The sequence below is a fragment of the Planotetraspora kaengkrachanensis genome (assembly GCF_016862895.1).
GTDB classification, from domain to species: Bacteria; Actinomycetota; Actinomycetes; order Streptosporangiales; family Streptosporangiaceae; genus Planotetraspora; species Planotetraspora kaengkrachanensis.
Genome location: NZ_BONV01000030.1, coordinates 1 through 57,671, shown reverse-complemented (window position 1 = coordinate 57,671; position 57,671 = coordinate 1). Strand labels below are relative to the sequence as shown.

Here is a 57,671-nt window from a genome sequence, read left to right as displayed (position 1 = left end):
CACCGAGGTCAAGTACGGCGGCGAGGAGTACCTGGTGCTCTCGGCCCGCGACGTGCTCGCCATCATCGAGAAGTAGGCTGCGCCAAGCATGAGGAGCCCCGGGACGTTCGCGCCCGGGGCTCCCGTGCGCTTATAAGGAGACTTGAATGCCCAAGATCCTGGAGTTCGAGGAGGACGCGCGGCGCGCTCTTGAGCGTGGCGTGAACGCCCTCGCGGACGCCGTGAAGGTTACCCTCGGCCCCCGTGGCCGCAACGTGGTCATCGACAAGAAGTTCGGCGCCCCGACCATCACGAACGACGGTGTGACCATCGCCCGTGAGGTCGAGCTCGACAAGCCGTACGAGAACCTCGGCGCCCAGCTCGCCAAGGAAGTCGCGACCAAGACCAACGACGTGGCCGGTGACGGCACCACCACGGCGACCGTCCTGGCGCAGGCGATGGTCCGTGAGGGCCTGCGCAACGTGGCCGCCGGCGCCCAGCCGCTGGCCCTGAAGCGCGGCATCGACCTGGCGGCCAAGGCCGTCAGCGACCGGCTGCTCGACAGCGCCCGCCACGTCGAGGACAAGCAGGAGATCGCGAACGTCGCGACCATCTCCGCGCAGGACGCCAAGATCGGCGAGCTGATCGCCGAGGCGTTCGACAAGGTGGGCAAGGACGGTGTCATCACCGTCGAAGAGTCCAACGCCATGGGCCTTGAGCTGGAGTTCACCGAGGGCCTCCAGTTCGACAAGGGTTACCTGTCGCACTACATGGTGACCGACCAGGACCGCATGGAGTCCGTTCTCGAGGACCCCTACATCCTGATCACCCAGGGCAAGATCGCCTCCATCGCGGACTTCCTGCCGCTGCTGGAGAAGATCGCGCAGACCAAGAAGCAGCTGCTGGTCATCGCCGAGGACGTCGAGGGCGAGGCTCTCGCCGTTCTGGTGACCAACAAGATCCGTGGCACGTTCACCTCCGTCGCCGTCAAGGCGCCCGGCTTCGGTGACCGCCGCAAGGCCATGCTGCAGGACATCGCCATCCTCACCGGCGGCCAGGTCGTCAGCGAGGAGATCGGCCTCAAGCTGGAGCACGTCGGCCTCGAGGTGCTCGGCACCGCGCGCCGCGTCGTCGTCGGAAAGGACGCCACGACGGTCGTCGACGGCGCCGGCGAGGCCTCCGCGATCGAGGACCGGATCCGCGAGATCAAGCTGGCCATCGAGCAGTCGGACTCCGACTGGGACCGTGAGAAGCTCCAGGAGCGGCTCGCGAAGCTCTCCGGCGGCGTCTCCGTGCTCAAGGTCGGCGCGGCCACCGAGGTGGAGCTCAAGGAGAAGAAGCACCGTCTCGAGGACGCGATCTCCGCGACCCGCGCCGCGATCGAGGAGGGCATCGTCTCCGGCGGTGGCTCCGCGCTCGTGCACGTCTCCAAGGAGCTCGACGACCTCGGCCTGACCGGCGACGAGGCCACGGGCGTCTCGATCGTGCGCAAGGCGCTGATCGAGCCGGCTCGGTGGATCGCCGAGAACGCCGGGCTCGAGGGCTACGTCGTCACCTACAAGATCGCCGAGCTGAAGGCCGGTGAGGGCCTCAACGCCGCGACCGGCGAGTACGGCGACCTGGTGGCCCAGGGCGTCATCGACCCGGTCAAGGTGACCCGTTCGGCCGTTCAGAACGCCGCGTCCATCGCGGGCATGCTGCTGACGACCGAGGCCCTCGTGGTCGACAAGCCCGAGGAGGAAGAGGCTCCGGCCGCGGGCGGCCACGGGCACGGTCACGGGCACGGTCACTGACCCACCCGAGTCTCCCCGCCTGAGGGGGACACCTGAGAATGCGGTACGGCTCCCGCCTCGACGAGGCGGGAGCCGTACTTCTTTATAGAAGTCGGGTCGGCTGACAATTCCTGACGATTTGGCCATTTGGTTGGAATGTTCCAACGGTATTGTGTTCAGTCGATTACACCTGGTTATCGCCGCGTCAATGTGACCAATCCGTAGCCGTCAACCATGACGACATGCACGATCGTGGCGGGCATCATGCCTAACGTGACCGAGGGACGCGTCGCCGACGCCGCAACTGGGGTAAGGCTTGCGACGAGATCGGATGAGTCCGACCTCAGGGAACTGACCAGCCTTGCCGTACAAGGAGATCGCCGCGCGATCGAATCGCTTCTGGGGCATCTGCGCCCCATGGTGGTGCGATATTGCCGAGCCCGGCTGGGCAGGGTATCCGGTCATTACCACATCGCCGACGATGTCGCACAGGAAGTGTGCATCGCCGTTCTTTCCGCGTTACCGCGTTATCGCGATATGGGCCGGCCGTTCGCCTCGTTCGTGTTCGGAATCGCCTCGCACAAGGTGGCCGACGCGCTGCGCAGTTCGGTCCGCTCCGCCGTGCCGACGCAGGACCTGCCGGACGGGCCGGACGAGGGGCCGGGCCCGGAGGAGACCGTGGTCCGCTACATCGAGGCGCAGCACGCCCGGGACCTGCTGGCACGCCTTCCGGACAACCAGCGTGAGCTCCTCATCCTCCGGGTGGTGTCGGGCCTTTCTGCCGAAGAGACCGGTAATGTACTCGGCATGTCACCAGGTGCCGTCCGGGTCGCCCAGCATCGCGCCCTCACCAGGTTGAGGCAAATGGCCGAGCTGGAGTCGATTGCGTGACCACGAAACGTCGTCGTCGTCCGGCACGCTTCCTCGGGTCGTACGGCGACGCCGACGTGGAGGCCGACGTACTGCGGACCGACGCGCTCCTCGACGGGCTGGCCCGCCGTGAGCCGGTGGCCTCCGGCGCCGACGCCGCGATCCGGCTGCTTGGCGCGCTCGTGGCCGACGTGGAGAGTCAGCGGCTCTCCTCGGTGTCGATCACCCCGTCCACGTAGCCCCGGGCGTACTCCCAGCTGACGTAGTCGGAGGGGTCGGGCTGGAAGGCCGGCTCGTGGACCTGGGGCCGGCCGTTGTCGATCATCTGACGAAGGTTGCCGCGGAGCAGGTCCCAGTCGAAGTAATGCTGCTCGCCGCACTCCGGGCAGTCGAGGACGAGCCCCAGCACCCCCTGGGGCTCGAGCAGGGAACGGAAGACCTCCACGTCGGCGAGGTCGGTCAGCGCCTCATCCCGCTCGGCGACGCTGAGCGGCTCCGGGTCGTCGGGCTCGCCCAGCTCGGCGGCGGGGTCGTTGGGGTCATCCGCGAACGGGTCGCGGGGGACGTCTTCCAGCACGCATCCCACCTTATGACCCGGACCCACCATGGTGAGTGAAAGTGGACCCCATCTACTGATTGGGCTGTCATAACGGACCCGGCGTGTCGGACGTCCCGCTCAGCAGTGGTCACAACCAGCCGCGACGCGCGGCCTCGACTCCCGCGTGGAAGCGGGACTGCGCCCCCAGCTCGGCCATCGCCTCCGCGAATCTGGTCCGGACGGTCCGGACGGACAGGCCCAGGTGGCGGGCGATCCCCTCGTCGCTGAGCCCCTGCGCGGCCAGCCTCAGCACCTGCGATATGCCGCTGTCGTACGACGAGATCGGGACGGCCCTGGCCCACAGTTCCTCGAAGAGCGAGCGGAGCGCCGCCACCACGATCGGCGCGCGGACCAGGTAGCAGTTGTAGCCGTGTTCAGGCAGCGAGTCGCCCCAGTCGGCGGGCAGGCCGGCGGTGTCGTCGCCCAGGGCGAAGAACCAGCTCGGCACCTTGTCGAGGGTCCGGATGCGCGCGCCCGCCTCGGTCAGCCGTTCGCACACCTTCCGGATGCCGGGCGCCTCCATCACCGAGATGGGAATGACAACCCGCGAGGACAGCAGCCCGTCCCTCATCGCCTGGGTCCAGGGGCCGGTGTACTTCTCGACCAGGTCGCTCATCGTCCGCCGGTCCGGGATCACGGAGACCAGGTCGGCCGGCGGCGCCTGCAGCGCGAGGCCGACGACGCTCTCGTAGAGCTCGTCCGCCCCGCCCACGAGATCGACGGCGAACTGGCCGTTCTGGTAGTCGCGGCCGGCGTCGTAGTGGTGGGTGAGGGGGGCGACCGAGGCCAGGGCGGCGTCGATCTGGCGGCTCTCCCTGGCGAGCCGGTCGAGCCTCTCCGCCACCAGTCTCCCGATGGCGGCGGCCGGATGGCGGGCGAGGTACTCCCCCTGCTGCTCGTCGACCGTGCCCAGCCGTACGAGCCGGGTGAGCCGGTCGAGCACGTCGTCGACGGGTTCGTCGACGGCCCGGGCGATCTCGGCGAGGGTGGCCCGGTGGAGCTTCAGGACGACGGTGTAGAGGTCCCTGTGCTCCTGGGTGAGGCCGAGGGATTCGAGGGGATCCGCGTTCCGCGTCGTGATCATCAGCCGCTCCGTTGGTCGTCCGCCTCGCGCCGGATCCGCGGGCCGCGCCGACGGCGGAACTCGCGGAAACTCCCGTCCCTCGCGTCGCGAGAATAGCCGCGCCCTCCCGCGCCTGCCGGGCGTTCGCATATTCGGAAGTGCCCCGGTTGAAGTTTTGTGCATATGCACGTTCCAAAGCTTTCTTCGCCCGCAGTTTCGAAAGCGCGACAAAATGCAACTTCGTGCAGTTGCATCTAACGCCATTGCGCTTGGACGCTTCGTGACGCATCCTTGACTCAGCGTTAGCGAACGGCACGTTTTTCGAGCGCGGAGGGGGGCTCGATGGCGTGGCCCGAGTGACGCACATGTGGGGGGACCGCACGCCGGTCCCCCCACCTTGTCTTCTCCGCCTTCTCCGGAGCCGCCTCGGGGGCCGACTCCGGAGTCGGCCCCTCCATGGGCGGGCTCCCGCCCAGGTCGAGGCCCGTACGCGCCACCGGGCCCGGAGGGAACCCCGGAACCGCGTCCGGAGGAGCCCACTAGACTGACCTCGGGGTCTGGCGAGGGGTGCGCCAGGCAGGAGGGTTGGAAGATGGCCAAGTTCACCGAACAGGGACTCACGTTCGACGACGTGCTCCTGGTTCCCGCGTACTCGGATCTGCAGCCGGGAGAGGCCGACACGACCACGCGCCTGTCGCGGGACGTCGTGCTGCGCATCCCGCTGGTGTCCGCCGCCATGGACACCGTCACCGAGGCGCGGATGGCCGTTGCGATGGCCCGTCAGGGCGGCATCGGCATCCTCCACAGGAACCTCTCGATCGAGGAGCAGGCCGGTCAGGTCGACCTCGTCAAGCGTTCCGAGGCGGGCATGGTGACCAATCCCGTGACCTGCGCTCCCGACGACACCCTCGCCGACGTCGAGCGGCTGTGCGCCACCTACCGGATCTCCGGCGTGCCCGTCACCGACGCCGACGGCGTCCTGGTCGGCATCGTGACCAACCGCGACATGCGATTCGAGACCGACCAGGCCAGGCCGGTCCGCGAGGTCATGACCCGCATGCCGCTCGTGACCGCCCCGGCGGGCGTCTCCCGCGACGAGGCCTTCCGGCTGCTCCGCCAGAACAAGGTGGAGAAGCTGCCGATCGTGGACGAGGCCGGCCGCCTGCAGGGCCTGATCACGGTCAAGGACTTCACCAAGAGCGAGCAGTATCCGCTGGCCACCAAGGACGCGAGCGGGCGCCTGATGGTCGGCGCCGCGATCGGCGTCGGCAACGACGCCGAGCTCCGCGCCAAGGCGCTGGTCGAGGCCGGGGTCGACGTGGTGGTCGTGGACGTGGCCCACGGCCATTCCAAGGGCCTGGCCGAGATGATCGCCACGATCAAGACCAACAGCAAGGTGCAGGTCATCGGCGGCAACATCGCCACCAGGGCCGGCGCGCAGATGCTGGTCGACGCGGGCGCCGACGCGGTCAAGGTGGGTGTCGGGCCGGGCTCGATCTGCACCACCAGGGTCGTGGCGGGTGTGGGCGCACCGCAGCTCACCGCGATCTACGAGGCCGCCCTGGCCTGCGCGCCCGCGAACATCCCGGTCATCGGGGACGGCGGCCTGCAGTACTCGGGGGACATCGCCAAGGCGCTCGCCGCCGGCGCGGACACGGTCATGCTCGGCTCGCTGCTCGCGGGATGCGAGGAGTCGCCCGGCGAGCTGATCTTCATCAACGGCAAGCAGTTCAAGTCCTACCGGGGCATGGGCTCGCTCGGCGCGGTGCGCAACCGCGAGCGGGGCGGCGCCTCCTTCAGCAAGGACCGCTACGCGCAGGCCGACGTCTCCAGCGAGGACAAGTACATCCCCGAGGGCATCGAGGGCCAGGTGCCCTACCGCGGGCCCGTCGCCGCCGTGGCCCACCAACTGGTCGGCGGCCTGCGCCAGGGCATGTGGTACACCGGCTCCCGCACGGTCGCCGAGATGCACGAGAAGGCCCAGCTCATGCCCATCACGGCGGCGGGCCTCAAGGAGAGCCACCCGCACGACATCCAGATGACGGTCGAGTCGCCGAACTACCACCGCCACTAGGGAGACCGCCTCCCCAGGGGAGGCGACCGGCACGGTACGGCTCGCGCGCCCGGCGGGAGCCGTACGCACATGAATGGGAAAGAGCAGGCGAGATGACTCAGGTGGAGATCGGGCGCGGCAAGAGCGGCCGTCGCGCGTACGCGCTGGACGAGATCGGCATCGTGCCCTCCCGGCGCACCCGTGACCCCGAGGAGGTCTCGATCTCCTGGCAGATCGACGCCTACCGGTTCGAACTGCCGCTCGTGGTGAGCCCGATGGACAGCGTCGTCTCGCCCGCGACCGCGATCGAGATCGGCCGGCTGGGCGGCCTCGCCGTCCTCGACCTCGAAGGACTGTGGACGCGGTACGACGACCCCACGTCGCTGCTGGAGGAGGTCGCCACCCTCGACCAGGAGGCCGCCACGCGGCGGCTCCAGGAGATCTACACGGCGCCGATCCAGGACGAGCTGATCGCGCGGCGCATCGCGGAGATCCGCGCGGCCGGTGTGACCACGGCGGTCCGGCTGTCGCCGCAGCGCACGGTGCAGCACCACAAGGCCGTGATCGACGCCGGCGTCGACATCTTCGTCATCCGCGGCACCACGGTCTCGGCCGAGCACGTGTCGGGGCGGGCCGAGCCGCTGAACCTCAAGCAGTTCATCTACGAGCTGGACGTGCCCGTCATCGTCGGCGGCTGCGCCACCTACACCGCCGCGCTGCACCTGATGCGGACCGGCGCGGCCGGCGTGCTGGTCGGGTTCGGCGGCGGCGCCTCGCACACCACCCGCAACGTGCTCGGCGTAGTCGTGCCGATGGCCACCGCGATCTCGGACGTGGCCGCCGCGCGCCGCGACTACATGGACGAGTCGGGCGGCCGCTACGTGCACGTCATCGCCGACGGAGGCATGGGCGGCTCAGGGGACATCGCCAAGGCGATCGCCTGCGGCGCCGACGCCGTCATGGTCGGCTCGCCTCTGGCGCGGGCCGCCGAGGCCCCCGGCCGCGGCTTCCACTGGGGGTCGGAGGCGCACCACCCGGACCTGCCGCGGGGCAGGCGGGTCGAGTTCGGCACGATCGGGACGCTGGAGCAGATCCTGCACGGACCGTCCACCGTGGCCGACGGCTCGATGAACCTCATGGGCGCGCTGCGCCGCACGATGGCGACCGCGGGCTACTCCGACCTCAAGGAGTTCCAGCGCGTCGAGGTCGTCGTCGCCCCTCCGCAGCCCTGATCACCGGGAGCGGATCCCGCGTGATCGGGTGATCACGCGGGTTCCCGCACCCAGACGCCGCGCCGCATGACGCCGTCGAGGCGCAGATCCTCGTCGAGGACGACGAGGTCGGCGTACTTGCCGAGGGAGATCGAGCCGATCTCGTCCTGGAGGCCGAGCACCCGGGCCGGGGTCAGCGAGGCCATCGCGGACGCGTCCACGAGAGAGGCCCCCATCTCGCGCACCGTGCGGCGGAACGCCACGTCCATGGTCAGCGTGCTTCCGGCGATCGTGCCGTTCTCGGACAGGCGGGCCACGCCGTCCTCGACGTCGACGGTCATCGGGCCGAGCGGGTAGCGGCCGTCGCCCATGCCGGCCGCCGCCATCGCGTCGGTGATCAGCGCCGTCCGGGCGGGTCCCGACTCGTGCGCGGCGAGACGCAACATCGCGGGGTGGACGTGGACTCCGTCGTTGATGAGCTCCACGGTGACCCGATCGTCCTGGAGGAGCGCCGCGATCGGGCCGGGGTCGCGGTGGCTCAGCGGCGGCATCGCGTTGTACAGGTGGGTGGCGACGCTGCCGCCCGCCTCGATTCCCGCGATCGTCTGCTCGTAGGTGGCGTCGCTGTGGCCGAGCGCGGCGATCACCCCCTCGGCGGCGGCGTCCCTGATGACGTCGAGCGCGTTGGGCAGTTCCGCCGCGATGGTCAGCATGCGGACGTGGCCGCGCCCGGCCCGCATCAGTTCGCGGAACTCCGCCCGGTCGGGCTCGCGCAGCAGCGCGGGGTCGTGCGCGCCGCAGCGGGCCTTCGAGATGTACGGGCCCTCGAAGTGGATGCCGGCGATGAGCCCCTGCTCGCAGAGGTCGGCCAGGGCGGACGCCGTCCGGGCCAGCGTGGCTGGCGCCGCGGTGACCAGGCTGGCGAGCGTGGTCGTGGTGCCGTGCCCGAGGTGGAAGGCGGCCACCTGGGCCGCCTTGTCCACATCGCCGTCCGGGTAGGAGCTCCCGGCGCCGCCGTGGGTGTGGATGTCCACGAAGCCGGGGACGACCGTCCGGCCGCCCAGCGACCGGCCGTTGCCCGGCGCCTGACCACGGCCGACGTGCGTGATCTTGCCGTCCTCGATGGTCAGCCAGCCGTCGTGGACCCCTTCCGGCGTCACGAGGCGAACATCAGAGACAGTGAGGCTCATGCGCCCATCTTTCCGCCCGGGGGCCGGGATCGCCGAATGGGGGAGGTCGAACGGCTCGTTTATAGCAAAAAAGCGGCATCTTTCCCGGGGTTCACGCCTGTTCTCCCCCCGTCAACCGCACTGATGAAGATCATTTGCCGGGCGGGGATGGAAGTAGGATTTGCTGGTCAGGACCTACGGGTAGGAAAACGTCCGCACAGGCGAAAGCCGTACAGAGGGAGCCTTATGACCGCGCGGATGGGCACCGCGGCGCTCGGCCCCGCAGAGCGTTCCGCCGCCCTTGACCGGATGGCATCGCAGGAACTCGACGTGGTCGTGATCGGCGGCGGCGTCGTCGGCGCCGGCGTCGCCCTCGACGCCGTGACGAGAGGCCTGTCCGTCGGCCTCGTCGAGGCGCGGGACTTCGCCTCCGGGACGTCCTCGCGCTCGTCCAAGCTGATCCATGGGGGGCTGCGCTACCTGGAGCAGTTCAACTTCGACCTGGTGCGGGAGGCGCTGCGGGAGCGGTCGCTGCTGCTCCAGCGGATCGCTCCGCACCTGGTCAGGCCGGTGCCCTTCCTCTTCCCCCTGACCCATCCCGGCTGGGAGCGGCCGTACGTGGGGGCCGGGCTCGTGCTCTACGACACGCTTGGCCTGTCCTTCGGCTACAGCCGGGGCATGCCGGGCCACCGGCACCTGTCGCGGCGGCGGGCGCTGCGCATCGCGCCCGCCCTCAAACGGTCGGCCTTCACCGGCGCCGTGCAGTACTGGGACGCCGGAGTCGACGACGCCCGATACGTGATGACCATGCTCAGGACGGCCGCGACGTACGGGGCCGATGTGGCGTCGCGTGCCCAGGCCGTCGGCTTCCTGCGCGAGGGCGAGCGGGTCACCGGTGTCCGCGTGCGCGACCTGGAGAGCGGGACCGAGTTCGACGTCCGGGCCCGCCAGGTCGTCAACGCCACGGGGGTCTGGACCGACGACATCCAGGAACTCGTGGGCGGGCGCGGCCAGATCCACGTCAAGGCGTCCAAGGGCATCCACCTCGTGGTGCCGCGCGACCGCATCCACTCCCTGACGGGGATCATCATGCGCACCGAGAAGTCGGTGCTGTTCGTGATCCCCTGGGGCAGGCACTGGATCATCGGCACCACCGACACGGAGTGGACGCTCGACAAGGTCCATCCCGCCGCCTCACGCATGGACATCGACTATCTGCTCGACCACGTCAACTCCGTCCTCGCGGTGCCGTTGACCAGGGACGACGTCGAGGGCGTCTACGCCGGGCTGCGGCCGCTGCTCGCGGGGGAGTCGGAGGAGACCTCCAAACTCTCCCGGGAGCACGTGGTGGCCCACCCCGTCCCCGGCCTCGTCATGGTGGCCGGCGGCAAGTTCACGACGTACCGGGTGATGGCCGCCGACGCGGTCGACGCCGTCGCACACGGCCTCGACCGGCGCGTGCCCCCGTCCTGCACCGACCAGGTCCCGCTGGCGGGGGCGGAGGGCTACCGGGCGTTGTGGAACTCCCGTCACCGGCTCGCCCGCTCGTCCGGACTGCACGTCGCGCGGATCGAGCACCTGCTCCAGCGGTACGGCTCCATGATCGACGAGGTGCTCGAGCTGATCGAAAGGGACCCCTCGCTGGGGCGCCCGCTCTCGGGCGCCGACGACTACCTGCGCGCGGAGATCGTCCACGCGGCCACCCACGAGGGCGCCCGCCATCTCAACGACGCGCTGACCCGGCGGACCCGTATCTCGATCGAGACCTTCCACCGCGGCTCCGCCGTCGCGCAGGAGGCGGCGGAGCTCATGGCCCGGCCGCTCGGCTGGGACACCGAGCAGGTCAAGCGCGAGGTGGAGTACTTCACCAAGAGGGTCGAGGCCGAGCGGGCCTCACAGGAGCAGGACACCGACCGGGAGGCCGACGCGATCCGTCTCGGTGCACCCGAGATCGTTCCGGTCGCCCTCCCGGAGGGTCACGGCGTCTGACGCCGGATCACACGAAGGGGATCCAGGCCCGGTCGGCGAGGCTCGTCGCGTCGCTGACCTTGAGGCCGCCGTCGGAGACCGTCCAGATGGCGTCCCCGATGACGACGCAGCGGCGGATGCCGTTGTCGACCGGGGCGAACGAGCCGTCGCCCTTGTTCTTGCTCGGATGGCTGATCATGCCGACCTTGTCGATCCCGCCGTCGCCGACCTTGAGAACGAGGGCGGAGCTGCCCTGGACGAAGTCGCCCGTCCAGCTCTGGAGGGGCAACATCGCCAGGCCCGACTGCGGCCAGTAGACGAAGGCGTGGGGGTCCCACTCGGCCTCGGAGCCCGACTTCTCCTGGAGGAACCGGGAGACGATCTTCGGGCTGGCCGGGTCGCTCACGTCGAACAGGGAGATCTGCGTGCCGAGCGTCTGGCCCGACTCGGTGGCCTCCTGGCCGACGCCGAGCAGGCGCCCCTCCCCGCCGGGGTGCAGGTAGGAGGAGTAGCCGGAGATCTTCAGCTCGCCGGTGACCTTGGGGTCGGCCGGGTTGCGCAGGTCCAGGGCGTAGAGCGGGTCGGTCTGCTTGAACGTGACCACGTAGCCGACGTCGCCGATGAAGCGGACGGAGTAGATGCGCTCGCCCTTGCCGAGCCCCGTCACCGAGCCCACCGGGGACAGGCTCGTCGCGTCGAGGACGTAGACGCCGCTCTCGCTCGACTCGCGGTTCCCGCCGAACGTCTCCGAGTTGGACGTCGTGGCCACCCGGAGGTTGCCCTTGCTCTCCGACAAGGAGTACTGGTTGAGCAGCCGTCCGGGCACCGAGCCCGAGTCGACGTAGCGGGGGGAGCCCGCTGCGGTGATGTCGAACCGGTGCACCTCGGTCCGCTCGGGAGGCGTCGTCGGCGTGGGAGACGGCTTGCGCGGCCTGTCCGTCGCCCGGGGAGTCGGCATCGGCATGTCATCGATGATCATCGGCCGCGTCCACCAGCGGGGGTTGCTGGTGACGTAGAGGCTGGTCGCCGTGCCGTACACGGTGTCGCCGTCGGCGGCCACGCTGATCGGCGAGTCGGGGGAGAAGGTCTGGTCGGCGGCCAGGTCGATCGTGTGGACGGTCAGCATCGAGGTCCCGGTGTACTCGGCCGGGTGGCTGATCTGCTCGCACTTCACCGCGTCGGTACGGGTGACCCCGTCGGACTCGATCTGGAAGGACGGCAGCCAGGCGTTGACCGGTGCGGCCAGCACGGCCTCGCGGTTGCGCTCGAGCATCCTGGACTCGGACATGTCGGGCTTGGGGGGCGGGAGCGTGATGTTCGGCTGGGACCGGACGACGAGCCGCACGGTCGATCCGACCTGCCGGGCGTCGACGTGCGCGCCGTCGGCGGTCATCGTGGCCACCACCTTCGGCGGGCCGGACAGGTCGACGAGCATGTACGTGGTCCCCGACGGCCCCGGCCGCACCTTGGCCACCGCGCCCAGCGGGATCATCCCGCCCATGCCCTCGAACAGGACCAGCGCGCGATTTCCGGAGATCAGCAGGTCGGCCTGCGCCCAGGACTGCTCCTTGGGGACGAGGCGCAGGGTGCCGGTCACCCGGCGGCTGTCGATGTCGACGACGCGGAGCACGCCCTGGCTGACCGTGAAGATCCGCTGCCCGTCGGTCTTGACCAGGTCGGGCTCGTCGACTCCCGCCTCGTGGACGTTGGTCGTCGAGTACGACTGGTCCGGGGCGGCCCCCTTGGCGGCCGCCGTCGCCGGGAGGGCGGCGTCCTCCGCCAGCCCGTAGAACCCGGGGCCGCCGACGCCCCAGGGGGTCACGTTCTCAGCGGTCTTGCGCCGGATGTCGCTCAGCATGTCGTCGCAGCTCGTGTACGAGACGAGGGAGACCTTGTCGGTCAGGTCGACCCGCGGCGGAGCCTGAGCCGCGCGCCCCTCCGTGCACGCCGTGGCGAGAAGCCCGGCCAGGGCGATGGCGCCCGCCGTGCGAATCGATGTCCTCATGCCCCTAGGACGTATCGCGGCGGGCTTCGGTTCGAGCGCTCCTTCGGGGGCGCCTGAAGGTCGCTTTACCAATCAGTAGCTTTAGGGAGGTCTCCGGAATATTCTTCCGCCATGGCCGCCACGATTCGGACGCTCGACAGCGCCATGGTCGATCGAGTCCTCGCGCACGTCACCTCTGAGGGCAAGACCCGGCAGATCGCCGTCCCGTTCACCGGTGAGCCGCTCGCCGACGTCCCGATCTCCTCAGCCGGCGACGTCAGGACCGCGTACGCCAAGGCCAGGGCCGCGCAGGAGGCCTGGGGCGCGCTGCCCGCCCGCGAGCGGATCAGGCCGTTCCTGCTGCTGCACGACGCGATGATCGACCGCAGGAACGAGATCCTCGACATCGTCCAGACGGAGACGGGCAAGGCCAGGCGGCACGCGTTCGAGGAGGTCCTCGACGTGGCCGGCTGCAGCCTCTACTTCGCCAGGCGCGCGCCCGGGCTGCTGGAGCCGCAGCGCCGCCGGGGCATCTTCCCGCTGGCCACCCGGGTGACCGAGCTCCGCCATCCCAAGGGCGTCGTCGCCGTGATCAGCCCGTGGAACTATCCCCTGTCGCTCGGGGTGACCGACGTGGTCCCCGCGCTGATCGCGGGCAACGCCGTCGTCCACAAGCCGGACACGCAGACCGCCCTGTCCACCCTCTGGACGATCGACCTGCTGGCCGAGCTGGGCATGCCGCGCGACATCTGGCAGGTCGTGCTCGGCGACCCCGAGGACGTGGGCGAGCCGCTGATCGACGGCGCCGACTATGTGGCGTTCACCGGGTCGACCAGGGGCGGCAGGAAGATCGCCGTGGAGGCCGCCGCCCGGCTCGTCGGCTGCTCGCTGGAGTTGGGCGGCAAGAACCCGATGATCGTGCTCGACGACGCCGACCTCGACCTGGCCGCGCAGGGCGCCATCCGGGCGTGCTTCACCAACGCGGGCCAGCTGTGCATCTCGATCGAGCGGCTCTACGTGCAGGATTCGGTCGCCGACGCGTTCCGGGACAAGTTCGTCCGCGCGGTGGAGAACATGAAGATCGCCGCGGGGTCCGACTGGGACACCCAGATGGGGTCGCTGACCCATCGGCGGCAGCTCGACGCGGTGACCGAGCACGTTGCGGACGCCGTCGCCAAGGGCGCGAAGGTCCTGACCGGCGGCCGCGCGCGGCCGGACCTCGGGCCGCTGTTCTACGAGCCGACCGTCCTCGAGGGCGTCACCGGGGACATGGCCCTGTGCCGCGACGAGACCTTCGGCCCCGTCGTGGCCCTTTACCGGTTCTCGGACGAGGACGAGGCCGTCGCTCTCGCGAACGACACGGCCTACGGGCTCAACGCCTCCGTCTGGACGCGCGACCTCGGACGGGCCGGGCGGCTCGCCGCCCGCGTCAAGGCCGGCACGGTCAACGTCAATGAGGGGTACGGCTCGGCCTACGCGTCCTACGACGCCCCGATGGGCGGCATGAAGGCCTCCGGGCTCGGCCGCCGCCACGGATCCGAGGGCCTGCTCAAGTACACCGAGGTACAGACCGTCGCCAGCCAGGCGTCGTGGCTCGGCTTCGAGCCGATGCTCGGCATGTCGTACGACAAGTACGCCGACACGCTCGCCGGCGTACTCAAGACGATGAAGCGGCTCCACCTCAAATAGGGACTGCCATGGACTACGACGTCGTCGTCATCGGGTCGGGTTTCGGCGGGAGCGTGACGGCCCTGCGCCTGACGGAGAAGGGCTACTCGGTCGGCGTGCTGGAGGCCGGCAGGCGGTTCGAGGACGGCACGCTCCCCAAGACGTCCTGGCGGGCCGGGGACTTCCTGTGGGCCCCGCGGCTCGGGCTGAAGGGCATCCAGCGGATCCACCTGCTGCGCGGCGGAAGCGGCGTCATGGTCCTCGCCGGCGCCGGGGTGGGCGGCGGGTCACTCGTGTACGCGAACACTCTCTACGAGCCGCTGGACCCCTTCTTCGACGACCCCCAGTGGAGCCACATCACGGACTGGAAGAGTGAGCTCGCTCCCTACTACGACCAGGCCAAACGGATGCTGGGGGTGACGCGGAACCCGACGGTGACGCCCGCCGACGAGGTCATGCGGAAGGTCGCCGAGCGGATGGGCGTCGGCGACACCTTCCACCTCGCTCCCGTCGGGGTTTTCTTCGGGGCCCCCGGCGTCGAGGTCGACGATCCGTACTTCGGCGGCGTGGGGCCGCGCAGGCGGGGATGCCTGGAGTGCGGCGAATGCATGACGGGCTGCCGGCACGGCGCGAAGAACACGCTGGTCAAGAACTACCTCCACCTGGCGGAGAGCGCGGGGGCGACGGTCCATCCCGAGACGACCGTCAGGAGCGTGCGCCCGATCGACGGCGGGTACGAGGTCACGGCCCGCAGGACCGGCTCCCCGCGCGGGACCCGCGTCTTCACCGCCAGGCAGGTCGTCTTCGCCGCCGGCACGTACGGCACGCAGCGGCTGCTCCACACCCTGAGGGCGACGACCCTGCCCGGACTCTCGCCGCGGCTCGGCGTCCTGACCAGGACGAACTCCGAGGCGCTGCTCGGCTTCGAGCGGCTCAAGGTCACGGGGGACAAGCTCAACCGCGGGGTGGCGATCACCTCGTCGATCCACCCCGACGCCGAGACGCACATCGAACCGGTCAGGTACGGAGACGGCTCCAACGCGATGGGCATGCTCCGCACGCTGCTCGTGGACGGCGGGGGCAGGGCGCCCCGCTGGCTGAAGTTCCTCGGCGCGGCCCTGCGCCGGCCGCACCTGGTGCCCCGGTTGTTCAACCACCGGAGATGGTCGGAACGGGCCGTCATCGCCCTCGTCATGCAGGCCAAGAACAACTCGGTCACGGTCTCGCTCCGTGGCCGGCGGCTGCGGGCCGACCCCGGCCACGGCGAGCCCAATCCCACCTGGATCCCCGCGGGGCACCGGGCCGCACGGCTGGCCGCGGAGGAGATCGGCGGCATGCCGGGCGGATCCTGGCTCGACCTGTTCGACATCCCGGCCACGGCGCACTTCCTCGGCGGCTGCGCGATCGGCGACTCCCCGGAGACCGGGGTGATCGACGCCTACCACCGGGTCTACGGGTACGAGGGCCTGCACATCGTCGACGGGTCGGCGATCTCCGCCAACCTGGGCGTCAATCCCTCGCTCACCATCACCGCGCAGGCGGAACGGGCCATGGCGCTGTGGCCGAACAAGGGCGAGGCCGATCCTCGCCCGGCGGCGGGATCGGCCTACGCGAGGGTCTCGCCGGTCGCGCCGCTCCATCCGGTGGTGCCGGCGTCGGCCCCGGGAGCGCTCCGGCTGCCGATCGTGGGGATCACCTAGGACCCCCTCAGGAGGCCCGGGCGACGACGATCGCGGGCGACGAAGTGTCATTTGGGGCGCGTAGGGGTCGGTTGCGGGCCCGGGACCGTGTGGAGGGTGGGCGGCGGAACCGCGCCGATAGACTGATGACACCGCTCGTTTCCTTTGGGGGTCCTTCCGGTGTCTGAGTTCGACACGGTCCTGGTGGTCGACTTCGGCGCGCAGTACGCGCAGCTGATCGCCCGCCGGGTACGTGAATGCCACGTCTACTCCGAGATCGTCCCGTCGACGATGCCGGTGGCGGAGATGCTGGCCAGGAAGCCCAAGGCGATCATCCTGTCGGGCGGCCCCTCGTCCGTGTACGCCGAGGGCGCCCCTCCGGTCCCCGAGGGACTGTTCACGACGGGCGTCCCGACCTTCGGCATCTGCTACGGCTTCCAGGCGATGGCGCAGGCGCTGGGCGGGACCGTCAACAGGACGGGGCTCGCGGAGTTCGGCGGCACCTCGCTGCAGGTGCTGGGCGACGGCGTGCTGTTCGCCGGTCTGCCGTCCACGCAGTCGGTCTGGATGTCCCATGGCGACTCCGTGGCGGGGGCGCCGGCCGGGTTCGCCGTCACCGCGTCCACCGAGGCCACGCCGGTCGCCGCGATCGAGGACCCCGAGCGGGGCCTGTACGGCGTGCAGTTCCACCCCGAGGTCCTCCACAGCGCCCACGGCCAGGCCGTCCTCAAGCACTTCCTCGAGGCGGCCGGGTGCCGTCCGTCGTGGACCATGCTCAACATCGTCGAGGACGCGGTCGCGGCGGTGCGTGAGCAGGTCGGCGACGGCAGGGCGATCTGCGCGCTGTCGGGCGGCGTGGACTCCGCCGTGGCGGCCGCCATCGTCCAGCGCGCCATCGGCGACCGTCTCACCTGCGTCTTCGTCGACCACGGCCTGCTCCGCAAGGGCGAGGCCGAGCAGGTCGAGCGTGACTTCGTGGCCGCGACCGGGGTGAAGCTCCGGGTGGTGGACGCCGCCGAGCGGTTCCTCAAGGCCCTGTCCGGGGTGGTCGACCCCGAGGAGAAGCGGAAGATCATCGGCCGGGAGTTCATCCGCGTCTTCGAGGACGAGCAGCGGGCCATCCTGGCGGACGGCCCCGCGGACTTCCTGGTCCAGGGCACGCTGTACCCCGACGTGGTCGAGTCCGGCGGCGGCACCGGCACCGCGAACATCAAGTCCCACCACAACGTGGGCGGCCTGCCCGACGACCTGCGGTTCCAGCTGGTCGAGCCGTTGCGGACGCTGTTCAAGGACGAGGTCCGGCGGGCCGGCGAGGAGCTCGGCCTGCCCTCGGCGATGGTCTGGCGGCAGCCGTTCCCCGGCCCCGGGCTCGGCATCCGGATCATCGGCGAGGTGACCGCCGAGCGGCTCGACATCCTCCGCGAGGCCGACGCCATCGCACGCGAGGAGTTGTCCCGTGCGGAGCTCGACCGCGACATCTGGCAGTGCCCGGTCGTCCTGCTGGCCGACGTCCGCTCGGTCGGCGTACAGGGCGACGGCCGCACCTACGGTCACCCCGTCGTCCTGCGGCCCGTCACCTCGGAGGACGCGATGACGGCCGACTGGGCCCGCGTGCCGTACGAAGTGTTGTCCCGCATCTCGACCCGGATCACCAACGAGGTTCGCGAGATCAACCGGGTGGTCGTCGACGTCACGAGCAAGCCCCCCGGCACGATCGAGTGGGAGTAACCCCCCGCTTTTCTAGCGTGATCATGCACGAGTTCGTGAACGTGCCGCCTGAGCTGCGCCTTCTCGTTTTGTGATCATGCACGGATTCGGGAATTCCATGGCCGGCCTGCCGCGATGCGATTCGTGATCATGCACATGTTCGGTGACGTCGGCGGGCCAGTGATCCATCGGCCTGTCGTCGGCACGTGACGACCGCTGTCACCAATTGCATGATCACGCGCATGGGGCGGGCGGCGGCGGTGTCCGGAATTGCATGATCATGGCAGGGGAGGGTGAAAAAGGCGTACATATGGGTGTGGGGCGGGCGCCAGCGGTAAGTTGAGGCTGGTGATTGCCCCACAGATCGCCGTCGCACCCGCACGCACCCAGGCCGCCCGCCTCGCCTGGCTGGACGCGTTACGCGGCATCGGGGCGATGGCCGTGGTGGCCGAGCACATGCTCCCGTGGCTCATGCCCGCGCTGCGACCGTACTGGTTCAACCTCGGCATGTACGGCGTTCTGGTGTTCTTCCTGGTCAGCGGGTACATCATCCCCGCATCTCTGGAGCACAGGGGAGACGTCAGGACCTTCTGGATCAGCCGGGTCTTCCGGCTCTACCCGCTCTATCTCGTGGTCATCGGGCTCGTGCTCGTGATGGCGATCTGGGTGCCGGTGCGCACGGAGGTCCCGCGGCACGCGTCGTCCGTGGCGGCGCATCTGTCGATGTTGCTCGACGTCGTCCACATGGGCGGAGTCGCCGATCCGATGTGGACGCTGTCATACGAGATGGTGTTCTACCTGATCGTCACCGCGCTCTTCGTGGGCGGGGCGCACCGGCGCAGCGGCCTGCTGGCCATCGCGTTCGGCGTCGTGGCGATCGGCTCCGGTCTGGTGTTGTCGGCGCCGCTGCTGCCGGGCGAATGGCCGGCCGTCGTGACCTGCGTGATCTTCATCGCCGGGCTGGCGTGCCTGATCTCGGGCCGTCACCGGACGGTGGCCGCGTACTCCCTCGGGCTGATGGCCCTGGTGCTGCTCGTGTTCTCCAGCTTCGTGCCCTGGTTCGGCGCGGCCATCCTCGCGGTGATGTTCACCGGTACGGCCATCCAGCGCTGGGAGGCGGGCACGGGGAGCCTGACACCGGTGGTGGTGTCGGCGGCCCTGGTGGCCGTCTCGCCCGTGTGGTCGATCCAGGCGGGCTGGTGGTGGGTCCAGCCGGACGTCTGGATCACGACGATGGCGCTCGCGGGTGGCACGTTCGCCCTCGGGATGGCGTTGCGCGGCCGCCCCATCCCCGGCGTGCTGACGTGGATCGGCCTGATCAGCTATTCGATCTACCTGCTCCACCATCCCCTGCTGCGGGGGTTGAACTCCCTGATGGGCGATCTGCGGAGCCTGCCCGCCGCGCTCCAGTACGCCGTCAGCCTGGGATATCTGGCCGTGCTCCTCACCTTGAGCTGGCTGACGTACCGCTTCGTCGAGGCCCCGGCGCAGCGGCTCGGCAAGCGGGTCAGCCGTTCGCTGAGGTCGCCCCGGACCGCGTCCTCGGAAGGATGACCGCCCGGACCATGAACCGCCGGCCGTAAACGTTCGGCCAAGGACCACGGCACGCGGCCGCGCGTTTCGCGATGCTGTCCCGGGTCGCCGCCCTGAGACCGGCGACCGGGGTCAGGGCGATTCGAGGAGGAGGCCGGGATTGTTCCGATCCACCCCCCGATCGCGGACCTGGGGAACGAGCGTCGGATTCGGCCACTGCCCGGAATCGCTCGGCCGGGTCGCCGACGGCTTCAAGGGCCCATGGCATGACCTGGACGCGGCGGGTGCGCCGCGAGAGCCGTTCGACTGCGTGGTCGTCGCCGTGCGGACGTCGCGGGATCTGCGCGTGCTCGTCCCGGTGCGCGGGCTGCTCCCGAGCGCGGCACGGATCCGCGTCGTGCTAGCGGAGACGTCTCCGTGGGCGCCGCCGCCGACGCCCGTACCCGGCCAGTCGGGCGCCTGGGCGCGGCTCGCCGACCTCCGGATCACCCGTACGTCCACCGGCTGGCACCTCGACGTGTCGTTCACCGAACCCGTCGCGGCGGGAGAGGTGGTCGCCGCGGTGGAGCGCGGCCTTTCCGGGACGGGCCGCCGGCCGGGCCAGCCGGTGATCGGCCTCGCGGGCGATCACGCCGGCGAGTGGCGGCCGGGCGACGCCGACGCGGCGCCCGCCGACCACGCGCTCCAGACGCCGGAACGCCGGGACGCCCCCGGCTGCGACCTGCTGCTCAGCCTCGACGGTGACCGCGCCGACGTGCGTGCGGGTGGTCCCCACATGAACCTGGGTCGTGATCGCGTCGATCCCGGCGCGCTGCCGCCGGTCGACGAGGCCGTGATCAACCCCATCGGCTTCCGGCGGCACCCCACGGGCCCCGTCGCGACGCTCGGCCCCGGCCCCGCCGTCACCTGCGGATCGGACGTGCCCGTACGGCTGGGGCCGCGCGGAGAGCTGACGGACGTCGAGGTGGCCCGCCTCAGGGACGTCAGGGGCGTGGTGATCCCACCCTCCGGCGGGGAAGGGCCGGCCACGGCCAGGACCGCCGCCAGAATCGTCGCCCAACTCGCCGCCGCCGGGATCCCGGTGATCGTCCGCCCCGACGCGGAACGCGACGCTGCCCTCGGGCCCGAACTGGCCCACGCGGTCGCGGCGGTGCGTGTGGAGGACCTGGCGACCGACCTGCGGCGGGAGGAGATCGCGATCCGGCTGCGCGGGATCGCCCTGCGCACGCACGGCGCCGTTCCCCGCTGGCGAGCCGTCGCCGCGTCCGCAGGCCTGCCCGTGCCTCCCGAGCCGCTCGTGTCGGTCCTGCTCTGCACGCGCAGGCCGGAGATGCTCCCCTTCGCGATCGAGCAGATGGAACGTCAGCGCGGCGTACGGCTTGAGCTCGTCGTCGGGCTCCACGGACTGCCTGCCGGCGTGACGCCCACCACGGACCTCCCGGTCACGGTGGTCGAGGCCCCCGGCGGGCTGCCCTTCGGTGCGGTTCTCAACCGGATGGCCGCCGTGGCCTCGGGGACGTTCCTCGCCAAGGTCGACGACGACGACTGGTACGGGCCCGGCCACCTCGCCGACCTCCTGCTGGCCCAGCGCTACTCCGGCGCCGACCTGGTCGGCTCCGCTCCGGAGTTCGTCTATCTGGAACCCCTCGACGTGACGATCAGGCGGCGCGTCGGCACGGAGCGGTTCGCGCCTTTCGTGGCCGGGGGAACCATGCTGATCACCCGGGCGATGTTCGATGCGGTCGGCGGGTTCCGGCCCATCCCGCGCACCGTCGACGGGCAGCTGCTCGACGCCGTGCTGGCCGCCGGCGGGCGGATCTACCGCTCCCACGGCTTCAACTACCTGCTGCGCCGCAGAAACGCGCGTGAACACACGTGGCAGCCGCCCGTGCAGTCGTTTCTCACGTCCTACGAGGAGCAGTGGCGCGGCCTGGTCTTCAACTCCCTGATGGAGCGCGCCCCCATGCGCGGCGGGCGGGGGTGACGCCGATGGCCCACGCCCGGATCCCGCTCAACGACTACGGCGTGCTCGGCGACCCGCCTGAGCCGGGCGCGTGGACGCCGGAGCTGCCGGTCAGCGTGGTCGTCTTCACCCGCGGTCACGAGCGGACGCTGCCTCTGGCTCTGGCGGGGCTGGCGGCCCAGAGCTATCCGCGTCACCTGATGGAGATCGTCGTCGTGGACGCCGGTGACGGACCGCCGATCTCGCTTCCCGGCACCCGCGTCATCCGGCCGGAGCCGGGAACTCCGTGGACGCCTGACACGCCGGCCGGACCGTCGGACGACGGGGTCGTCCATCTGCTCGGCGCCGATCTGCTCGTCCCTCCCGGCCACGTCGAGGCGCACATGCGCTGGCACCACCTCGCGGACCACCTCGTCGTCCTGAGCCGTCCGCGGCACGTGCCCGGCGCGTACGGCGGGGCCCTCGACGCCGAGGCGCTCGCCGCCGTCGAGGCCGGATCGCTCGAGAGGTTCGCGGACCGGCACGGAGCTTCGCGGGAAGAGGGCGGGCAGATGGACCTGCGGGAGGCGGGGATGAAGGCGTTCACCGCCATGGTGGGCGCACCCGCCTCGGTGCCGGCGGCTCTGCTGCGCGCGAGCGGCGGGCTGGAGCCGGCACGGGAGTACCTCGAGCTGGGATACCGGCTTGCCCAGGCCGGGGCGGTCTTCGTGCCCGAACGGCGTGCACGGAGTGTGCACATCGGCCGGGCCGCCGCCGGGCCCGACCGGGCGTACCTGGCCGAGCGCGTGCCGTCGATGCGCCGGCTCAGGAGGCGGCTCGGGCGGACCTGCCTCGTGCCGTACGTCGAGGCCGTCGTGGCCGCGGCGGGCGAGGCCGTTCAGGACGTGAAGGCCACGGTCGACGGTCTGCTCGCGAGCGACCTGCGCGACGTCGCCGTGATCGTGGCCGGCCTGCCGCGCGGCGGAGCACAAACGATCCGGGACGCCTACGCGGACGAGTCAAGGGTGTCCTTCGCCGGGCACGTCCCCGATCCGGAACTCGCCGTCCCCTTCCGCTTCCACTGCCCGCCGGGCTGGGTGCCTTCGCGGGGCACCCTCGAATCGATCCTCGCCTTGGCCGACAGAAAGGGCCTCGGCGTGTTGTCGCTGGCACTCGACGAGCAGGAGAGCGTCGTCAGCGCCAGGCTGGAGCGCACAGCCGCCGTGAACAGGGCCCGCCGCCTCGCCCGGCCGGGGGACGCCCTGGACGATCTGGTCCACGAGACGTTCGCGACGCTCTGGGAGGCCGGGGAGACCTGGGGAATCGTCCGGCGTGAGGCCGTCGTCCCGGACCGGCCGCGGGAGCCCGGCCGGTCCGGCCGGAGGAGAGAACCGGCCCCGCGGGTCCCCACCTCCCGGCGACGCGCGCTTATCCCGCGTCTGAAGCGCACGTGAAGAGCTGGCAAAGCAAAACGGCCGTCACTATGCGTGACGGTAACGTTTCAGTTCGCTGTCGCATGCGACGCCCGGGGGGGACAATGGCAAAGCCTGAAGTGAGCGTGATCCTGCCGACGCGGGACGCGGGCGGATGGCTGCGAGACGCTCTCGACTCCATCGACGCCCAGAGGTTCCGCCACCGTGTCGAGGTGATCCTCGTCGAGGAGGACTCCGGCGGAGACCCGGCGGACGAGGTCCGCGTGCTGGGCAAGCCGATGCGGCGGGCCGAGACCGTGACCGCCGCCGTGGCAGGCGCTCAGGGCCGCCATCTCGCCTTCCTCGAGGTAGGCGACGTGTACGTGCCCGGAGGGCTGGACGGCCTGATGGAACTGGCCACCCGGCACGACGCCGACGTGGTCGTCGGTGACATGGCCCATGCGGATCCCGGCTGCGCCTGGCGCAGGGAGCTCGCACTGGGGGAGCGGGTCATCGGGTCCGTCGCCGAGGCGCCGGACATCGTCTGCGGCGGGCCCGCGTCGAACAAGCTCTTCGCGCGTGAGCTGGTGGCGACCACGCGGGCCGATCTGTCCCGTGGCGTCCCCGCCCTGCTGGCGCTCATGCTCGACGCGCGCCGCCTGGTGCTGAGCGACCAGGTCTGCTGCGGGCCGGCCAACGACCTGGACCCGGCACGCGGAAAGAACCCGGCACACGGCCGGGACCCCTTCCGTGGGCAGGATCCCCGCCTCGACGAGGACGGGATCATGGCGCGCTTGGCGGACGCCGAGCAGGTCGCCGGGCACTGTGAGGGCCGGCCGCCCGAGGTGCGGCGGGCTCTCATGCGCTGGGTGGGCGCCACGCAGCTCCGGCACGCCGAGGCCGCCGCGGCCACACTCGACGACGCCGGTCTCGCCGACTTCGCCCACCGGACGTCGATCATGTTCAAGGAGATCTCCCCGCCGGTGATGACCGAGATCCTCACCGAGGCCCTGGCGCGGCGCGGCGGCCGTCTGGACGACGGGCTGCGCGCGGTCGGTACCTGCCTTGGGGAGCCGGAGACGATACGGCGCCCGGCCGCCAGGGGACGGCTCCGCGTGCTCGCGGGCCGCGTCTACCTGGACCTGCCCGATCTCGACACGTTCGGCGACCTGCTCAGGGTCCAGCCGCTGACCGCCGTGGTGTGCAGGGTTCGCACGGCCGGCCACTCCACCCTGCTCCGGGTGGTCGGCCAGGTCCTCGCGCCCGGGCTCCTCGCCACGCAGGGAGAGGTCCGCCCCGACCTGCTGCTCGAGGTGGGCGACGCCGTCTGCCGCCGGGAGGTCCACGTGACCCGGGCCAAGCCCGGGTTCTTCTCCTGGTCCTGCGACTTGCCAGAACGCGCCCTGCCGTACGGCGAGGCGGGGCTGCGGCTGGTCGCCCGCGACCGGTTCGGCGCCGAGACCGCGGTGCCGCTGAGCGTCATGCGGGACGACCGGGTCGTCGCCGACTTCGAGGGACGCCGCGTCAGGCTGCGCGGCACCCCGGAAGGAGCCGGGCTCGTCGTCAGCAGGACGGGACCGCTGCGCTGTGCCGTGACCAGGGCGCGCGTCCTCGGAGCGGCGATGCGGGGGAACGTCCGGCGCTGATCGGCGCACCGGAAGACCGCCAGCCGACGGACGAGTTCGAAGGATTACACCTGTGCCTCGCATCAGCGTCATCGTCCCGATCTACGACGTGGAGCTCTACCTTCCCGCCTGCCTGGAGTCGGTGGCGGCACAGACCTGGGAGGACATCGACGTCGTCATGGTCGACGACGGGTCCCCCGACTCGAGCGCGGAGATCGCCGGGCGGTTCGCCGCGCGGGACGGGCGGTTCCGGCTGATCCGCCAGGCCAACCTCGGCCTGGGCGCGGCGCGCGACAGGGGGGTGCGCCACGCGACCGGCGACTTCCTCGCCTTCCTCGACAGCGACGACCTGCTCCCGCCGTACGCGCTCGAGCACATGCTGGCGAGCCTGCTGGAGTCCGGTTCCGACCTGGCCACGGGCAACGTCGGCAGGTACGACGGGCGGCGGGTGCGGCAGTCGGCGATGCACCGTGCCGTCTTCGCCGGCCCGGCGGTCACCACGCACGTGAGGCGGACCGCGGTCCTGATGAGGGACCGGCAGGTCACCAACAAGTTGTGGCGCCGGTCCTTCTGGGACGCGCACGGCTTCAGCTTTCCGCACGGCGTGCTGTACGAGGACATGCTCGTGGCGTTGCGCGGCCACGCACTCGCGGGCTCCGTCGACGTGTTGCCGACGCAGGTGTACCTGTGGCGCGAACGCGCCGCGGGCAGCCGTTCCATCACCCAGGAGAAGACCGGGGTGCGGCATCTGACCGACCGCTTCGCCGCCGTGTGGTCGGTGCGGGAGTTCCTCGAGGCCGAGGGGCTCGGCGATCACATCCCCGCGTGGGACCACGCCGTGCTCGACAGCGACCTGACGAACTTCGTCGGCGTCCTCGACCAGGCGTCGGAGGCCTACCGCGGCCGCTTCCTCGACCTCGCCGGAGAGTATCTGGCCCGTGTCCCGCCCGCCGTGCTGGACGGGCTGCCCGCCATCAAGCGGCTGGAATGGCACCTCGTCCGGCACAGGCGGACGGCCGACCTGCTGGAGGTCGTCACCTGGGACCGCCAGGCCGCGCCGGGGGAAAGGCTCGTGCGCCGGCTCGGCCGGTCCTACCTGGCCACCCCGTTGCTGGAACGGCTGCCCGCCGCGCTGTCGCGCACCGCGGACACCCTCCACCACCGGATCGACGAGATCGGCTGGCGGGACGGCAGGCTGGTCGTGGAGGGACGGGCGACGCCACGTCATCTGCGCCCGACCCGGCGGCTCCACCAGCAGGTCTTCGCGTCGCTCGTCCATGAGGAGTCCGGCCGGCGCGTCCGCGTCGGCGCGTCGGTCAGGCGCGCGAAGGTGTCCAGGGGCGGGCAGGACGGCCGCGAGGACTGGGGCGGGTTCCGCCTCACCATAGATCCGAGGCGGCTCGGCGCCGCCTCCGACGAGGGGCTGTGGCACGTCGAGATGCGGCTCCTCCATCGGGGCACAGTCGTGCGGGGGCCGCTCGCCGATCCGGGGGCGGCCCGCTCGGTTCAGGTGGGCGCCAGGCAGGCCGGGCGGGGCCGGTACGTGGTGCCGCTCTTCACGGAAGCCGGGGTCCTGGCCCTGCGCGTGAACGGCGAGCGGGCGCGGGTCGTCAGGCAGAACCTGTGGGGCGGCCGGTTGCGCCTGGAAGGGGAGATCGAGGGCTGCGGCCGGGAACCGGTGCTCCGCGTGACGCGCAGGCCCGGCGGCGTGCCGCTGCTCTATCCGATCAGGACCGACGGCCGCGTGTTCACGGCCGACATCGACCTGCGCGACATCCTGCCGACGCGCCGGACGTCAGTCACCGAGCAGGGGGTGCCGGACCGGCCCGCCGAATGGATGGTCGAGGTGCGGTCGGCCGACGGCGTGGTGACACCGGTCACCTTCGCCGAGGACCTTCCCGCCGGGCGTCACGGCCTCGCCGGGCGGGAGATCGTGGTGTTCCGCGACCACGGCGGCGGCCTCGTGCTGCGCGACCAGCCCGCGGCCGCGTTCGTGGACCTCGCGGAATGGCTCCCCGGCGGCGAACTGCTGATCGAGGGCGGCTTCGCCGAGCCGTACGAGCCGGACGCCCTCGTGGTGCGCGCGCGTGACGGCAGGCTTGAACGGACGGCGCCGGTCGAAGGGACGGGCGCCGGGTTCCGCGCGCGGCTCCTGCCGGAGGCGGTCGGCTCGCCGCTGGGCCGGCTTCCGCTGCCGCGCGGCCGGTACGGCCTGGCTCTGCGGGTCCGGGGTTCGGACAGGGACCTGCCGGTCGAGTTCGCACCCGGCTGCGCACTGGTCCACGAGACCGCCCGGCGCACCTTCACGCTCGACGGAGACCGGACCGGGCACGCGGTCCTCGCCGTGAGCGGAGATCTGTCGGGCGACGAGCGGGGCGCGCGGGCTCAGCGGACGCTGCGCAAGGAGTCCTATCCGGCGCTGCGGGAAAGGGCACTGTTGCCCGCGGTCCTGTTCGACTGCGACGACGGCACGGCGTTCTCCGACAGCCCTCGTGCCATCTATGAGGAGCTCAGGCGGCGGGGGACGGAGCTCACCGTCCTGTGGAACGTGCGCGACGGCCAGGTGGCGTTGCCCGGTGACGTGGAGGCTGTCCGGACGCACGGGCGGGAGTACTACGAGGCGCTCGCCCGCTGCCGTTACGTCGTCACCAACGACCATCTGCCGCCCTGGTTCGAGCGCCGCCCCGGTCAGACGGTCCTGCAGACCTGGCACGGGTCCCCGCTGAAGAAGATCGGCCACGACGCGGCCGTACGGCATGGGCGGCTGTCCAGGCAGGTCGCGCAGTGGAGCCACCTGCTGTCGGCCGGGCCGTGGTGGACGCCGCTGCTGCGCGAGGCCTTCGGGTTCCACGGGGAGATCGTGGAGACGGGGCTGCCGCGCAACGACGTCCTGCGGGCGCCGGGACACGAGGCGGCCGCCGCGCGCGTCAGGAGGACGCTCGGAATCCCGGACGGGTGGCGGCTCGTCCTGTACGCCCCGGAAGGGGAGGAGACGCTCGACCTCGAACGCCTCGTGGCCGCGCTCCGCGACGACCGCGTGCTGCTCGCCCGCCGTGCGGACCAGGGCGGGTCCGCGCCCCCCGGCGTGCTCGACGTGTCGGCGTTCCCCGACGACCACGAGCTCTACCTCGCCGCGGACGCGCTTGTGACGGACTGCTCGAGGGCGATGTTCGACTTCGCCGTCACGGGCCGTCCCATCCTGTTCCACGTCGACGTCCCGCCCGCCGGGCTCTACCTCGACTTCCGGGCGGAGGCGCCGGGCCCGTGGGTGAGAAGCGCCGACGAGGTCGCCGAGGCGATCCGCGACCTCGGCGAGGTCGCGGAGAAGTACGCGGGCCTGGGCGACGCGTTCGTCGCACGCCACTGCCCGCTGGACGACGGCCGGGCCGCCGCCCGGGTGGCCGACCGGCTGTTCGCCTGACGCGACGGGATCGAGACTGATGGACCACGCATCCGCCTGCCGGTCGACGCCTGCCCGCGTGCCTCCCGCGCTCTCGGTGGTCGTGCCCGTCCTGGGTGAGGAGGAGCATCTCGAGGACTGCCTCGACTCGCTCAGGGGCCAGGCCCTCGCGAGGATCGAGATCGTGCTCGCCGGTCAGGCGGCGGGAGCCGTACGAGACCGGTGGTCGTGCGTCGTCGTGCCGGAGGGCCGCGACGCCGCCGCGGCGAGGAACGCGGGAGCCGAGCGGGCCACGGGGACCTATCTCGCCTTCGCCGGCGCCGGTTCCGTGGTGCCCGTCGGCGCCTACCGGGCGCTGGTGGACAGCCTCGAGGCCACCGGGTCGGATCTGGCCTGTGGAAGGTCCGCTCCGCTGACCACGGGACGCACGCAGGACGAACGCGCCCGGCTTCCCGCCGGGGAGACCGGCGGTCCGGACGTCCTCCGCACGCACGTCACGAGGCTTCCCCGGCTGATCCATGACCGGTCGGTGGAGGACAAGGTCTTCCGCCGCACGTTCTGGGACGAACACCGGTTCCGGTTCCCCGGCGGCGTGCCCTCGGACTTCCCCGTCGCCGTTCCCGCGCACGTGCTCTCCCGGTCGACGGACGTGCTCGGCGACGTCGTACGGCTGTGCCGTCCCATTGCGGAGGAGCCAGGCGACCCCGAACGGCGGCTGGCGGCCATGCTGGAGGTCTCCGCCCTGCTGGAGCGGCACGACCCCCGGCTGAGGGCGCACTGGGACGGCGAGGTGGAGGAGGCGGTCGCCGAGGTCCTCGACTCCGCCGCCGTCCGGAGGGACCTCGGCGGGCTCTGGGCTCTCGCACCGGCCCTCGCGACACTGCACCCGACGGCGGCCGACGGGTCGACCGCGCTCAGGCGGCTCATGTTCTTCCTGCTCCTCCGGGGGATGGCGAAGGAGCTGTCGGAGGTCCAGCGCTTCGCCGCGGAGCAGGTGATGGACCGCGGCGTCGTCCGGCGCGGCCTGTTACGGCCCCGCTGGTTCCACGACTACCCCTTCCTGTACGACGACAGGATCCCCGACGAGGTCTTCTCCGCCGAGCACGACCTCGAACTCCGCGCGCGTGTCGACGACGTGCGAAGCGGCGGCGACGGCGTGGTGCGGATCGAGGGCCATGCGTACATCGCCCATCTCGGCAGCCGGCGCGGCCGCCTGGAGCTCTGGCTCCGGCGCGGCGACGAGCGGATCGAACTGCCCGTCACGCGGATTCCACGGCCGGATGTGACCGCGGACTCCCGGCAGTCCGCCGTGAGTCATGACATGTCAGGCTTCGCGACCGAGGTCGTGGCGCACGACCTGCCGTCCGGCCGCTGGACGCTCCACGTCCGCGTCTCGGCCCGGGGGGTGACCCGGTCCGGCCGCGCCGCGGGCGCCCGGAGCGCGGGCGAACGGACGTTCCGCGACGGCGGCGTTCGCGTCACTCTCACCCGCGAGGACGGGCTGGTCCTCAGGGCCGCCGGCCGTCCGGCCCCGGAGCCGTACCCGGGAGACCAGGTGACCGCCGCCGAATGGACCGGCGGCCACGAACTGGTGCTGTCCGGGACGGGGGACGGCGACGGGGACCGGATCACGGCGGCGTGCGGGGCGGAACGCCACGAATGGCCGCTGCGCCGTGACGGCGACCGCTGGTCGGCCGTGATCGGCAGGACGGCAGGGGGACTGCCCCTGCACAGCGGGACGTGGCGGGTGTCGGCAGGCGGCAGGCGGCTGCGGCTGAGCCCCGGCCTGGTGGCGGAGCTGCCCGGCCCGTACACGACCCCGATCCACGAGATCTCCTTCCGCACGAACCTGGCCGGGGAGCTCAGCCTGGCGGTCAGGCCAGCGCTGGGTCCGGACGAGCGCGGCCGTCGAGCGACGCTGCGGCGGCGGGGGCGCGGCCTGTTCCACGGCGGATTCGCGGGCGGCCTGCTCCGCGGCGGCGGACGGCTCGGGGACGCCGCGCTGTTCGACAGTTACGGAGGCGGCCAGTACTCCTGCAACCCGAGGGCGATCTCCGAGGAACTCGCGCGCAGGCGCCCGGGCACGGAGCTGATCTGGGTCACGCGGGACGGTCAGTTCGCGCCGCCGCCGGGCGTACGCACGGTCCTGTACGGCTCACGCGAACACGAGCACGCCCTGCGGACCAGCCGTTTCGTCGTCGCGAACCGGAGGACCCAGCCCAGCTGGTACCGCAAGCGGCCGGATCAGCTGTTCGTGCAGACCTGGCACGGCACCCCGCTCAAACGCCTGGGCCGCGACATCGGCGCCATGCCGTACGCGCAGCGGGACCTGGACGGCGACCTGGAGCGCTATGCCGCGATGTGGGACGTGCTGATCTCGCCCAACCCGTTCTCCACGCCCATCCTGCGCAGCGCCTTCGGCTTCCCCGGCGAGGTGCTGAACTCGGGCTATCCCCGCAACGACGTGCTGTTCCGTCAGGATCACGGCTCGCGGGTGCGCCGCCTCCTCGGCGTCCCCGAGGACAAGACGATCGTCCTCTACGCGCCCACGTGGCGGGACGGCGAGCCGGGCGCCCCGGGGGATCTCCGCCTGCGGCTCGACGCCGGCCGGGCCGTGGACGCCCTGGGCGACGACCACGTGCTGCTGGTGCGGGCGCACTACCTCGTGGCCGATCGCATGTCCGTCCCGCCCGGCGCCATCGATGTCTCGAGATTTCCGGATATGGCCGACCTGTTGGCCGCCGCTGACGTGCTCGTCTCGGACTACTCGTCGGCTCTGTTCGACTTCGCCTGCACGGGCCGGCCGATGGTGTTCTTCGCCTACGACCTCGAGCGGTACCGCGACGAGATGCGCGGTTTCTACTTCGACTTCGAGGCCGACGCCCCGGGGCCGATCGTCCGCACGTCCGACGAGGTCATAGCAGCCCTGAAATATGGCGACCCATCGTCCTACAAGGTCAGATATGACGACTTCCGATTCGCCTTCTGCCCGTGGGACGACGGCCGAGCGTCCGAACGCGTCGTGTCCAGGATGCTGACATGAGCTTCGCCGTCCCCCGCATGGCGCGTCTGTCCGTCCCCCGTCCGGCCGCCTGTGTCGCCGTGCCGGCCGCTTTCGCGCTCGTCGCCGGGTTGTGGGATCTGGGCGGCCCGCCGGTCTGGCGGGACGAGGCCGCGACGGTCAGCGCGGTGAGCAGGACGCCTTCCCAGCTCGCGCACCTGCTGAGCGGCGTCGACGCGGTGCACGGCGTCTACTACGCGTTCATGCACGTCGTCGTGGTGATGTTCGGGACCGGTGAGGTGGCGCTTCGCCTGCCGTCCGTCCTGGCCGGGGCGCTCGCCGCCGCGGGCGTCGGCGCGCTCGGGCGGGCACTCGGCGACCGGCGAGCCGGCCTGTACGGCGGAGTCCTGATGGCCATGACACCGGTCTTCTCCCGGTACGTCCAGGAGGCCAGGCCGTATCCGATGACGATGGCGGCGACGATCGGCGTGACGCTGCTGCTCCTGCGCGCCGTCCGGGAGCCGTCGCGACGGGCGTTCGGCCTGTACGGCACGGCCCTCGCGGCCCTGGCCTTCCTGAACCTGTTCGCGTTCCTGGTGGTGGCGGCGCACGGCGTCTACGTCGCCTGGTCGCGGCGACCCTTCGGGTGGTGGGCCGCCGCCGCGATCCCGGCGACCGCCGTGGTGGCACCGTTCGCCTGGTTCGCGTCCGGGCAGAGCGAGCAGATCGGCTGGATCACCGCGCCCGACGCAAAAGACGCCGGCATGCTCGCCGTCCAGCTCTTCGGGGACCTGGGCGCGCTGACTCCCGCGTGGGCGGGGGTCGCGCCACTGATGTGGGGTCTCGCGATCTTCGGGCTCGTCCGCGCGGTCCGGCCGGCGAGGCGGGCCAGGCACGGCCGGCCGGCCCGGGCGCCGCTCACCGAGCTGACCAGGCTGGCGCTGCCCTGGCTGCTGATTCCGCCGCTCGTGCTGCTCGCCGTCTCGTGGGCGGGGCACCACGTCTACGTCTTCCGGTACGTCGCGTCCAGCGTGCCGGCCTCCGCGCTCCTCGCCGGGGCAGGGCTGGCCGCGCTTCCCAGGAAGGCCGCAGTCGCCCTCCTGTGCGTGGCGTTCGGGTCGTCGATTCCCGGTCAGATCGCGACGCGCGGGGCCGACGGCAGGCAGGACGATCCCGGACCCGTCGCGGCGGTGCTCGCGTCCTCGGCGCGGCCGGGGGACGGCGTGGTGTTCGTCCCCGGCAAGGTCAGGAAGTACGAGCTCGTGTACCCGGGTGCCTTCGCGCACCTGTACGACGTGGCGCTGTCCAGGTCGCCCGCGCGTGACGGCAGCTTCGCCGGACGCCACGTCGGGCGCCGGGCGCTGGCCGGCCGCCTGGCCGGCGTCGCCACCGTGTGGGTGGTCGGCCACACCGGGAAGACCCGCAACTGGCAACTCGACGTCCTGGACGACTCCTACGTCCCGGCGGACCGGTGGACCTCACGGGGCCTTTTCGTCGTCCGCTACGAACGGCGGTCAGGCGCACCCGCCACGGCTCCCGTGCGGGCTCAGGGGAGCTCGAACGGCGTCGGCGTCGGGTAGTAGGCCTTGAGGAACCGGCCGAGCAGCGCGTCCTGCTCGGCCGTCGTCGGCGCGGTGTCGTTGAGACAGAAGGCGTCGTGCCAGCGCCTGGCCAGCATGCGGCGCAGCTTGGCCGGCGTCTTGCGCAGCGACAGGTCCACGTAGGTGTACTCCACGTTGCCCGGCACGGCCCTGCCGTTCAGATAGCTGTAGTAGTGCGCCAGCGACGACACTGCCGAGATGTCGGACGTGCGCCTGAACCTGCTGCGCGACGTGGCCTCGAACTCGTCATTGAACCGCTCCTCCAGTTCGTACAGGACGGAGCGGCGCAGGGCGTAGGGCGCGTGCTTCAGCTTCTGCGTGAGCGTTCGCCCTGAGAGGTCCTCCAGCATGCGCCGGTTGTTCATGCCGGCCGCGTGGACCGGCGACTCCTCGGACTCGGGAGCGCCGAACGGCACGTGCGCCAGGCTGGGGAAGAACCGGGTGATTCCGTTCGCCTCGAAGAACGTCCGCGGTGAGAGCGGCTTGCCCAGGAAGAAGTCGTCGTTCAGGTAGATGAAGTGCTCGGCCAGCCCGTCGATGTGATGCAGCTGGGTCTCGATCGCGTGCGAGTTGAAGACCGGCAGCACCGAGGGATCGTTGAAGATCTCCTTGTGATCCACCACGCGAACCATGGGGTGCGTCGTGTCGAGCCACGGTGGCGTCTGGCCGGCGGTCACGATCCACACGCGGTTGATCCACGGCGCGTACGTCAGCAATGAGCGCAGGGAGTACCGCAGCTCCTCTCTGCTGGTGAACCTGGCCTCGGTCGTGGCCATCTCGCTGAGCGCGCCCGCCGGCCCGCCCCCCTCAGCGAGGGCCTGGTCGCGACGGGCGCGCCATGCGGGATCGGCGCCGTCGACCCAGGTGTAGACCGCGTCGATCGGGAAGTCGATGTCGCCGACCAGGCGCCGGGTGAACTCCGGCCGCGTCCGGTAAGTGCGCACTCCCTGGCCCGCGGACACGAGCGTGTTGAACAGTTCCTCGCCCCCCTGGACCGCCTTGGCCTTGGCCGGCACGCTCGCGCACGCGGGATTGGGCCGTGGCGCGATGAGCATGCCTTTCTGCTTGGCCCAGAACTCCAGGTCACAGCCGTGTTCGGGGCCGATCGTCAAGGTTCGCGACGGGCTGGTGAAGTACAGCCCCACCCGCACGGCCCAGGCGTCGTGCAGCTGCGCGGCCACCCGCTTCAGCGGGCGCATCCGGCCGATCTCGTCGGGCGCCCGGCCCCTTGCCCGCTTGCCGTACGGCAGTCGCGCGGCGAGCAGCGGCTTGCCGATCGAGGCCAACGTGGTGAGCGCCCGCTCGCGGTCGCGCTGTGCGACGGCGACGACGGGCGGGTGGCCCGGCATGGGACGAACGCAGAAATAGGACACTTTGGCGGCGGACAGCCGCCTGCAGACGATGTCCAGGGTCTCCCGTTGCGCTTGAAGCGGGCTCGCGTCCTCACGGATCAGAGCCGACCGCGGCGTGGTCTCCCCGGATGGCAGCCGCCCCTGCAGCTGCCGGTACAAGGTGATAACCGGCATGATCTCCCCCCCGGACACGGACTGTAACGGATAGCCGACGGCGTTGGCCGAGGGTTTACCCAGGTAGGGATGACGGTCAAGAACTGGCAACGAGATGCCCTGCCTGTTGTCGAAGTGCGGGTGGTCCGCTACTCCGTGTAGTCATTCTTACCTGCATGGGGCGCTACACGCTGGACGACATACTCGCAACTCGCAAGTCGAGGGACGCTTGGTGGACCGTGTTCATGGTCGACCCGATCGCCTGCCGGCTCGCGCTGCTCGTCGCGAACCACACCTCCCTCACGCCTAACGCGCTCACGGGGTTTTCGATGCTCTTGGGCTTCGGCTCCGTGGCCGCGTTCGGCGTGGGGGAGCTGGCTCTCGGAGCGGCGCTGTTCTACCTGAGCTTCATGGTCGACTGCATGGACGGGAAGATCGCCCGTCTGAAGGGGACCGGGACGCCGTTCGGTCTCTGGCTCGACTTCGTCGGCGACCGGATCAGGTTCGCCTGCTGCGCCTTCGGGCTCGGCGTCGGCGAGTACGCGCGCACGGGGGACCACGGGTTCCTCATCGCGGGCGTGGGCGTCGTCCTCCTGGACTTCTTCCGCTACATCAACGGGCCGCAGCTCAAGAAGGTCAAGGAAGCCACCCGCTCGCTGGCCAAGGCGAGAGCTCAGACGCAGGTGGTCTTCGTCGAGGACGTGCTCAAGGCACGGCCGGAGACGGACGCGCTCACAGTGGCGCGAGAGGCCGAGGAGAACCGTGCGGACGGCAAGGCGGTGGTCGACCTGCAGAAGGAGTTCCACGCTCGGTTCCCCTGGTACGACCGTTTCCGACTCACTCTCATCAAGTACCGCGTACGCACACATTTCTTCAGCGGGATCGAGTTCGAGGCCGCGGTGTTCGTCGTCGCCCCACTGCTCGGCTCATGGGCGTTCGTGCCGACGTCGATCGGCGCGGGCGCGCTGCTGCTGGCGTTCGAGATCAGCCTCATCTACCGCGTGTGGCTGGCTTCGCGCCAGATTCCCAAGAGCGCGCCGAAGAAGGAACAGATCCTTGTCTGATCGGCGAATCTCCATACCGCGGGCCGGAACCCCACACCCGGCACGCGAGCGGCGGGCCGCCTCCACGGGGGCGGCGGCCGGCCATCACGCCTTTTAACTCACAACGGGGGATTGATCTCATGCAGTCCGACAGGCCGGTATTCGTGGTCGGTTGCCCGCGCTCGGGCACCACGATGCTGCAGCTCATGCTGCACTCCCACCAGCGCATAGCCGTTCCACCGGAGACGCGCTTCGTAGGAACCGCGTACTTCTCACGCAGGATGTACGGCGACATGCGGCTGGCCGACCACCGCCGCAAGCTCGCGAAGTGGATCGCCAACGGGCGCAACACCAAGTTCCGGGAGCTCGGCCTCGACACGGCCGACTTCGTCCAGGCCGCCATGCTCGGCCCCGGCAGCCTCGGCTCGGTCATCGGGATGGTCTTCAAGTCGTACGCCGAGCGGTTCGGCAAGCCACGCTGGGGCGACAAGCGGCCCAGCTACTACCGGCACGTCGAGATCCTCACGCGCCTGTTCCCCGACGCCCAGTTCGTGCACATCGTCAGGGACGGCCGCGACTGCGTCGCCTCCCTGAAGGAGATGCCCTGGTACAAGCCGGACAGCATCGGCGCGATGGCCAACTGGGCGGAGGCGATCGACTTCGGCCGCCGTCACGCACGCAAGCTGCCGGCCGACACCTTCTACCAGCTCCGCTACGAGGACCTGACGGCAGACCCCGAGGCCGAGCTCAAGAAGCTGTGCACGTTCATCGGGGAGGACTACGACCCGGCGATGTGCGAGCCCCACCACATGGCCGAGGTGGCCGTGCCCTCGCACAAGGTGTGGCACAGCAACACCCACCAGGAGGTGACCACCGCCCGCACGGGCAGTTGGGCGTCCCGGCTCGAGCCGTGGGAGATCGCTCTCGCCGAGGACGTCCTCGGCGAGCGGCTGGCTCACCACGGGTACGAGCTCAGCAGCGCGCCCAAGGCCGAGCGCCAGCACGTGGCCGCGTACAAGGACGCCGCGTCCAAGCGCAGGTCGGCGCGGCTGCGCAAGTACAACCGCGACCGCTTCAGCCGGCTCCGCGAGCCCGGCCCCATCGCGGCGCTGCTGACCGACGGCCAGCGCAGGCTGGCCGGGCTGCCCCAGCAGCGGACCCGCGAACTCGTCGCCCGCTGACGCATCCCGCGCGGGAGCCGATCCGGCCCACGACAACACACCGCGTTCCACAGCGGCGGGCCGGTCTCCCGGAAGCGATCCCTGGCTTCCCGGAGCCTCCCGCGCGGCGACGCCCGGATGCCGCCTCTCGAATGGGGCGGCATCGGGCACCCTCGCCTCACCTGCGAAGCAGGCGGCGCACCAGATAGGCCAGCACGGCGACGGCGGCCAACGCGCCCAGCGCGGGCGCGAGCCGCCGCACCAGCGGAGCGCCGGCGACCTCGAGGAGGTCGAGCGCCTCCTCCTCGGCGGACCGGTAGGCCCGCGAGACGCCCTCAGGCTGGGTGTCGATGCTGCCCGCGGCCTCAGGCCACGGCGGGACCACCCGAAGATCCGGATGTGATCCGCCGTTCGCGCCCTGTCCCGCCGGTGCCCGTGTTCCGCCGGCCGGCGCGGCGACTCCCGCCGAGGCTCCAGCTCTCGGACCGGCCGCCCCGGAGGTGACGGGCTCGGGGGACTCCACCCGGTCCTCTTCCTCCCCGGCCTCTTCGAGGAGCGCGGCGAGGTTGGCGGCGAAGCGGTCGATGAGCCGGGCGCCGACGTCGGCCATCACGCCCCGCCCGAACTGCGCGGGCCTCCCTGTGATGTTGAACGACGTGTCCACGTGCACCCGGGTGCGGTCGGCCTCGGGGACGAGCCGGGCGGTGACCTCGGCGCTCGCGGTGCCCGCCCCGCGGGCCTCCTTGCCCGACGCCTTCAGCGTGACCGTCCTCGCGTCCTTGTCGACGTCCTCGAAGGCCGCCTCTCCCCGGTAGGTGACGGTGATCGGCCCGACCTTCACCCGCATGCGACCTGTGAAGGCGCCGCCCTCGACGGTTTCCAGAGCCGCTCCCGGCAGGCACGGGGCGATCCGTTCGACGTCGACGAGCACCGCCCAGGCCTGCTCGACCGGCACCGGAACCGTGAACTCGTGCTCGAAGCGCATCGCCATGGCTCGACTCCGTTCTGAAATTGCCCGCGACCCGGCAGCCGACGTGAGGTCGCGCGCGAACCCCCATTTGTGACACTACGACTCGCGAAACCGGATCCGCCACCTCGCGGGAGCCGTACCCCGCGGTTCCGCCGTCCGCGACCTGAGATCACCAGGCCGCGGACGGCGGGCCGTCCTCCTACGGCTCGTTCTCCGCACGCCGCCCGATCACGTCGCCGGGGAGCGGTGGGCCGACGCGGACAGCAGCGCCCGATGCGTCAGCACCCGGGCGAGGTGCATCCGGTAGTCGGGCTGGGCGTGCAGGTCGGCCGGCGGGTCTGTGCCCTCCGCGGCCTGCTCGGCCGCCCGGCGGAGGCCGCCGTTCTGCCCGGCCTCGACGCCCCGGGCCGCCTCTTCGACGGCTGTGGCGCGCACCGGGGTGGACCCCATGTTGGTCAGGCCGACGCGCACCTCCTCGACGGTCCCGTTCGACTGCCTGACGGCCGCCGCGACGCCGACCGTGGCCCAGGCCTGCGCCGTACGGTGGAACTTCTCGTAGTGGAAGCCCCACCCCGGGCCGAGCTTCGGCACCCGGACCCCGGTGAGGATCTCCCCGGGTGCGAGGGCCGACTCGAGGTAGTCGAGGAAGAAGCCGGCCGCCGGGATCGCCCGCTCGCCGGCGGGCGACCGGACCTCCAGGACCATGTCCAGCGCCAGCGCGACGGCGGGCAGGTCTCCGGCCGGGTCGGCGTGCGCCAGCGAACCGCCGAACGTGCCGCGGTGCCGTACGGCCGGGTCGGCGACGGTCGCCGTCGCCAGGGCGACGAGGGGGCAGTGCTCCCTGACGATCGGGGAGCGGACGACCTCGTCGTGGGTGGTGGTGGCACCGATGAGGACGTGGTCGCCCCGATCGGAGACGCCCCGCAACCCGGCGACGCGGCCCACGTCGACGAGGGCGGTGGGATACGCCAGCCGCAGGCGCAGCAGGGGCAGCAGCGAGTGGCCTCCGGCCAGGACCTTGGCCTCCTCGCCCGCGCCCGCGAGCACGTCCACGGCCTCCTCGATGGTCGAGGGCCTGAAGTAGTCGAACGACGCGGGGATCATGCGGGCTCCCCTCCTTCTGTCCGCAGGGTTCGCCAAACCCGTTCCGGCGTGCACGGCATCCGCACGTCGTGGACGCCGTGCGGGCGCAGCGCGTCGACGATCGCGTTGACCACCGCCGGCGTCGACGCGATCGTGCCCGCCTCGCCGACGCCCTTGACGCCCAGCGGGTTCGAGGTCGCGGGGGTCTCCGTGCGGTCGGTGGTGAAGTTCGGCAGGTCCGCCGCCGACGGCAGCAGATAGTCGGCCATCGTCGTGGTGAGCAGGTTGCCGTCGGAGTCGTAGACCGCCTCCTCGAACAACGCCTGCGCGATGCCCTGGGCGATGCCGCCGTGGACCTGTCCCTCGACGATGAGGGGGTTGACCACGTTGCCGACGTCGTCGACTGCCACGTACGACCGGATCGCCGTCGCCCCCGTCTCGGTGTCGACCTCGACGGCGCACAGGTGCGTCCCGTGCGGGAAGGAGAAGTTCTCCGGGTCGAAGGTGGCGCTCGCGTCGAGCCTCGGCTCGAAGCCGTCCGGCAGGTTGTGCGCCGCGAACGTCGCGAGTGCGATCTCCTGGATGGTCTGCGACGTCCCGGTGCCGCGGACCCGGAACCGGCCCTCGGAGAACTCGACGTCGTCAGGCGACGCCTCCATCAGGTGCGCGGCGACCTGACGCGCCTTCTCCTTGACCTTGTCGCAGGCACGGACGACCGCGATCCCGCCCACGGCAAGCGAGCGTGAGCCGTAGGTGTCCATGCCCTTGTGCGACGTCGCCGTGTCGCCGTGCAGGACCGCCACGTCCTCGAACGGCACGCCCAGCGAGTCGGCGACGATCTGGCTCCACGCGGTCTCGTGGCCCTGCCCGTGCGGGCTGGTCCCCGTGACCACCTCGACCTTGCCGGTCGGGAGCACCCGGACGTCGGCGTGCTCCCAGCCGCCCGCGCCGTAGGAGAGGCTGCCCAGGACGCGGCTGGGCGCCAGGCCGCACATCTCGGTGTAGGTGGAGATCCCGATGCCGAGCTGGACGGGGTCCTGACGCTCCCGCCGGTCCGACTGCTCGGCCCGCAACTTGTCGTAGCCGAACAGGGCGAGCGCACGGTCGGTCGCCGCCTCGTAGTTGCCCGAGTCGTAGGTCAGGCCGCAGATCGTGGTGTACGGGAACTCGGAGTGCTGGATCCAGTTCCGCCGTCTGATCTCCATCGGGTCGACGCCGATCTCGGCCGCCAACTCGTCCATGACGCGCTCGATCGCGTACGTGGCCTCGGGCCTGCCCGCGCCCCGGTAGGCGTCGGTGGGCATCTTGTTGGTGAAGACGCCGGTGCACGTGAAGTCGTAGGCGTCCATCTTGTAGATGCCGTTGAACATGAACGCGCCGAGGAGCGGGACGCCCGGCGTGACCAGCATCAGGTAGGCGCCCATGTCGGCGAGCAGCTTCACCTGCACGCCCCTGATCCGGCCGTTCGCGTCGGCGGCGAGGCGGATCCGCTGGAGCTGGTCGCGTCCGTGGTGGACGGTCAGGTTCCCCTCGGACCGCGACTCCGTCCACTTGACCGGCTTGCCGAGGCGGCGGGTGATCAGGAGACTGAGCACCTCCTCCGCTGTGACCTGCAGCTTGGAACCGAAGCCGCCGCCCACGTCCGGCGCGATCACGCGTAACTTGTGCTCGGGGATCCCCGTTGTCAGCGCGAGCATGACCCGCAGGACGTGGGGGATCTGCGTCGAGGAGTGCAGGGTGTAGTGGTCGCCGTCGGTCTGGGCCACGACCGCGCGCGGCTCCATCGCCGACGGGATGAGGCGTTGCTGGACGTAGGTCCTCTCGATGACGACGGGCGCCTCGTGGAAGGCCGCATCGATGTCGCCCCCGGCGAAATTCCAGGTGAAGGACTCGTTGCCCGCCTCGTGGACCTTCGGGCTTCCTTCCGCCAGCGCCTCGGTCATGTCGAGGACCGGTTCCAGCGGTTCGTAGTCGATCTCGATGGCCTCGAGCGCGTCCGCCGCCGCGTACCGGTCGACGGCGACCACGCAGGCCACCGCCTCTCCGACGTACCGGACCGTGGTCACGGCCATCGGCGGGTGCTCGGGGATGACGGTGTCCGGCGTGACGGGCCACGCGCACGGCAGGCTGCCCTGCTCCCCGGCGAAGTCCTGGCCGCTGAAGACGGCGACGACCCCGCGGCGGGTGCGGGCCGCTGAGGTGTCCACCCGGGTGATCCTGGCGTGCGCCATCGGGCTGCGCAGGAACGCCACGTGGAGCATGCCGGGCAGCTGGATGTTGTCCGTCCACTGGGTGCGCCCCGTCACCAGGCGCGCGTCCTCCTTGCGCCTGCGCGCCCGGCCCACCTCGGAGCCGCCGGCGGGGGCGTCGAGGACGTCGTGCTCCTTGATCTGCTGGGCGACCACGCCCGTGTCGAGCTGCTCGGTCATGGCGTCGTCACCCGCATCTCCTGAGCGGCGCGCCGGACGGCGCGGACGATGTTGCAGTAGCCCGTGCACCGGCACAGGTTGCCCTCCAGCCCCTGACGCACGGCCTCCTCCGACGGGTCGGGATCGTCCTTCAGCAGGTCGATGGAGGCCAGGATCATGCCGGGAGTGCAGTAACCGCACTGGAGGGCGTGCTCTTCGTGGAAGGCCTTCTGCACGGGGTGCCACTCCCCGTCGCTGGAAACGCCCTCGATGGTGGTGACGTCGCAGCCGTCCGCCTGGACGGCGAGCACGGAGCAGCTCTTCACGCTCGTGCCGTCCAGGAGCACCGTGCAGGCGCCGCAGTTGGTGGTGTCGCAACCGATCGGGGTCCCCGTCTTCCCCAAGCGATCTCGCAGGTAGTGGACGAGGAGCAGTCGCGGCTCCACATCGTCCTCGTAGGCGATTCCGTCGACCTCGACGGAGATTCGGGCCATAACAGCCTCCCGAACAGAGCAGTGAGACCGGATACGTGTGAACGTACGCTCCCGTCCTGTTCGGTCAACCCCCCGTGTTCCCGGAACTACGAAATGTCGGGGGTCATCGCCGAATCGCCTTGGCGATGATCGCGACGAAGGCCGCGAAGCCCAGGCCTCCGACCACCACCGGAGCCATGATGACGGCGTCGGCCCCGGGCACGGCCATGTACGTGACGCCGATGCCGATGAAGAGCAGGCCGCACAGCAGGGCCATAAAGTCGGTCCTGTGGACCCGCCGGAGACGTGGCGGCTCCGCGGTGGGGGCCGGCTCCGCGTCAGGCCGCACGGCGCACCTCCACGTCCCCGATGCCCGCCTTGACGTGCAACTCGATCGTCGGCGCGTCGCCGGTGCCCGTGACCTCCGGCTCGAGGACGCGGTCGAACTGCACGTCGGCGCCGTCCTCGACCTTGTGGTCGATCTTCACCTCGCCCAGCCGGGTGTATCCGTACACCTGGACCCTTGCGGTCGAGGGGACGATCACGGTGATCTGCCCGACCGCCACCGACGCGTTGAACCTGACCCGTGCTCCCGGGGTGAGGGGGACATCGCTCAGATCGAGCCTGCCCTCACCCATCCCGAGCGTGTAGTCCTCACTCGCCTGGGTGACCGTCACCGGATGCCAGACGAAGCTGCCCACCTTCTTCGGAATTCCGTTCACCGTTGACCCCGCGACCAGGACGAGTGACACGAACATGCCGAGGACGACGAGCCCCGCGCCCCGGCCGAACCACGTCGCGACGAGCAGGCCCGCCCCGATCGTGACGAGAACCGCCCCGCCGACCATCGGCAGGCTGACCGAGCCGGTGCCCGACTGCTGTACGGCAGCCACGACCCCTCCAACAATGAGAGCCAGGCAGACGGTGAGCCCGCCGACGAAAGATCTGGGACGTTTCGGCTTGGCCGGCCGCGGTGGCGGCGGCGGCGCTGCCGGGGGCGGTCCCTCGGGCCGGTACGGCTCGCGCACCGTGTAGGGACCGTGAGGTGCGAAGGGCTCACCGGAGGCGTAGCCGTACGTGCCGGCGCGCGCCTCCCTGGCGAGATCGGACAGCCGCCGGTAGCCGCTCTCCGTGGGCGGAGCTGCGCCGAACGGCCGCGTGGCAGGGCCGGCGGGGTTCGCGGGCCATGCGGAGGCCGCGGCCTCCCCCTGGACGCCGGCATCCGCCGCGCCCTGCCCCGCCTCCTGCCCCGCGTCCTGCCCGGGCGTGGTGCTCTGCTCGGGTGCGGTGTCCTGCGGGGAAGCGGTGTCCTGACCGGTGGCCGCGCCTCCGGCGGGCCCGGCGGGTGCGCCGCCGAACGGCGTGTGGGGAGCCGAGGGGCGCCGGCCGGTGAACCCCGCCCCCGGGGAGGCGGAGCCGAACGGGTTCTCCGCGGGGTTGCGGGTCATGCCGCGCCGTCCGATCGCCCGGTCCGGCACGGACTTCGCCATCGTCAGCAGGTCGACGCCGCGGGCGTGGGCGGCGAGCAGCACGATCGCCAGCAACGTGCCCACCACGATCGTGCCCCGGTTGATCCCGCCGGACGCCACGTTGATGATCAGTCCGAACGCGAAGACGGCCGCCATGAGGGCCAGCACGGTCTCGGCGTCGAACAGGCGGTGGGTCCAGCGCTCCAGGTAACCGGGCCCCCCGTGGGCGTCCCGCATGAGCAGGAACGCGGCCACGTACAACATGGCCCCGATGCCGGAGGCGAGGAGGAGCACGGCGAAGCCCACCCGGAACAGGACCGGATCCATCCCCGTGTACCTGCCGAGCCCCGCGCACACGCCGGTGAACATGCGGCCGGACTCGCTCCGGCACAGCGGGCGATCAGGCTCGGGGCCCGCGGCGGGCTCTTCAGGGGTGGGTGGCGCCTCGGTCATATGTCCATCCTGGCTTCGCGCTGCGTCCGCGCACCATCGGGGGAACCCCTGACTCGTCCCCGAGCCGGGGACGCCGGGGGCGACCGGGATGCCGGTGACGGATGAGCCGTGGGAGCCCCGAAGGCTTGGCGGGAGCCGTACAGAGGGGTATCAAAGAGATCAGATAGGCGATCCAGGGGTGATGTCCGTCGAGTGGCGCACAAAGGATCGCCAGACAGGAGGACCGCGATCGTGATCCAGTGAGCCGCACGTGGGTGGGGCCGGCGTTGAGCGCGGCGGCCGGCCTCGGGTCGGCCATCCTGGCCTCGGGCCAGCCGACACCCGTCCCGATTCTCGTGACCGCGGTCGGCGTGGCCGCAGCATCGGTGATCCTTCTGGGGGTCATCGCCTGCGCCGCGACGTTCTCGCAGTCCCACGGCGACCGGGCGCTGAAGGTGCTCGCGTTGCTGGTCGGGCGGGACGACCCCGAGCCTCCGGACGGAGGTGAGGCCGGCTCCGGATCCTGACCGCCACAAGGGCCGCCGGGGTGCGCGGGGGTCCCGGTGGTCCCATGCGGTTCACGCGACATCGCTCGTTTCACGAACCTCGCCTCGGCTCGGCGGCGTGCCGGCTTCTCACGCGGACGCCCCGGCGGCTCATGCGGACGCGGGTCCGCGCGGGCTTCCCGGGCGCTCGCCGCCACACTGGCCGGCCGCCCCATAGGGTCGGAGGTGAGGAAACCGAAGGAGGGACCCCGAAGGACGGGACGCACTCTCGGGGACGAGCCAGGGCATGCCCTGATGCGCGCCGCGCGGCGGCGTGTGACGATGCTTGCCGAGATGTCCGACCGCCCACCGAATGTGCCGCGAAATGTCAGTCATTCCAGAAGTCGGGATCAGCGTGCGGGAAACCGAGGTGTCCAAGGCGCCTGAGGCGTACCCGCGGCTCGTCAGGCCCGTGAAGGGCCGCGTGGTCGCGGGCGTGGCCCAGGGCGCCGCCGCCCAGCTGCGGCTCGACCCTGTCGTGCTGAGGCTGGCCTTCGTGCTGCTCACCGTCGTCGACGGGCTCGGATTCGTGGCGTATGCCGCGTTGTGGATGTTCACCCCGAAGGAGCAGGTCAAGGGCCGCGATCCCGGGCGCGACTGGGGCCAGCTCGCCGCGTACGGCGTGCTCTGGCTGGCGCTCGCCGCCTTCGGCTGGATGACGGGCGCCTCGAGCGGTGGATTCGGGACCTGGCCGATCGCCGTCGGCGGCATCGGCGCGCTGATCCTGTGGCAGCAGGCCGACCCCGGCAGGCGGCAGCGGTGGATGACCGGCGCGGTCAAGCAGGTGAGCACGACCTGGGTCCGGACGATCATCGGGGCGCTCCTCGTGGCCGTGGGGGCCGTCGGATTCCTCGCCGCCAGCGGCGAACTCGCCAAGGCGCGGACGGGGCTGGTCTTCACCGCCGTCGTCGTCGGCGGCATCCTCATGATCGCCGCGCCGTACCTTGCCTCCCTGGTCAAGGAGCTCCAGCGGGAGCGCACCGAGCGCATCAGGCAGGAGGAGCGCGCGGAGGTCGCCGCGCACGTGCACGACTCCGTGCTGCACACCCTGACCCTGATCCAGCGCAACGCGAACGACCCGCGCGAGGTGACCCGCCTCGCCCGGTCGCAAGAACGTGAGCTGCGCAACTGGCTCTACCAGCCCAAACAGGACGCCGACGCGACCCTGGCCGCCGCGGTGCGCAGGGCCGCGGCCGAGGAGGAGGACGCGCACGGCGTGCCGATCGAGGTGGTCTGCGTGGGCGACTGCGAGCTGACCGACGGACTGGTCGCCCTGCTCCACGCGGCCAGACAGGCGATGGTGAACGCGGCGAAATACTCCGAGTCGCCGGTGATATCCGTCTACGCGGAGGTCGAGGCGGACGAGGTGACGGTATTCGTCCGCGATCGGGGGAAGGGCTTCGTCCTCGACGACGTCCCGGAGGACCGGATGGGCATCCGCCAGTCGATCATCGGCAGGATGGAACGCCACGGAGGCAGCGCCCGGGTCAGGACCGAACCCGGCGACGGTACCGAGGTCATGCTGACCATGAAGAGGAACACTTGATGAAGACCGTGCGTGTCCTGATCGTCGACGACCACCGGCTGTTCCGGTCGGGAGTCCGCGCCGAGCTCGGGCCGTCGATCCAGGTGATCGGCGAGGCCGACGACGTGGATTCCGCCGTGGCGGCCATCGCCGACCTGGAGCCCGACGTCGTCCTGCTGGACGTGCACATGCCCGGCGGCGGCGGTCAGGAGGTGCTCAAGCGGGTGCTCGGCCCGGGTTCGCAGGTGCGGTTCCTCGCCCTGTCGGTGTCCGACGCGGCCGAGGACGTGATCGGGGTGATCCGCGGCGGCGCCCGCGGTTACGTCACCAAGACCATCAGCGGCGCGGAGCTCACCGACGCGATCACCCGGGTGTCCGACGGCGACGCGGTGTTCTCGCCCCGGCTCGCGGGGTTCGTCCTGGACGCGTTCGCCTCCACCGAGGCCCCCCCGATCGACCCGGAGCTGGACTCGCTCACCCAGCGCGAGCGTGAGGTGCTGCGGCTCATCGCCAGGGGCTACGCCTACAAGGAGATCGCCAAGGAGCTGTTCATCTCGGTCAAGACGGTGGAGACGCACGTGTCGAGCGTGCTCAGGAAGCTCCAGCTGTCCAACCGGCACGAGCTCTCCCGCTGGGCGACCGCCCGCCGCCTCGTCTGAACGGCCTGGTCTGAACGGCCTGGTCCGGACGGCCTGATCTCGCACGGCCTGAACTGAACCGCGAAACGGTCGCGCTCGCGTCAAATGTGGGGAAGTACCTCATATGTGATCGGGGGCCTGGCACCGCTCGGAGGTTCAGATGGGCCGTGACGTTCCCGCCATCGCGTTCACCGGAGAAGACCGCCGCCGCTACCGCGACAAGGTCAGGCGGTCGCTCGACGTCCTCGCGCAGATGTTGCGCGAGTCCCGTTTCGAGGTCGAGCGGCCCCTGGCCGGCCTGGAGATCGAGCTGAACCTGGTCGACGCGCGCGGTGAGCCTGCCATGAAGAACGCGGAGGTCCTCGAGGTCATCGCGGAGCCCGACTGGGCGACCGAGCTCGGGCAGTTCAACGTCGAGATCAACATCGAGCCTCAGGAGCTGGGCGGCGACGGGCTGCTGCGCCTCGAGGAGTCCGTACGGCGCCGTCTCAACCATGCCGAGGAGCGCGCCCGGGAGGTCGGCGGACACCTCATGCTCGTCGGGATCCTGCCCACGCTGAAAGAGGCGGACGTCAGCGAGGCGACCCTGTCCGCCAACCCCCGATACAAGCTGCTCAACGAGCAGATCTTCGCCGCACGCGGAGAGGCCATGCATTTCGAGATCGAGGGAACCGAGCGCCTGGACACCTACGCCGACTGCATCACTCCCGAGGCGGCGTGCACGAGCGTCCAGTTGCATCTGCAGGTGAGTCCCTCCAGGTTCGCCGACCACTGGAACGCGGCGCAGGCCGTCGCGGGGCCGCAGATCGCGGTCGCGGCCAACTCGCCTTACCTGTTCGGCAGGGAGCTGTGGCGGGAGACCCGCATCAGCCTGTTCGAGCAGGCGACGGACACCCGGCCGGACGAGCTGAAGGCGCAGGGCGTGCGCCCGAGGGTCTGGTTCGGCGAGCGGTGGATCACCTCGGTCTTCGACCTGTTCGAGGAGAACGTCCGCTACTTCCCCGCGCTGCTCCCGATCTGCGACGACGAGGATCCGCGCGAGGTGCTCGAGCGGGGAGGCACGCCAGAACTGCACGAGCTCACCCTGCACAACGGGACCGTCTACCGCTGGAACCGGCCCGTGTACGCCGTCGTCGACGGCGTCCCGCATCTGCGGGTGGAGAACCGGGTGCTCCCGGCGGGTCCTTCGGTGGCCGACGTCGTCGCCAACGCCGCCTTCTACTACGGGCTCATGCGTGTGCTCCCGTTGGAGGAGCGGCCGGTGTGGACGCAGATGTCCTTCGCCGCGGCGGAGGACAACCTGCGCAACGCGGCCCGCCACGGCATCGACGCGCGCCTGTACTGGCCGGGTCTCGGGGAGGTGCCCGCCGCCGAACTCGTCCTGCGCCGCCTGCTGCCGCTCGCCCACCGGGGTCTCGACCTGTGGGGGGTCGACCCCGTCCAGCGCGACCGGCTACTCGGGATCATCGAGCAGCGCTGCCTGACGGGTCGCACGGGGGCGTCCTGGCAGGTGGACGCCGTCCGCGACCTCGGCGGCGGGTACGACGCGCTGCGCGGGATGACCCTGCGCTACCTGGAGCGCATGCACGAGAACAAGCCGGTCCACCTCTGGGATCTTTGACCGGAATGGGTGACTATGACGGAGTGATCCTTCGACGGCTCCTCCCGCTCGTCCTCGCGGGGACACTGGTGGTGTCACTGATCGCGGCCTGCGGCGGTGAACCGGGTGACCCGGCCGGCGCGCCCCCGCGCGGCTCGGTCGCGGGTCCGTGTGACGCGACGGGCCAGGACTTCGCCGGCGACATCGAGCTGGCGAGGTGTCTCACCGAGCGGTTCTGGGCGGAGCGGTTCCAGCAGAGCGGGAACACCTACGCTCCCATCAGCGATTTCGTCGCCTACAACGGCGAGGACGGCCCTGACTGCGGCAGGCAGCCCTCGGTGCCGAACAACGCGTTCTACTGCCCGAGCGGGCATTTCATCGCCTACGACGCCGCCTGGCTGCAGGGCATGTACGACCGGATGGGCGACGGGGCCGTCTACCTCGTGATCCCCCACGAGTTCGGGCATGCCGTACAGGCGCAGCTCGTCAACGACTTCCAGTTCAACGTGCAGCGCGAGTTACAGGCGGACTGCTACGCCGGGGCCACTCTCAGCGGGCTGGTCCAGGAACGGGCGCTCAAGGCCGACGCGGGGGACGGCGCCGAGCTCCTGGCCAACCTCGAGGCCGCCGGCGATCCCACAGACGCGTGGTGGGCGCCGGACGCGCACGGCACGGCGGCGCAGCGGCAGGCGTCCTTCGCCAAGGGGTACGGCCAGGGCGTCGGCGCCTGTTGACGCTCGCGCGGCCAAATCGGGTGGCACGATGGCGGCGTGGAGCACTCGCAGGCGGGGAGGGCATTCGTGAAACGCGTCGATCCGCTCGTGTGCTCGCTCGGCGTGCTCGCCGGGGCGAACGTACTGAACAACCGGGTCGCCAGGCGCTGGGCCCCGGTGACGTCGGCCGTGGCCACGGCGGCGCTTGTCGGCATCGCACGGCGCGAGGGACTGACGTGGCCGGCGCTGGGCTTCGAGCGCGCGGAGCGCGGGGCTCGGATCGGCGGACTCCTCGCGGCGGGGGTGGCCGTGGTCTACGCGGCCGGAGTCGCCCTTCCGCGGACGCGCCCGCTGCTGCGCGACGAGCGCGCGCTCGCGTTGTCCAGGGGCCGGCTGCTGGAGGAGGTCCTCGTCCAGGTGCCCGTCGGGACGGTGCTGCTGGAGGAGATCGGCTTCCGCGGGGTTCTGCCCGCGCTTTTGGCGCGCAGGGCCTCGGAGCATACGGCTCTCGCCGGGTCCGCGGCCCTGTTCGGGCTGTGGCACGTGCTGCCCTCGATGGACATGGCCCGCGCCAACCCGGCGTTGAGCGGCCTCGTGTCCGACCCGCCGGGTCCCGTGGCGCGGCGCCGCCTGGCCACCGCGCGCGTGGTGGCCGGGACAGTCGCGTCCACCGCCGCGGCGGGCGTGCTCTTCCACGAGTTGCGGCGGCGAGGCGGGCTGCTCGCGCCGTCGCTGTTCCATCTCGCCACGAACTCGTTCGGCTACGTGGCCGCCCGTGCCGCGCGGCGGGTGTCGTCGCGCTGAGCGGATCTTGCGTCTCACTCACTCCGAGAAGAGGCCCCGCGCCGCGAGTTCGATCGTGACCACGACGGCGACGGACTCCGCCGCGAGCAGTGCGACGAGGACGGCGACCTGGACGACTCCCGCGTGGACGGGGTCGGAACCGGCGATCATCATGCCGACGAACGCGCCGGGAAGCGTGACCAGGCCCACGGTCCGCGTCTGGTCCAGCGCGGGGATGAGCGCCTGGGCGGCGGACGGCCTGCAGATCTCCAGCGCCGCGTCCCTGGGGGTGAAGCCCAGCGACAGGGCGGCCTCCACCTCGCCGCGCCTGACTCTGAGCTCGTCCAGCGCCCGGCGCCCCGCCAGCGACGTGGCGGTCAGGCAGCCGCCCAGGAGGATCCCGGTGACGGGGATGAGGACCATCCCGGTGACCGGCATCACGCGGGCGCCCAGCATGAGGGTCAGCACCGGGACGACTCCGGCGGCGATGGGCAGGGCCGCCCACCACGAGGCACGCCCCCGGACGATCCGGCGGCCCGCGGTGAAGGCCGCCACGCCGTACATCAGCAGGAGGAACAGCGCCGCCGCCGGCAGGAAGCCGATCGCCCCTACGATGACCAGGGACACCAGGGCCAGTTGTGCGGCGGCCCGCACCGAGGCGGTGAGGATCGCCCGCGAGTGCCCCAGCCTGCCCACCGCGGCGACGCCCGCGCCCGCGAGCGCGAGCAGGACCATCACCGCGCCGAGCTGAGGGGTGACGGGAAGGAGCGTGTTCACCTGACCGATCCTGCCCGCGGGGGCGGACGGTCAGTCGGTTCCTGCCCGCGGGGGCGGACGGTCAGTCGGTTCCTGCCCGCGAGGGCGGACGGTGGGTCGGTTCCTGCCGGGGGCGGAAGGTCAGTCGGTGACGACGGCCTGGAACGCCTCGGCGAACGCGCCTTCGGGGAGGCCGGCCGTCGCGGCGTTCGCGGCGAGCCAGCCCCGGACGAAGCCGTCCAGATCCTGCATGTGGCCGGTCTGGCTCTCGTGGGCCCGCAGTGCCGCGATCTTGCGGTCCACCGTGGCGGTGACGTCGACGTAGCGGTTGGGGGTGGGCGTGCCCATCAGCCAGACCTCGCGGACGGTCCAGGCGTCAAGGCCCTCGTCCGCGAGCAGCTCGGGGAAGGCGTAGGGGTTGCGGGCGTCCGGGTAGACCGCGTCGAGCGTGGCGCCGCCGACGGCCCGGTGGTCCGGGTGGCTCGGCCCGAGGCGGGCGTAGTTGCGCTCAGGCGTGGAAGTGATCACGAGATCCGGCCGAACCTGCCTGATCACTCGCGTGATGTCGCAGCGGAGGCCGAGCGACTGCTCGACCATTCCGTCCGGGTACCCGAGGAAACGGATGTCCTCGACCCCGACGCGGTCGGCGGCGGCCGTCTGCTCGGCCCTGCGTGCGACCGCCATCCCGCCGTTGTCGACCTGCCTGTCGAAGCCGCCGGCGTCGCCATCGGTGACCAGGCAGTACACCACCTCGGCTCCCGCGTCGACGAGTTTCGCCACCGTTCCAGCGCCGCCGAAGTCGATGTCGTCGGGGTGAGCGGTCACCACGAGAACGTTCTTGATCTCAGCTTCGTCGAGCATGTTCCACGGCCTCCTCGTTTCCGGCAACTCACCTTAGAGGGGGCGGTATGCACGGCGGGGCACCGGATGTCGGTGGACGGCAATACCCTTAGGAGGTGTCCACCGGAACCGCCACCCACCCATTGCTCGACGGCCTGAACCCGCAGCAGCGGGAGGCCGTCGTCCACCAGGGCAGTCCCCTGCTGATCGTGGCGGGGGCAGGCTCCGGCAAGACACGGGTGCTCACCCACCGGATCGCCTACCTCCTGGCCGAGCGGAACGTCCAGCCGTCCGAGATCCTCGCGATCACCTTCACCAACAAGGCCGCGCGCGAGATGAAGGAGCGGGTCGACCGGCTCATCGGCCCCCGCTCCAAGGCGATGTGGGTGATGACGTTCCACAGCGCCTGTGTGCGCATCCTGCGCAGGGAGGCCAAGCGGCTGGGCTTCACCGGCAGCTTCTCGATCTACGACCAGGCCGACTCGCAGCGGCTCATGGCGCTGGTGTGCCGCGAGCTCGACCTCGATCCCAAGCGCTACCCGCCGCGGTCGTTCTCGGCCCAGGTGAGCAACTTCAAGAACGAACTGATCGACTACGAGACGGCCGCCGAGCGCGCCCAGACCCACCTGGAGCGCACGCTCGCCGAGGCGTACAAGACCTATCAGCAGCGGCTCACCGAGGCCGGCGCGATGGACTTCGACGACCTCATCATGCTCACAGTCACCCTGTTCCAGCTCTTCCCCGAGGTCGCCGAGCACTACCGGATGCGGTTCCGGCACGTGATGGTCGACGAGTACCAGGACACCAACCACGCGCAGTACGTGCTGATCCGCGAGCTGGTAGGCCGTCCCGAGGTCCGGACGGCGGACGGCGACGTGGTCAGGGGGGGCACCGAGCCCGCGGAGCTGGTCGTGGTCGGCGACGCCGACCAGTCGATCTACGCCTTCCGCGGGGCGTCGATCCGCAACATCCTGGAGTTCGAGCGCGACTATCCCGACGCGCGGACGATCCTGCTCGAGCAGAACTACCGCTCCACGCAGACGATCCTGAACGCGGCGAACGCCGTCATCTCCAGGAACGAGAGCCGCAAGCCCAAGAACCTCTGGTCCGAGCAGGGCGCCGGGCCGAAGATCGTCGCCTACGTGGCGGACAACGAGCACGACGAGGCCATGTTCGTCGCCCAGGAGGTCGACCGGCTCGCCGACGACGAGGGGGTCACCCCCGGCCAGGTCGCGGTCTTCTACCGGACCAACGCGGCCTCCCGCGTCTTCGAAGAGATCTTCATCCGCACCGGCCTGCCGTACAAGGTTGTGGGCGGGGTGCGGTTCTACGAGCGCAAGGAGGTCAAGGATCTCCTGGCGTACCTGCGGGTCCTGGCCAACCCGAGCGACACGGTCTCCCTGCGGCGCATCCTCAACGTGCCCAAGCGCGGCATCGGCGACCGGGCGGAGGCGATGATCGAGGCGTTCGCCGGCCGCGAGCGGATCGGCTTCTGGGAGGGGCTGCGCCGGGCGGACGAGGCCCCCGGCCTGGCCACCCGGTCGCTCAACGCGATCAGGGAGTTCACCGCGCTGCTCGACGACCTGCGTGCCAAGGAACTGCCGCTGTCCGACCTGGCGGAGGAGGTGCTGAACGGCACCGGCTACCGCACCGAGCTGGAGACCTCCGGCGATCCGCAGGACGAGAGCCGTCTGGAGAACCTCAACGAGCTGATCTCGGTGGCGGCCGAGTTCGAGGAGGCCAACCCGGAGGGCACACTGGTCGACTTCCTCGAGCAGGTCTCGCTCGTCGCCGACGCCGACCAGATCCCCGAGGGGGAGGACCACGGCGGGGTCGTCACGCTGATGACCCTGCACACGGCCAAGGGCCTGGAGTTCCCCGTGGTGTTCCTCACCGCGCTGGAGGACGGCGTCTTCCCGCACATGCGCTCACTCAGCGACCCGAAGGAGCTGGAGGAGGAGCGCCGCCTCGCCTACGTGGGCATCACGCGGGCCGAGCATCGGCTCTACCTCTCCCGGGCGGCCGTGCGGACCTCCTGGGGAGCCCCCTCGTTCAACCCCGCGTCCCGGTTCCTGTCCGAGGTGCCGGGCGACCTCGTCGACTGGCGCGGAGACCCGGGCAAGAACGCCTGGTCGGCCGCGACCTCCCGCACCCCCGCTCGTACGGCTCCCGCCGCGAGGAAGGCGGGCGGCAAGGAGATCCCGAATCTCTCGCCGGGGGACCGGGTCACCCACGACTCGTTCGGCCTCGGCACGGTGGTCGCCGTCGACGGCAGCGCGGAGAAGACCCGAGTGAAGATCGACTTCGGCGCCTCGGGGGAGAAGACCCTGCTGCTGGCCTACGCCAACGTCGAGAAACTCTGAGCGAAGCGGACCGCCGCGCGGCGATCCGGCGCCGGGGCTCCCGGCGGTGGCCGCCGGGTGATTACGCTTCGGGCAGCGGGCACGCTATCGAGGCGACGTAGCCTCGGGTACGGCCGGGCGCGCGATCCGCGCCCTTCAGCGCCGTAGCTTGGCGGGCATCACTCGGGAGGTCTGCATGGAAGCCAGGATCCGCGTCGTCGTCGCCAAGCCGGGGCTCGACGGGCACGACCGCGGGGTCAAGCTCGTGGCGAGGGCGCTTCGCGACGCCGGCATGGAGGTCGTCTACACCGGGCTCCACCAGACCCCGGAGCAGATCGTGCAGGCGGCGATCCAGGAGGACGCGGCGGCCATCGGCCTGTCGATCCTGTCCGGCGCGCACATGACGCTGTTCGCGCGGCTCATCGAGATCCTGCGGGAGAAGGGCGCGGAGGACATCGTGGTGTTCGGCGGCGGCATCATCCCCGAGGCCGACATTCCCGAGTTGCACAAGATGGGAGTGGCGAAGATCTTCACACCCGGGGCCACGACCCAGGAAATCGTCGACTGGGTCCGTACAGCGGTGCCTACATCGGTTTGAGATATTTTGCCCAAGACTGCCGTATTTCCATGTCCGGGGCAAGGTGCGACAAGGACCCGATGATGTGGCGCGGTCCCGGCTAAGGCTAGGCTTCATGGGCGGAATCGCCGGGCGGCAGCGACGGCGCCTGGCCTCGACATCAAAAGGGACGGACCCTCGTGGACCTGTTCGAACATCAGGCGAAGGAGCTCTTCGCGGAGTACGGCATCCCGGTGCCGCGCGGCGTCGTCGCGCACACCGCGGAGGAGGCGCGCGCGGCCGCCGAGCAGCTGACCGGCAAGGTCGTCGTGAAGGCCCAGGTCAAGACCGGCGGGCGCGGCAAGGCGGGCGGCGTCAAGGTCGCCGACGACGCGGAAGACGCGTACCAGAAGGCGACGCAGATCCTCGGAATGGACATCAAGGGCCACACGGTTCACAAGGTCCTGATCGAGGAGGCCAGCCAGATCGCGGAGGAGTACTACTTCTCCTTCCTGCTCGACCGGGCGAACCGGACGTTCCTGGCGATCTGCTCCGCGTCCGGCGGAATGGACATCGAGGAAGTCGCCCACACCGCGCCCGAGAAGGTCGCCAAGGTGCCGGTGAGCTCCCTCGAGGGCGTCGACCGCGCCACCGCCCGCCGGATCGCCGAGGCCGGCGGCCTGCCGCCGCAGTCGCTTGACGGCGCCGCCGAGCTCATCGAGAAGCTCTGGGCCGTGTTCGTCGACGAGGACGCCTCGCTCGTCGAGGTCAACCCGATGATCCTTTCGGCCGACGGCCAGGTGAAGGCCCTCGACGGCAAGGTCACCCTGGACGAGAACGCGAACTTCCGCCAGACCGAGCACGTGGCCTACGTCGACAAGGCCGCCGAGGACCCGCTCGAGGCGAAGGCCAAGGAGAAGCACCTCAACTACGTCAAGCTCGACGGCTCGGTCGGGATCATCGGCAACGGAGCCGGCCTGGTCATGTCCACGCTCGACGTCGTGGCGTACGCCGGCGAGGCCTACGCGGGGCAGCCCAAGCCCGCCAACTTCCTCGACATCGGCGGCGGCGCCTCGGCCGAGGTCATGGCCAACGGCCTGGAGATCATCCTGTCCGACCCCTCGGTCAGGTCGGTCTTCGTCAACGTCTTCGGCGGCATCACCGCCTGCGACGCCGTCGCCAACGGCATCGTCTCGGCCTTCCAGCTGCTCGAGGGCCGTGGCGAGTCCGTGACCCGCCCGCTGGTCGTGCGGCTGGACGGCAACAACGCCGCTCTCGGGCGGCAGATTCTGGCCGACGCGGGCCTGCCCGGCGTCGAGCTGGTGGACACGATGGACGATGCGGCCCAGCGTGCCGCCGAGCTCGCCGCGGTAGGTGCGTAATGGCTATCTGGCTGACTGCCGACAGCAAGATCATTGTTCAGGGCATGACCGGGGGCGAGGGCACCAAGCACACCCGCCGCATGCTCGCCTCGGGCGCCAAGGTCGTGGGCGGCGTCAACGCCCGCAAGGCCGGCACCGTCCACGAGGGCCTGCCCGTCTTCGGCACGGTCGCCGAGGCCATCTCCTCGACCGGCGCCGACGTGTCGGTCGTCTTCGTGCCGCCGGCCTTCACCAAGGACGCGGTCAAGGAGGCGATCGACGCCGAGATCCCGCTCTGCGTGGTGATCACCGAGGGCGTTCCCGTCCACGACACCACCGAGTTCTGGGCCTACGCCGTGGCCAAGGGCAACAAGACCCGCATCATCGGGCCGAACTGCCCCGGCATCGCGTCTCCCGGCGCCTCGAACGCGGGCATCATCCCCGCGGACATCACCACGCCCGGTCGTATCGGCCTGGTGTCCAAGTCGGGGACGCTGACCTACCAGCTCATGTACGAGCTGCGGGACATCGGCTTCTCGACGGCGGTGGGCATCGGCGGCGACCCGGTCATCGGGACGACGCACATCGACGCGTTGCAGGCCTTCCAGGACGATCCGGGTACCGACGCGATCGTGATGATCGGTGAGATCGGCGGCGACGCCGAGGAGCGGGCGGCGGCCTACATCGAGCAGCACGTGACCAAGCCGGTCGTGGCCTACGTGGCGGGGTTCACCGCTCCGGAGGGCAAGACCATGGGCCACGCGGGCGCGATCGTGTCCGGCTCGGCCGGTACGGCCCAGGCCAAGAAGGAAGCCCTGGAGAAGGTCGGCGTCCGCGTCGGCAAGACCCCCAGCGAGACCGCCCGCCTCATGCGCGAGGTCATGCAGTCCCGCTGACCCCCACCCTTTGGCCGTGATCATGCACAAGTTCGTGATCGGGCCATCTGACCAGCCCCAACCTCGCGCGTGATCATGCACAGATTCGGCGCCGTGCCATCTGACCGGCCCCCTCTCTGTGCGTGATCATGCGCGGGTTCGAGATCGCGCCGACTTACCTGCGCTGATCCGTTTCGTGATCATGCATGCAGTCGGCGGTAGGAGGTCTGGGCTGCGGTTCCGTCATTCGTGACCATGCATCTCCTATCGGGGTGCATGGTCACGAACGTATTCGGCCCAGCTCAAGGAGCTGCCCGCGAATCCGTGCATGATCACGAATCGTGAACGGGCAGGTCAGAGTGCGTTTCCGCGAACCTGTGCATGATCACGCGCAAGGGCTGGGCAGGTCGGAACGTGTTTCCGGGAACCTGTGCATGATCACGCGCGGGGGTTGAGCGGGTCATGAGGGATGATCCCGAGTCTGTGCATGATCACACCAAGGGGTCGCCGTGCCCGCGAATCCGTGCGGGATCACGCTCGCGGCCTCGGCGTGGCGGCGGGGAAATGTGGGGGCGGGCTGGGAGCATGGGATAGCGTGACGGCGTTTCTCGACCAACTTCGGACCGCCCCCCGTGCCGTCCTCGGCCGTGGGCCCCAAAGCGACGACGAGGAGACCCGGCGTCCCCTACCCGTCTCCGGCATGCTCGCCGCCGTCTGGACGCTCGGGGCCGGCCTTGCCGTCCTCACCACCCTCACGCTCGTCGGCTGGATCGCCGCGCCGCTCAGCGCGTTCGGTGACGGGCTACCCGGGGTCTTCCGTACGGCATGCCAACTCTGGCTCGCCGCCCACCACGCGGGCTTCGCCATCCCCGGAGGCAGGGTCGGCCTTCTGCCGCTGGGCCTGATGATCCTCCCGGGGATACTGCTCTACCGGGCGGGTCTGTGGATGGCCCGCGACGCCGACCTGCGGCTGCGCATGCCGGCCCGGCTGCCTAAGGGCACGCCGCGCGACGTCGAGAACGCCCGGCGCCGGGCGCAGCTCGTGCTGATCGCGCAGGCCGGGATCTCGCTCGCCGCGCCGTACTCGCTGCTCGCTGGCATGATCGCACTCGTCGCGCGCAACCAGGTGACGCAGCCGTTCCTGGGTGAGGCGCTGGTCAGCCATGTCGTGCTGGCCTTCGTCGCGGGGTCGTTGGCCACCGCCCGCACCATCGGGCCGTGGAAGTCCATGTTGCGCCTGCTTCCCGAGCGCCCTCGGTCGATCGTCGCAGCCACCGTCGTCGCGGTGTTGATCCTCCTCGCCGCGGGGGCCCTGCTCGTACTGGGCGCCATCGCGGTGAACTTCCAGCAGATCCACGAGCTGTCCGGGGTCCTCGCCCCGGGTTTCGTGGGCGGGCTGCTGCTCCTCCTCGTCGAGGGCCTCTACCTGTTCAACGCCGTCGTCTGGGGGATGGCGTACATCTCCGGGCCGGGGTTCGCCATCGGCACGGGGACCCTGGTCGCGCCGACGGGGGTCAAGCTCGGCGCCGTGCCCTCGCTGCCGCTGCTGGGCGCCCTTCCCGCGCCGGGCCCGTCACCGGCCTGGGTGATGGCGGTCATCGCGGTGCCGTTCGCCGCGGGGGCGGTCGCGGGGGTCGTGATGGCGCGCGTCGCGCCGACGCCGACGATCGAGGTGGCGCCACTGTGGGGGTTCGTCTGCGGGCTGAGCACCGGGGCCATGGCCGGGCTGCTCGCCGTTCTGTCCGGCGGTCCCCTCGGCGGCGCCCGGTTGTCCGCCGTCGGGCCGTCGCCATGGGAGGTGGCGCTGTCGGTCACGCTGGAGGTCGGCGTGGCGGCCGGCATCTCCGCCGGGATCGCCAACTGGTGGTTGATCTCCCGCAGGCCCGCCACCCCGCCCGAGCCCGTCCGCAAGGCGGGCGCGGTCATCGCCAAGGCGGCGAGCAAAGTACGGCTGGCCGACCGGAATCCGCGCGTCCTGCCCGGCCACTGGCTCGATGCCACCGAGGCCGACACCCAGCCGATTCCGGTGATCAAGGACGACTGGACCGACGAACACGCGGAGACGTTCGGCGGGATCGCGGCAGGGACGACCCGAACGGGGGGATCGGAGCCCCAGCCCCCCCGCCGCGACGAACCGCGCCCTCCGCGCAAGGACATCGTTGACGAGTCGGACGATCGTGGCGGGCACGTCATCTACGTCGACCCGTACGCCTGGGATCGCGACGAGTGACGGCGCCGGCCGTCCAACGGCACCCCGCGCCGGCGGCCGCGCCAGAAACACGCGCCAGGAACACGCGCCAGAAACACGCGCCAGGAACACGCGCCAGAAACACGCGCCAGGAACACGCGCCTGAAACAA

Annotated in this window: 43 protein-coding genes (1 of these 43 running past the window's edge); 30 read left to right on the top strand and 13 right to left on the bottom strand. The window is 71.0% G+C overall.

From position 1 onward, the window contains the following. The 4 genes from groES to Pka01_RS27200 all read left to right on the top strand — a co-directional run. Positions 1-76, top strand: the 3' portion of a protein-coding gene (gene groES, locus Pka01_RS27215) for a co-chaperone GroES (RefSeq protein WP_425571062.1). 236 nt of this gene lie to the left of the window's left edge; the window shows 76 of its 312 coding nt (coding positions 237-312); the start codon falls outside the window, past its left edge; its stop codon occupies positions 74-76. Between the two features lie 70 nt (positions 77-146). After that, positions 147-1,772 (top strand): chaperonin GroEL, encoded by a 1,626-nt coding sequence (groL, locus tag Pka01_RS27210; RefSeq protein ID WP_203885744.1) that lies wholly within the window; start codon positions 147-149, stop codon positions 1,770-1,772. A 243-nt stretch (positions 1,773-2,015) separates the two neighbouring features. Continuing rightward, on the top strand, positions 2,016-2,642 hold the full coding sequence (locus Pka01_RS27205; protein WP_203885799.1) for a sigma-70 family RNA polymerase sigma factor: 627 nt from the start codon (positions 2,016-2,018) through the stop codon (positions 2,640-2,642). Beyond that, positions 2,639-2,860, top strand: coding sequence for a hypothetical protein (locus Pka01_RS27200; protein ID WP_203885743.1), 222 nt, complete (start codon positions 2,639-2,641; stop codon positions 2,858-2,860). The genes Pka01_RS27205 and Pka01_RS27200 overlap by 4 nt, the downstream gene beginning before the upstream one ends. Here the strand turns inward: Pka01_RS27200 and Pka01_RS27195 are convergent. Beyond that, positions 2,821-3,198, bottom strand: a complete 378-nt coding sequence (locus Pka01_RS27195) for a DUF5319 domain-containing protein (RefSeq protein WP_203885742.1) — start codon at positions 3,196-3,198, stop codon at positions 2,821-2,823. The genes Pka01_RS27200 and Pka01_RS27195 overlap by 40 nt on opposite strands. Before the next feature lie 109 nt (positions 3,199-3,307). Continuing rightward, a complete protein-coding gene (locus Pka01_RS27190) occupies positions 3,308-4,303 on the bottom strand; it encodes a helix-turn-helix transcriptional regulator (protein WP_203885741.1) in 996 nt (331 codons plus the stop codon). Between the two features lie 571 nt (positions 4,304-4,874). Between Pka01_RS27190 and guaB the strand changes: the two genes are divergently transcribed. Both guaB and Pka01_RS27180 read left to right on the top strand, forming a co-directional pair. Further along, complete coding sequence (guaB, locus tag Pka01_RS27185) at positions 4,875-6,356, top strand: IMP dehydrogenase (protein WP_203885740.1); 1,482 nt, start codon at positions 4,875-4,877, stop codon at positions 6,354-6,356. A 92-nt stretch (positions 6,357-6,448) separates the two neighbouring features. After that, positions 6,449-7,567 (top strand): GuaB3 family IMP dehydrogenase-related protein, encoded by a 1,119-nt coding sequence (locus tag Pka01_RS27180; RefSeq protein ID WP_203885739.1) that lies wholly within the window; start codon positions 6,449-6,451, stop codon positions 7,565-7,567. Between the two features lie 32 nt (positions 7,568-7,599). Here Pka01_RS27180 and nagA read toward each other — a convergent pair whose 3' ends face one another. Then, positions 7,600-8,736 carry an N-acetylglucosamine-6-phosphate deacetylase gene (gene nagA, locus Pka01_RS27175; protein WP_203885738.1) on the bottom strand — a complete coding sequence of 379 codons (1,137 nt, stop codon included), beginning with the start codon at positions 8,734-8,736 and terminating at the stop codon, positions 7,600-7,602. Between the two features lie 225 nt (positions 8,737-8,961). Between nagA and Pka01_RS27170 the strand changes: the two genes are divergently transcribed. Next, positions 8,962-10,704: a glycerol-3-phosphate dehydrogenase/oxidase gene (locus tag Pka01_RS27170; RefSeq protein WP_239115374.1), complete on the top strand. Its 1,743-nt coding sequence runs from the start codon at positions 8,962-8,964 to the stop codon at positions 10,702-10,704. Between the two features lie 7 nt (positions 10,705-10,711). Here Pka01_RS27170 and Pka01_RS27165 read toward each other — a convergent pair whose 3' ends face one another. Continuing rightward, positions 10,712-12,688, bottom strand: coding sequence for a beta-propeller domain-containing protein (locus tag Pka01_RS27165; RefSeq protein WP_203885737.1), 1,977 nt, complete (start codon positions 12,686-12,688; stop codon positions 10,712-10,714). A gap of 111 nt (positions 12,689-12,799) precedes the next feature. On the opposite strand from Pka01_RS27165, the gene Pka01_RS27160 reads away from it, so the two are divergent. The 10 genes from Pka01_RS27160 to Pka01_RS27115 all read left to right on the top strand — a co-directional run bounded on the left by Pka01_RS27160 (position 12,800) and on the right by Pka01_RS27115 (position 32,214). After that, the gene (locus tag Pka01_RS27160) at positions 12,800-14,356 is read left to right on the top strand and encodes a succinic semialdehyde dehydrogenase (protein ID WP_203885736.1); all 1,557 of its coding nucleotides are present in this window, start codon (positions 12,800-12,802) and stop codon (positions 14,354-14,356) included. Between the two features lie 8 nt (positions 14,357-14,364). Further along, complete coding sequence (locus Pka01_RS27155) at positions 14,365-16,035, top strand: FAD-dependent oxidoreductase (RefSeq protein ID WP_203885735.1); 1,671 nt, start codon at positions 14,365-14,367, stop codon at positions 16,033-16,035. A 144-nt stretch (positions 16,036-16,179) separates the two neighbouring features. Then, entirely contained in the window at positions 16,180-17,742 is a 1,563-nt protein-coding gene (guaA, locus tag Pka01_RS27150) for a glutamine-hydrolyzing GMP synthase (RefSeq protein WP_203885734.1), read from the top strand. 327 nt (positions 17,743-18,069) lie between these two features. Beyond that, positions 18,070-19,275 (top strand): acyltransferase family protein, encoded by a 1,206-nt coding sequence (locus tag Pka01_RS27145; RefSeq protein ID WP_239115361.1) that lies wholly within the window; start codon positions 18,070-18,072, stop codon positions 19,273-19,275. Between the two features lie 139 nt (positions 19,276-19,414). Continuing rightward, positions 19,415-21,238, top strand: a complete 1,824-nt coding sequence (locus Pka01_RS27140; RefSeq protein ID WP_203885732.1) for a glycosyltransferase family 2 protein — start codon at positions 19,415-19,417, stop codon at positions 21,236-21,238. Between the two features lie 5 nt (positions 21,239-21,243). Next, on the top strand, positions 21,244-22,650 hold the full coding sequence (locus tag Pka01_RS27135) for a hypothetical protein (RefSeq protein WP_203885731.1): 1,407 nt from the start codon (positions 21,244-21,246) through the stop codon (positions 22,648-22,650). Positions 22,651-22,733: 83 nt separating this feature from the next. Continuing rightward, positions 22,734-24,254, top strand: a complete 1,521-nt coding sequence (locus tag Pka01_RS27130; RefSeq protein WP_203885730.1) for a glycosyltransferase family protein — start codon at positions 22,734-22,736, stop codon at positions 24,252-24,254. Between the two features lie 52 nt (positions 24,255-24,306). Further along, positions 24,307-27,654 carry a bifunctional glycosyltransferase/CDP-glycerol:glycerophosphate glycerophosphotransferase gene (locus tag Pka01_RS27125; RefSeq protein WP_203885729.1) on the top strand — a complete coding sequence of 1,116 codons (3,348 nt, stop codon included), beginning with the start codon at positions 24,307-24,309 and terminating at the stop codon, positions 27,652-27,654. A gap of 19 nt (positions 27,655-27,673) precedes the next feature. Then, positions 27,674-30,676 carry a bifunctional glycosyltransferase/CDP-glycerol:glycerophosphate glycerophosphotransferase gene (locus tag Pka01_RS27120; RefSeq protein ID WP_203885728.1) on the top strand — a complete coding sequence of 1,001 codons (3,003 nt, stop codon included), beginning with the start codon at positions 27,674-27,676 and terminating at the stop codon, positions 30,674-30,676. Beyond that, entirely contained in the window at positions 30,673-32,214 is a 1,542-nt protein-coding gene (locus Pka01_RS27115) for a glycosyltransferase family 39 protein (RefSeq protein WP_203885727.1), read from the top strand. The genes Pka01_RS27120 and Pka01_RS27115 overlap by 4 nt, the downstream gene beginning before the upstream one ends. Here Pka01_RS27115 and Pka01_RS27110 read toward each other — a convergent pair. Next, complete coding sequence (locus tag Pka01_RS27110) at positions 32,181-33,761, bottom strand: stealth family protein (protein ID WP_203885726.1); 1,581 nt, start codon at positions 33,759-33,761, stop codon at positions 32,181-32,183. The two genes, Pka01_RS27115 and Pka01_RS27110, sit on opposite strands and share 34 nt — an antisense overlap. A 155-nt stretch (positions 33,762-33,916) precedes the next feature. On the opposite strand from Pka01_RS27110, the gene Pka01_RS27105 reads away from it, so the two are divergent. Then, positions 33,917-34,804, top strand: a complete 888-nt coding sequence (locus Pka01_RS27105) for a CDP-alcohol phosphatidyltransferase family protein (protein ID WP_203885725.1) — start codon at positions 33,917-33,919, stop codon at positions 34,802-34,804. 119 nt (positions 34,805-34,923) lie between these two features. Next, positions 34,924-35,964: a sulfotransferase family protein gene (locus Pka01_RS27100; protein ID WP_203885724.1), complete on the top strand. Its 1,041-nt coding sequence runs from the start codon at positions 34,924-34,926 to the stop codon at positions 35,962-35,964. 157 nt (positions 35,965-36,121) lie between these two features. Here Pka01_RS27100 and Pka01_RS27095 read toward each other — a convergent pair whose 3' ends face one another. The 6 genes from Pka01_RS27095 to Pka01_RS27070 all read right to left on the bottom strand — a co-directional run bounded on the left by Pka01_RS27095 (position 36,122) and on the right by Pka01_RS27070 (position 42,799). Further along, positions 36,122-36,934, bottom strand: coding sequence for an SRPBCC family protein (locus tag Pka01_RS27095; protein ID WP_203885723.1), 813 nt, complete (start codon positions 36,932-36,934; stop codon positions 36,122-36,124). 207 nt (positions 36,935-37,141) lie between these two features. Continuing rightward, complete coding sequence (locus Pka01_RS27090) at positions 37,142-38,017, bottom strand: FAD binding domain-containing protein (RefSeq protein ID WP_203885722.1); 876 nt, start codon at positions 38,015-38,017, stop codon at positions 37,142-37,144. Next, a complete protein-coding gene (locus Pka01_RS27085) occupies positions 38,014-40,425 on the bottom strand; it encodes a xanthine dehydrogenase family protein molybdopterin-binding subunit (RefSeq protein WP_203885721.1) in 2,412 nt (803 codons plus the stop codon). Before Pka01_RS27085 ends, Pka01_RS27090 begins: the two co-directional genes overlap by 4 nt. Next, positions 40,422-40,898, bottom strand: coding sequence for a (2Fe-2S)-binding protein (locus Pka01_RS27080; protein ID WP_203885720.1), 477 nt, complete (start codon positions 40,896-40,898; stop codon positions 40,422-40,424). The genes Pka01_RS27085 and Pka01_RS27080 overlap by 4 nt, the downstream gene beginning before the upstream one ends. Before the next feature lie 103 nt (positions 40,899-41,001). Continuing rightward, a complete protein-coding gene (locus Pka01_RS27075) occupies positions 41,002-41,154 on the bottom strand; it encodes a hypothetical protein (RefSeq protein ID WP_239115359.1) in 153 nt (50 codons plus the stop codon). Between the two features lie 61 nt (positions 41,155-41,215). Beyond that, positions 41,216-42,799 carry a PspC domain-containing protein gene (locus Pka01_RS27070; RefSeq protein WP_203885718.1) on the bottom strand — a complete coding sequence of 528 codons (1,584 nt, stop codon included), beginning with the start codon at positions 42,797-42,799 and terminating at the stop codon, positions 41,216-41,218. 239 nt (positions 42,800-43,038) lie between these two features. Between Pka01_RS27070 and Pka01_RS27065 the strand changes: the two genes are divergently transcribed. The 6 genes from Pka01_RS27065 to Pka01_RS27040 all read left to right on the top strand — a co-directional run bounded on the left by Pka01_RS27065 (position 43,039) and on the right by Pka01_RS27040 (position 48,603). Beyond that, positions 43,039-43,305, top strand: coding sequence for a hypothetical protein (locus Pka01_RS27065; protein ID WP_203885717.1), 267 nt, complete (start codon positions 43,039-43,041; stop codon positions 43,303-43,305). A 343-nt stretch (positions 43,306-43,648) separates the two neighbouring features. Beyond that, positions 43,649-44,869: an ATP-binding protein gene (locus tag Pka01_RS27060; RefSeq protein ID WP_203885716.1), complete on the top strand. Its 1,221-nt coding sequence runs from the start codon at positions 43,649-43,651 to the stop codon at positions 44,867-44,869. After that, on the top strand, positions 44,869-45,507 hold the full coding sequence (locus tag Pka01_RS27055; RefSeq protein ID WP_203885715.1) for a LuxR C-terminal-related transcriptional regulator: 639 nt from the start codon (positions 44,869-44,871) through the stop codon (positions 45,505-45,507). Before Pka01_RS27060 ends, Pka01_RS27055 begins: the two co-directional genes overlap by 1 nt. Positions 45,508-45,646: 139 nt before the next feature. After that, complete coding sequence (locus tag Pka01_RS27050) at positions 45,647-47,107, top strand: glutamate-cysteine ligase family protein (protein ID WP_203885714.1); 1,461 nt, start codon at positions 45,647-45,649, stop codon at positions 47,105-47,107. 5 nt (positions 47,108-47,112) lie between these two features. Then, positions 47,113-47,820, top strand: a complete 708-nt coding sequence (locus Pka01_RS27045; protein ID WP_203885713.1) for a neutral zinc metallopeptidase — start codon at positions 47,113-47,115, stop codon at positions 47,818-47,820. 66 nt (positions 47,821-47,886) lie between these two features. Next, entirely contained in the window at positions 47,887-48,603 is a 717-nt protein-coding gene (locus Pka01_RS27040; protein ID WP_239115357.1) for a CPBP family intramembrane glutamic endopeptidase, read from the top strand. An 18-nt stretch (positions 48,604-48,621) separates the two neighbouring features. On the opposite strand, the gene Pka01_RS27035 is transcribed toward Pka01_RS27040, so the two are convergent. Both Pka01_RS27035 and Pka01_RS27030 read right to left on the bottom strand, forming a co-directional pair. Then, complete coding sequence (locus Pka01_RS27035; RefSeq protein WP_239115355.1) at positions 48,622-49,359, bottom strand: ABC transporter permease; 738 nt, start codon at positions 49,357-49,359, stop codon at positions 48,622-48,624. Between the two features lie 120 nt (positions 49,360-49,479). Beyond that, complete coding sequence (locus tag Pka01_RS27030; protein WP_203885711.1) at positions 49,480-50,199, bottom strand: PIG-L deacetylase family protein; 720 nt, start codon at positions 50,197-50,199, stop codon at positions 49,480-49,482. A gap of 95 nt (positions 50,200-50,294) precedes the next feature. Here Pka01_RS27030 and pcrA point away from each other — a divergent pair, with 95 nt between their 5' ends. The 5 genes from pcrA (at position 50,295) to Pka01_RS27005 (ending at position 57,542) form a co-directional block, all read left to right on the top strand. Continuing rightward, complete coding sequence (gene pcrA / locus Pka01_RS27025) at positions 50,295-52,541, top strand: DNA helicase PcrA (RefSeq protein ID WP_486357946.1); 2,247 nt, start codon at positions 50,295-50,297, stop codon at positions 52,539-52,541. 175 nt (positions 52,542-52,716) lie between these two features. Beyond that, positions 52,717-53,118 (top strand): coenzyme B12-dependent isobutyryl CoA mutase small subunit, encoded by a 402-nt coding sequence (gene icmB, locus Pka01_RS27020; protein ID WP_203885710.1) that lies wholly within the window; start codon positions 52,717-52,719, stop codon positions 53,116-53,118. A gap of 158 nt (positions 53,119-53,276) precedes the next feature. Further along, a complete protein-coding gene (gene sucC / locus Pka01_RS27015) occupies positions 53,277-54,458 on the top strand; it encodes an ADP-forming succinate--CoA ligase subunit beta (protein ID WP_203885709.1) in 1,182 nt (393 codons plus the stop codon). Next, entirely contained in the window at positions 54,458-55,333 is an 876-nt protein-coding gene (sucD, locus tag Pka01_RS27010) for a succinate--CoA ligase subunit alpha (RefSeq protein ID WP_203885708.1), read from the top strand. The genes sucC and sucD overlap by 1 nt, the downstream gene beginning before the upstream one ends. A gap of 574 nt (positions 55,334-55,907) precedes the next feature. After that, positions 55,908-57,542 (top strand): cell division protein PerM, encoded by a 1,635-nt coding sequence (locus Pka01_RS27005; protein ID WP_203885707.1) that lies wholly within the window; start codon positions 55,908-55,910, stop codon positions 57,540-57,542. Positions 57,543-57,671 lie beyond the last annotated feature (129 nt).

Coding starts and splice junctions, on each gene's coding strand:
- groL (WP_203885744.1), top strand. CDS start 147: ATGCCCAAGATCCTGGAGTTCGAGGAGGACGCGCGGCGCGCTCTTGAG.
- Pka01_RS27205 (WP_203885799.1), top strand. CDS start 2,016: ATGCCTAACGTGACCGAGGGACGCGTCGCCGACGCCGCAACTGGGGTA.
- Pka01_RS27190 (WP_203885741.1), bottom strand. CDS start 4,303: ATGATCACGACGCGGAACGCGGATCCCCTCGAATCCCTCGGCCTCACC.
- guaB (WP_203885740.1), top strand. CDS start 4,875: ATGGCCAAGTTCACCGAACAGGGACTCACGTTCGACGACGTGCTCCTG.
- Pka01_RS27180 (WP_203885739.1), top strand. CDS start 6,449: ATGACTCAGGTGGAGATCGGGCGCGGCAAGAGCGGCCGTCGCGCGTAC.
- nagA (WP_203885738.1), bottom strand. CDS start 8,736: ATGAGCCTCACTGTCTCTGATGTTCGCCTCGTGACGCCGGAAGGGGTC.
- Pka01_RS27170 (WP_239115374.1), top strand. CDS start 8,962: ATGACCGCGCGGATGGGCACCGCGGCGCTCGGCCCCGCAGAGCGTTCC.
- Pka01_RS27165 (WP_203885737.1), bottom strand. CDS start 12,688: ATGAGGACATCGATTCGCACGGCGGGCGCCATCGCCCTGGCCGGGCTT.
- Pka01_RS27160 (WP_203885736.1), top strand. CDS start 12,800: ATGGCCGCCACGATTCGGACGCTCGACAGCGCCATGGTCGATCGAGTC.
- Pka01_RS27155 (WP_203885735.1), top strand. CDS start 14,365: ATGGACTACGACGTCGTCGTCATCGGGTCGGGTTTCGGCGGGAGCGTG.
- Pka01_RS27135 (WP_203885731.1), top strand. CDS start 21,244: ATGGCCCACGCCCGGATCCCGCTCAACGACTACGGCGTGCTCGGCGAC.
- Pka01_RS27130 (WP_203885730.1), top strand. CDS start 22,734: ATGGCAAAGCCTGAAGTGAGCGTGATCCTGCCGACGCGGGACGCGGGC.
- Pka01_RS27120 (WP_203885728.1), top strand. CDS start 27,674: ATGGACCACGCATCCGCCTGCCGGTCGACGCCTGCCCGCGTGCCTCCC.
- Pka01_RS27115 (WP_203885727.1), top strand. CDS start 30,673: ATGAGCTTCGCCGTCCCCCGCATGGCGCGTCTGTCCGTCCCCCGTCCG.
- Pka01_RS27110 (WP_203885726.1), bottom strand. CDS start 33,761: ATGCCGGTTATCACCTTGTACCGGCAGCTGCAGGGGCGGCTGCCATCC.
- Pka01_RS27105 (WP_203885725.1), top strand. CDS start 33,917: ATGGGGCGCTACACGCTGGACGACATACTCGCAACTCGCAAGTCGAGG.
- Pka01_RS27100 (WP_203885724.1), top strand. CDS start 34,924: ATGCAGTCCGACAGGCCGGTATTCGTGGTCGGTTGCCCGCGCTCGGGC.
- Pka01_RS27095 (WP_203885723.1), bottom strand. CDS start 36,934: ATGGCGATGCGCTTCGAGCACGAGTTCACGGTTCCGGTGCCGGTCGAG.
- Pka01_RS27090 (WP_203885722.1), bottom strand. CDS start 38,017: ATGATCCCCGCGTCGTTCGACTACTTCAGGCCCTCGACCATCGAGGAG.
- Pka01_RS27085 (WP_203885721.1), bottom strand. CDS start 40,425: ATGACCGAGCAGCTCGACACGGGCGTGGTCGCCCAGCAGATCAAGGAG.
- Pka01_RS27080 (WP_203885720.1), bottom strand. CDS start 40,898: ATGGCCCGAATCTCCGTCGAGGTCGACGGAATCGCCTACGAGGACGAT.
- Pka01_RS27075 (WP_239115359.1), bottom strand. CDS start 41,154: ATGGCCCTGCTGTGCGGCCTGCTCTTCATCGGCATCGGCGTCACGTAC.
- Pka01_RS27070 (WP_203885718.1), bottom strand. CDS start 42,799: ATGACCGAGGCGCCACCCACCCCTGAAGAGCCCGCCGCGGGCCCCGAG.
- Pka01_RS27060 (WP_203885716.1), top strand. CDS start 43,649: ATGTCAGTCATTCCAGAAGTCGGGATCAGCGTGCGGGAAACCGAGGTG.
- Pka01_RS27055 (WP_203885715.1), top strand. CDS start 44,869: ATGAAGACCGTGCGTGTCCTGATCGTCGACGACCACCGGCTGTTCCGG.
- Pka01_RS27050 (WP_203885714.1), top strand. CDS start 45,647: ATGGGCCGTGACGTTCCCGCCATCGCGTTCACCGGAGAAGACCGCCGC.
- Pka01_RS27045 (WP_203885713.1), top strand. CDS start 47,113: ATGGGTGACTATGACGGAGTGATCCTTCGACGGCTCCTCCCGCTCGTC.
- Pka01_RS27030 (WP_203885711.1), bottom strand. CDS start 50,199: ATGCTCGACGAAGCTGAGATCAAGAACGTTCTCGTGGTGACCGCTCAC.
- icmB (WP_203885710.1), top strand. CDS start 52,717: ATGGAAGCCAGGATCCGCGTCGTCGTCGCCAAGCCGGGGCTCGACGGG.
- sucD (WP_203885708.1), top strand. CDS start 54,458: ATGGCTATCTGGCTGACTGCCGACAGCAAGATCATTGTTCAGGGCATG.